Source organism: Nocardiopsis sp. B62, assembly GCF_018070675.1.
Taxonomy (GTDB): domain Bacteria; phylum Actinomycetota; class Actinomycetes; order Streptosporangiales; family Streptosporangiaceae; genus Nocardiopsis; species Nocardiopsis prasina.
The window spans coordinates 1-56769 of sequence record NZ_JAGPXK010000006.1; the positions used below are offsets into that span (position 1 = coordinate 1).

Below are 56769 nucleotides of genomic sequence, written 5' to 3' on the forward strand. Positions count from 1 at the left end.
TCCTTGCGCTGATGGTACTGCCCTGTTGTGGGGTGGGAGAGTAGGTCGCTGCCACGGTTTTTCTTGATAGGGGAGGGGAAGGGCTTGTCCTTTGGGGCGGGTTCTTTCCCTTCTTTTTTGTTGGGGTTGTTTGTGCGTTTGTGAATCGTGTTTGTGTTTTTCGGGTGTGGGGCCGGGGTTGACTGCGGGAGGTGTGAGGCTGTGGACAAGCCCACCGTCCTGTGCTGCGGCTTTGGTGATGTACGCGTACGCCATGTCGTAGGCTGGAGGATACGAGTACTACTACGCGCTGCTACTGCTCAAAGTGGCAGCGCTTTTGAGTGTTGACGGACGGGTTGGATGACTGAGGACAGCCGATCGGGAGACCGCGAGGACTCCGGAGCAAACGACCACAGCGGTAACCGCTCCGGTGAGCCTGGCGGTCGCGGGCGCGGTGACGACTCCCGTTCCCGGTCTGGCTACAGGGGCTCCCGGGACGACAGAGGCGACTCCGGTGGCGGTGGCGACCGCCGCAACTTCCGGGGTGGCGATGACCGCCGCGGTGGGTTCCGCCGCGACGACCGAGGCGGCGACCGTCGCGACGATCGCGGAGGCGACCGAGGCGCTGCTGGCGGCGAGCGTCGTGACGACCGGGGCGGGTATCGGGGCCGCGACGACCGCGGGAACGACCGTGGCGGCAGGCGCGACGATGACCGCCGTGGCGGCGGCCGTGACTTCCGTGGCGGGGACGACCGCCGCGGCGGTTACCGGGGTGGTCCGGGCGGCGAACGCCGTGACGACCGTGGTGGCAACCGGGGTGGCGACAGCCAGCGCGGCGGCTACCGCGGGGACCGCGACCGCCAGGACGGTCGGCGTGACGGCCGCGGCGGCTACCGTGGCCGGGACGACCGTCAGGGTGGTGGGCGCGACGACCGTCGTGACGACCGGGGCGGGTATCGGGGCCGGGACGACCGTCAGAGTGGTGGGCGCGACTTCCGTGGCCGCGACGGCGGCCGGGACGACCGTGGCGGGAACCGGAACGACCGGGGCCGCGACTTCCAGCGTGACGACCGTCGACCGCAGCGGGACAACCGTCGCGATGACCGTCGCGATGACCGTCGTGACGATCGCCGTGACGACCGTGACCCGGCAGACATCGCTCCGCCGCTGCCCGACGAGGCCACCTACGACCAGCTGGACAAGGACACCAAGCGCGACCTGCACTCGCTGCCCAAGTCCCTGGCCGAGCTGATCGGCAAGCACATCGTCGCGGCCGGCATCCTGGTGGACGAGGACCCCGAGCGCGCCTACAAGCACGCTGCCTACGCTCGCCGCAAGGCCTCCCGCCTGGCCACGGTCCGTGAGGCGTCCGGTATCGCGGCCTACACGGTGGGCAAGTGGCAGGAGGCCCTCTCCGACCTGCGCGCGGCTCGCCGCATGAGTGGTCGGGACACCTTCCTCGCGATCATGGCCGACTGCGAGCGCGGCCTCGGCCGTCCCGAGCGGGCCCTGGAGATCACCAACGACCCGGCCGCCAAGGACCTGGACGCCGACGAGCGCATCGAGCTGCGGATCGTCGCCGCCGGTGCCCGCCGCGACATGGGTGACGTGAAGGCGGCCCTCGCCGAGCTCCAGGTTCCTGAGCTGAAGGAGCGCCGGGCCCGTCCGTACGTGGCCCGTTTGTTCTACGCGTACGCCGACGTCCTGGAGGAGCTGGGCCGCAAGGAGGACGCCCGCGAGTACTTCGCGCGTGCCTCCTCCGTGGACCGCGAGGGTGTCACGGACGCCGACGAGCGCCTGGCCGCGATCGAGGGCGTCGAGCTGGTCGACAGCGACGTCGAGGACGGGGTCGTCTGGACCGACGTCGAGGAGGAGGCGGACGAGGCGGCGGCCGAGGCCGAGGCCACCGCTTCCCGGGAGCGTCGTGACGACAAGGGCCGGGACCACCGCCGCGACGACCGCCGCGACGACCGCCGAGGCGGCCGCGAGGACCGGGGCTGACCCCCTCGGAACTCCCTGACGGAGCGCCGTCGAGTGGCCAGGAGCCACTCGGCGGCGCCGTCGTGTACCTGGGGGCGGTTCCCCGGCGCTACGACTCGGTGGTGTGCCTGACCTACCTGGGGGAGCGCCTCCTCATGGTCCGCCACAGACGGCGGGCCTGGGAGTTTCCCGGAGGCCACCACGAGAGCGGCGAGGACCTCTACGCCACCGCCCGGCGGGAGGCGTCCGAGGAAGCTGGGGCGACCCTCGCGGACGTCCGCCCCCTCGGGTACTACGTGTTGTCCGGCGGGCACACGACAGTGGTCACGCACGCCCGGGTGAGCGCCCTGGAACCACTGAGCGGCGAGTTCGAGACCGTCGAGGTGCGCGCCTTCGATCAGCTTCCCCCGGAGCGTGAACTGTCCTGGGCGGACGGCCTGTACGCGCACCTCCTGCGGGTCCTCGCGCTGCCCGGCGCTCGCTAGAGCCGCCCTGGCGCAGCGCGCCTTCACGGCCGCCGACGGCTGCCTCGGTACGTTTGGGGCCGTCCTCAGGAACCAGGGCGCCTGACGTGGATGCTCTCGACACCGACGGGCTCGTACTCGAGCCGTTCGTTGATGGCGAGCATCGGCTGGTTGCTGACGTGGTTCTCCGTGTAAGCGTGCCTGAGCCCCTTCTCCCTGGCCATGCGCAGGGCGCAGGCCTTGGTGTGTCCGGCCAGCCCCCGGCCCTGCCCGAGGCCGACTCTCCGGCTCAGGGGTCCGACCGCAGATCCCGCCGCATCAGCACACGGGGGTGACCGGACAGGACCGAGGCCGTGTCAGCGGCGTGGACGAACCCTGCGCGCTCGAAGTTCTTCCTGAGACCGGGATAGGCCATCGTCTGATCCACTCTGGCGTCGCCGTTGTCCAAGGGGTAGGACTCGACCACAGGTGCGCCGTGGGAGCGGGCGAACTCGACGGCCCCGCTGATCAGGCTTCGCGAGATTCCCTGTTTGCGGTGGCCGGGGCGCACCCGGATGCACCACAGGGACCAGACCGGCAGGTCGTCGATGTGCGGGATCTTTCGGTTCCGGGCGAAGGAGGTCGCCGAGCGCGGTGCCACGGCGGCCCAACCGACCGGTTCACCGCCGTCGTAGGCGAGTACCCCGGGCGGGGGTTCCGCGCGACACAGTTCCGTCACGTACTCGCCGCGGGCGGGACCGCGGAGCTCCTTGTTGAGCCTGGACGGGATTCGATAGCTCAGGCACCAGCACACGTTGGCCTGGGGCGACTTGGGGCCGACCAGGGTTCGGACGTCGTCGAAGACCGTGGCCGGGCGGACATCGATGGTCATGGCGCCAGGATGACACAGGGCGGGAGGATAGCGCGGACCCGCGTGGACGCCACCCTCCCCTGGGGTTGCTCATCCGCCGCCGAGCGATCAGATCCGGGCCGCGTTGCGCATGGCGGATGGAACCGCATGCCACCCCGACCAGACGGGGAGGGCCTCAGGCCCCCTCCTCAGCGGACTTGCGCTTCGCCTCGGCCTGCTCCTGGGCGAGTCGGTCCAACCAGTGCACGATCCCGCTCACATTGGCCTCCGGGCCGCTGAGCGTGTCCAGGACGGCCTTGGTCCCGCTCGAGGCCTCCGGAGGAAGCGGCTTGTACCGACTGATGACCTTGTCGCGCACCATCGCGATGGCGTGGTCGAGGTCCCCGCCGGTGTCCCGGGAGTCCCGCACGGTCTCCACCCACAGACGCAGTTCGCTCTCGGCGCGGTCGATGGTCTCGTTGACGGCGTCGTGTGCGCCGAAGTGGGAGAACATGAGCCGCTGCGCACCGATGTCACCGAACAGGCGCAGGGTGCGCAGGCAGGCCTCCATGTCGAAGTCCGGCGGCGGGGTGGCCGGGCGCAGATCCCCGGTGAGGGGGTTGTACACACCGAGGGCGTCGCCCACGTACAGGTCGCCGGTCCCGGTGTCGACCAGCCCCATGTGGTGCTTGGCGTGGCCGGGGGCGTAGTGCGACACGAGCCTGCGGCCCGCGCCCAGGTCGACCTCTCCGGTCTGGGCCACGGACCGGATGCGGGCGGCCTCGGTGGGACGCATGTGCCCGAACAGGGACTCCAACCGGTCGCCCCACACCATCTTGGCGCTGGCCATCAAGCGGCCGGGGTCTGCCAGGTGGCGGGCGCCGCGCTCGTGCACGACGATCTCCGCGTTGGGGAACAGGGCCGCCATGTCCCCGGTGCCGCCCGCGTGGTCCAGGTGGATGTGGGTGACCACGATGGTGGCGAGGTCCTCCGGGGCCAGCCCGAGCCGGATGACGGCGTCGCGCAGGACCGGGGCCGAACCGGCGGTGCCGACCTCGATGATGCAGGGCCGCTCGGTGCGGATGAGGTAGGCGGACACGACCCCGGGATAACCCGCGAGCATCGTGTCGATCGCGTAGATCTCGTCACCGAGCGGAGTGATCCCCTCGGGCAGACCGCTGACGTCCACGTCGTCGTGCACGGCGGGCACCCCTCTTCCTCAGCGTCCTTCGGTCCGCCGCGGACCGAACCCGACTCTAGGACAAGGATGTCATGGCAGCTGACGGCGGGGTCGCACCGTTGTCCACAGCTTCCGCAAGGGCCTTTCCCTCCACCACCCACCCGGGTGATCCTGGAACCAGCGCGCGCACCAGGACACTCCAAGAAAGGCCCTCGTGCTCGAATCCACCCCCGCACCCGTGTCGTCGAAGCCCATCCACGCCCCCACGCCACCCGGCCATTCCACGAGGACTGCTCCCGGGCCGGTCATGCCCGAGCCGTCGGGAACGACCTCCGCTTCGGGGAGCCCGAACGGAACCGAACCCCCGCCCCTGTCCCCAGGCCTGGCCGTCTCCGACGTCACCGCCCCGGAACGTCCGGACCGGGCCGAAGGACACCGCAACGAGGTCCTCGTGGTCGGCCGGGTCACCGCCGCCCCCTCCGAACGCGAACTGCCCAGCGGGGACCGCCTGGTCACCTGGCGGATCTGCGTGGCACGCCCCGAAGTGCCCGGACGAAAGCGGGCTCGGGCCGACTCGATGACCCTCGTCTCCTTCGATCCGCACCTGTGCGCGAGGGTGGAGGGCTGGCGGGTCGGCGACGTGGTCCGGGTGACCGGTGAGCTGCGCCGCCGGACCTGGCGAGGTTGGAACGGGATCCACAGCATGCTGGAGGTGGAGGCGGACACCGCCTCGCGTGTGAGCGAGGCGGTTCGGTGATCCGGTCACCAGCCCAGGACGGCCAGGGCCTCGGCGGCCGAAGACCCCGAGGGGTCGACCGTCTCGTCGGCCCAGACGGCCGTGCACAGTGCGCGGAGGCCGTCCAGACGGTCACCCTCCCCTGACAGACGAACCGATCCCGCGACCGTGGTGACGGTCCAGCCCCCGCACTCGGTGCGCGCGGTGTCCCCTTCGACACGGCGCACCGGGCCCGGGTGGGGCTCGTTCATCCCGGACACGTCCCACGACAGGTAACGGGGGCGCTGGTGGGCGGGGGCGGCCAGCACGTCCCGCGGGGTGGCCACCCCGGACAGGACCAGGAGCCCGGCGGCGCCGTGCACGGTGGCTCCCTCGATGTCGGTGTCCAGCCGGTCTCCCACGATTAGGGGGTTGCTCGCGCCGGTGCGCATCATGCCCTCCTCGTGCAGGGGGCGCATCGGCTTGCCGGCGATCACCGGCTCCACCCCGGTGGCGTGCGCGATCACCCGGACGAAGGAACCGTTCGCGGGGGTGACGCCCCACTCCGTGGGAGCGGTGGCGTCGGAGTTGCTGGCCACGTAGAAGGCGCCGCGTGAGACAGCGAGCGTGCCCTGGTCGAGGAGGTCGCGAGCCATCGTCCGTGAGTAACCCTGGACCACGGCCACCACCGAGTCCGAAGAGACCGTGACGGGCCGCAGCCCCATCCTGCGGACGGCCTGGCGCAGCCCGGTGTCCCCGACCACCAGTACCTCCGATCCCTCCGGGTACCGGGCGGCGATCAGGCGCGCCGCCGCCTCCGCGGAGGTCACCACGTCCTCGGGGGCGGCGGGCACGCCCAGCTGGGTCAGGTGCTCCGCGATACGAGCGGGGGTGCGTCCGGCGTTGTTGGTCACGAAGGCGACCCGGGCCCCCGCGGCTCGGGCCTTGCCCACGGCCTCGGGCGCCGCGGGCACGGCTTCGGGACCGATGTAGACCACACCGTCCAGGTCGAGGAGCATCGCGTCGTGGAGCTCGTTGAGCGGGCGGTCAGCGGCCTGCAAGGACATGGTGTGGTCCGATTCCGTGTGGCGGGAGAGGTCACCCCCAGGCTAGGCCGCTGTGGGCTCACGGCCGCCAGCCCTCAGATGTGCGTTCCGTCGCAGCCGGTCGGTGCTCGGTGAGCCAGCCGGTGGTGAAGGTGACCGCGTCCCCCAGCGAGAACAGCCGGGCGGTCGCCGAACCCACACGTGCGACCGTCACCGCGCCGGTGGCCTCGAACTCGGCGCCGAGTTCGGGGAAGTCGCCCTCGTCTAGGACCACACCGGTGTAGGTGACCCACTTCCGTTGGTCCTCGTCGTCACGGATGGCACACGAGGAGGATTCGGTGGGCGGATCGGCCACCCGGTACTCCGCCAGGTGGAAAGCCGTGCAGGAGTCGTAGCCGGTGCCCAACAACAGGACTCGCGCCCCGACCCGCTCCATCTGACCGCCAGGGGTGACTCCTCACCGAGGGCCGATTCGAGGGGGTGGGGGTGCATGAGGTGCGCCGCTCGCGGACCCAAGGCGGCGAAGGAGGTCTGCGGGTGAGGGCTGCGTACCGCGCCCGGCCACGTGCGGACCCGTTCGGGAACGCGCCCCACACAGGTGCTGGGGGTGATCGCGGGGTCGGTGCTTCGGCGCGGATCGTCTCCCACCACGGCCGTGGCACGGGCGGGTTCACCCAACCAGAGGGGTCGGTGTTGCCCATGGTCTGGGTGGGAACCACGAGGTTCCCCGCGGGCCCAGCGCGTCCAGCAGCGCCTGGACCACGGCCTGGTCTGCCCCGCACGCCCACCCGAGGGAGCGCAGTGAGGTGTGGACCAGGAGTGTGTTACCAGGGCGCACTCCCAGGCGCGCCAGGTGCAGGGTGAGTGAGGCCGCCGTACGCGGCCCGCCCGAGAGGTAAGGGGGAGTGAACACGGGCGCTCCGGTGCTGGTGGACGCTTCGGGTCACTTTCCCAGGGCGAAGGTCCGCGAGGCCATTCAGTTTCGCTCTCGGGCCCTCTCTGCCATGATGCGACTCCCGGAACGCCTGCCGACGCGATTATCAAGCGGAGATAACGGCTCGCGTTCCCGCAGGTCGCGAAGTGTAGGCCCCGCGCACGCGGGGATGGACCGTACCCGGAGATCCCGAACGGCAGCAACCGCAAGTAGGCCCCGCGCACGCGGGGATGGACCGGGATTCCGTTCCCCCGCCGCACCCCCGAGGATGTAGGCCCCGCGCACGCGGGGATGGACCGTGTGCTGTGCATGCACCGCGCATTACCCTCGTGTAGGCCCCGCGCACGCGGGCGGGCCGGGGCAAGGGGCTTTGCCCCCATCCGCCTCGACGAACCCCGTACGCGGGAGCTGGCGGAACCTGGCTAGTCCAGGACTCGCATGACCAGGCCGGTGCGGGGCTTGGGGCCGAAGGACGTGGACTTGCGGGGAGTGAGTTCGCCCCGGTCGGCGACGGCGTAGACCTGCTCCACGTGCAGCGGGGGCACGATCACCGCCGTGCCCTTCTCGTCGCGGGCGGCGGCCTCGGCCTCGGCCGGGTCGTCATGGACCATTCGCACGTGTTCCTCGGGGAAGTGCCACAGGGGCAGGAGCACCTCGTGCAGGGCGGCTGTGGCCAGGTGGCGCCAGTCGGGGGAGCGGTCGGGCATGGCGCGTTGGAGCACGGCCTCGTCGAATCCGCTCACCAGGTGGGCGTCGCCCTCAGCTGACACCAGGAGCAGGGCCGGGGCCTGCGCGTCCTCCAGGAGCGCGGGGTCTGCTTCGGTGACCGGCTCCACCCGGGCCACGGTTCCGGCGGCGGCCAGAGCCTCGGCGGTGTCCATGCCGGGCAGCACACGGTGGATGGCGCCGAGCCGGGGCGGGTGGGTGTCGCTGTCCACGAGCAGGGCCAGGCCGTGGTTCCAGCCCGGGTCGGCGTTCTCCTCGCGCAGTTGGCGGTAGGCAGCGTAGCGGTGGTGCCCGTCGGCGATCAGCGCGGAGCGTCCGGCCAGGTCGTCCGCGATCTCCTGCTGGATCCGCGGGTCGGTGACGGCCCACAGTCGGTGCTCGGAACCGTCGCGGGTTCGCGTGGACACCAGGGGACGCTGTCGGTCTCCGGTGTTCTCCGTGACCGCTGAGGCCGCACCGTTGGCGCCCCGGTACATCAGGAAGATGGGTTCGAGGTTGGCGCGGGCCACCTCCATCAGGCGGAAGCGGTCGCGCACCGGGGGATCGGCCACGTCCTCGTGCGGCCGCACGGCGGGGTCGAAACCCTCGTCCGGCAGCCCCAGGGCCCCCACCAGCCCCCTCTGGGTCTGGCCGTCGGCGGTGACCTGCTCGTAGACGTAGAGCGCCGGTTCCCCGTCCTGGGCCAGGACTCCCTCGGCGATCCAGCTGCGCAGGAGGTCGGCGGCCACCTGGTAGCGCGCGGACGCGTCGGGTGAGTGCCGGGAGAGTTCGAAGGGCAGTGTGACCCTCGCCGCGTTGTGGGGGTCGGATCGTTGGAGCTCGCGTGCCTCGTCCGCGTCGGGGATGTCGTAGGGCGGGGCCAGCAGCCGGGCGATGTCGAAGACACCGTCGATGAAGCGTTCGACGTCGGGGGCCGCGTAGCGCAGACCGCGGAAGGGGGCCAGGACGAGTGGTTGGCGAGGCATCCCAGCAAGGTACCCGTCGACGGCCCGCTTCAGAGCACGCGTCGCAGGCGGAGCATGTCGCTGAGGCTGGCGTCCACCTTGAGGCGCCGGGTGAACAGGGCCGTCGCCGGGTCCAGGCGGTCCTCGGCGAGGGCCACGAGGTCGTCGCTGGACACGGTCACCCGTACCTGGGGAGTGCCCGCGGGATCGTCCAGGGGGCGCGGGGTGACGTCGGTGAGCCCGTTCGTGGTCAGCCGCATGTCGAAGGCCGTCCCGAGGTCGGGGACGACCACGCGCACCGTGCGTTCGCGGATGTGTGCGCGGCGGCGGTCCAGGGGCTTGGCGAGGATGCGCTCGTTCGCCCGGGCGATGCCTTCGAGGCACGCGTCGATGCTGCTCATGGGGTCATGATGCCCTACCGGCGCGAGACCTTCGGGTGGTCCCACCCTGGGAAGCTCGCTCGTTTGCGTGTCACACGCGTCCGGGTCCCGGTAGCGTTGGCGTCGAACCCCCCGGAGCACGAGGCCCCTCCCTCCCGCGCCCTCCTTCCCTTTCCTCCTGCGGTCCCTTCAAGGAGCAAGTCATCATGGTCGTCGACGCGGTACGCACCTATCTGGACGCCGCCAATGGCCTCACCGAACTCTCACGCAAGCAGGCCGTGGCCGCCGCCAAGACACTGCTGCGCGCCAACGGGTCGACCCCCGTCGCGGTACCGGACGGCGAGGCCCCGCCCAGGGTGGGGCAGAGCATCCAGACCCTGGCGGGCGAGCTGATCGAGACCAGCCAGGCCAACCGGGCGGCCGTCGCCGACCTGGTGCGGTCCGAGGTCCGCAGCGCGCTGGAGCAGATGGACATGGTGCCGCGCGGGGAGTACGAGCGGATGGTCCGCCGGGTGGCCGAGCTGGAGCGCCGGATGGCGGCCCGCCACGCGGTGGAACGGGTGCTGGAACCCCGGGGCGGTGCGTCCTCGGAGCTCCCCGCGCCTGGGGAGGGCGCGCCCGAACCCGTCCAGGAGAAGTCGGAGCCCGTCGCGATCGAGGAGCCCCACGAGGCTCAGGCGAAGGGCGAGGAGCCTGCGGCCGGTAAGGACGACGCGCCCGCGACGAGCGGGGCCGAGGCTCCGGAGACCGCGGCCGTGGAGGACGGCGACGGCTCGAAGGAGGGCGACACGGCCCAGGACGGTGCCGCCGCGAACCAGCCCCGGAGCAAGCCCAAAACGACCCGGCCGCGTTCGACCCCCAAGCGCACCACCAAGGGCAAGGGCGCCAAGAAGTAGAGTCCGTTCCGGGCGCCGGAGCACCGGCGCCCGCGTGGGTGGTCGAAGGGACGGGGAGAGATGGACTCGAGCGAGCAGGCCGAAGCGTTGGCGGAGCGGACACTCGGTGCGACCAGGGAGCGGTTGGCCGCGCTGGACACGCTGCCCACCCACGAGCACGTGGCGGTCTTCGACACGCTCCAGCAGGAGCTGTCGGGCGTACTGGGCGCGCTGGGACAGAACGCCCGGGGTCCCCGATAGTGTCCGGAACGGCCGGTACCCTAGGTGACCATGGCAAAACGTAGTCGGCTCGACGCGGAACTGGTCCGCCGAGGCCACGCACGCTCACGGGGACACGCGGCCGAGTTGATCGAGGACGGATTTGTCCTGGTCTCCGGCATGGTGGCGTCCAAGGCCGCGACCCAGATCGGCACCGACCAGCCCGTTGTGGTGCGCACACCCTCCGAGGAGCCGGCCTACGTCTCCCGTGGCGCGCACAAGCTCATCGGGGCGCTGGACGCCTTCGGGCTGGACGTGAAGGGGCGGCGGGCCCTGGACGCCGGGGCCTCCACCGGTGGATTCACCGACGTCATGCTGCGGCGCGGCGTGGCGCACGTCACGGCCGTCGACGTCGGCTACGGACAGCTGGCCTGGTCGTTGCGCAGTGACGAGCGGGTGCGGGTCATGGAGCGGGTCAACGTCCGTGAACTCACCCCCGAGATGGTCGGCGAACCCCGTCCCGACCTGGTGGTCGGCGACCTGTCGTTCATCTCCCTCAAGCTGGTCCTGGGCGCCCTGCGTGATTCCGTGGCGCCCGACGCCGACTTCTCGATGATGGTCAAGCCCCAGTTCGAGGTGGGCAGGGAGCGCGTGGGCGCGGGCGGTGTGGTCCGCGAGCCCGAGCTGCGCGCCGAGGCCGTGTCCGACGTGGCCGCGCACGCCCTCACGCTGGGTCTGGGAGTGGTCGACGTGACAGCCAGCCCCCTGCCGGGCCCCTCGGGCAACGTCGAGTACTTCCTGTGGATGCGCGCTGGTGAGCCCCCTCTGGACCCGGCCGCGTTGGAGCGCGCGATCCAGGAGGGACCGTCCTGAGGGCGTGGCCTCCTGTCACAGGAGTCCGGTAACGTGACCCGGCCGGGTGCGGTCGAGCACCCGGTCAGCACCAGACTTCCCACTGGGGAGCGAACGTAAGGGGACGGCGATGACCAGCGGACGCAGCGTTCTCCTGCTGGCCCACACCGGCCGGCCCGCGGCCGTACGCAGTGCCCAGTTGGTCCACGCGCGTCTGAGCGCGGAGGGTCTGACCGTCCGCATGCTCAAGAGCGAGGTCGAGGAACTGGCGGCCTCCGGCTGCGTCCTGTCCCCGGTCGAACCGGTCGAGGCGGCGGGTGCCGCCGAGGGCGTCGAACTGGTCATGGTGCTCGGCGGGGACGGAACCCTGTTGCGGGCCGCCGAGCTCGCCCGACCGGCGGGTGCGCCGCTGCTGGGGGTCAACCTCGGGCACGTCGGCTTCCTGGCCGAGGCCGAACGCGAGGACCTGGGCGCCACGGTGAACAGCGTCGTCAACCACGACTACGTGGTCGAGGAACGCATGACCCTCGACGTGGCCGTCTTCAACGGTGGCCGGGGCGACGGCGCTCCGCCCGTGCGTTCCTGGGCGCTCAACGAGGCGACCCTGGAGAAGGCCGACTCGCGCCGCATGCTGGAGATGGTCCTGGAGGTGGACGGGCGCCCCCTGTCCAGCTGGGGCTGCGACGGTGTGGTGTGCGCGACCCCCACCGGTTCCACCGCCCACGCCTTCTCCGCCGGAGGCCCGGTCGTGTGGCCGGACGTGGAGGCGCTGCTGGTCGTGCCGATCAGCGCGCACGCCCTGTTCGCCCGGCCCCTGGTGGTCGGGCCCGAGGCGACGGTGGCGCTGGAGGTGCTGCCGGAGACCACACCGGGCGTGCTCTGGTGCGACGGACGGCGTATGGTCGAATTGCCCGTGGGAGCACGAATCGAGATCACCCGTGCCGATACGCCGGTCCGGTTGGCCCGGCTGCACCGCGCGCCGTTCACCGACCGGTTGGTGGCCAAGTTCGGCCTCCCGGTCTCGGGATGGCGGGGACGGGCCGCACACGGACGCTGATCCAGCGCCGTCGCAAGCAAAGGGCGTCAACTATCAGGAGAGGGATCGGTGCTCGAAGAAGTCCGAATCCAAGGCCTCGGTGTCATCGACGACGCCGTGTTGGAACTGTCACCGGGTCTGACCGTCGTCACCGGTGAGACCGGCGCGGGCAAGACCATGGTCGTGACCGGGCTGGGACTGCTCTTCGGTGGACGCGCCGACCCCCAGCGGGTACGTCCGGGGGCCGACCGCGCCGTGGTCGAGGGACGGTTGACCGTTCCCCGGGGCGGCCGGGTGGCCGACCGCGTGCTGGAGGCCGGGGGCGACATCGACGACGACGTCCTGATCCTCACCCGTGCGGTGTCGGCCGAGGGACGGTCGCGGGCCACCATGGGGGGCCGTTCGGCCCCGGTCAGCCTGCTCGCCTACCTGGCCGACGACCTGGTCGCCGTGCACGGGCAGTCCGACCAGCAGCGCCTGCTGCGCTCGGACCGTCAGCGCTCGTCACTGGACCGGTTCGCCGGGGATGACCTGGCCAGGGCGATGAAGCGTTACACCGCCGCCTACCGGCGCCACCGCGAGGTCTCCGCCGAGCTGGACGAGCTGGTCGAGCGCGCCCGTGAGCGCGCACAGGAGGCCGACCTCCTCCGCTTCGGTGTGGAGGAGATCGCCGCCGCCGAGCCCCAGCCCGGTGAGGACGCCGAGCTGCTCGCGGAGGAGACCCGGCTGGCGCACGCCGACGGACTGCGGGTGGCCTCGACCACCGCGCACGAGGCGCTCACCGGTGACCCGGCCGCGGCCGAGGTCCAGGCCGATGTGGCGGGACTGCTGTCGGCCGCGCGTCAGGCTGTCGGCGCCGTGCGCGACCACGACGCGGAACTGGCCGCCATCGGCGACCGCCTGGACGAGGCCTCGTACATCCTCACCGACGCCGCCACCGAGCTGGCCTCCTACGCCGAGTCGGTGGACGCGGACCCGGCCAGGCTGGCCGTGATCCAGGAGCGCCGGTCCCTGCTGACGCAGCTCTCACGCAAGTACGGCGAGACCACGGACCAGGTGCTGGCCTGGGCGGAGACCGCAGCCAAGCGCCTCGGGGAGCTGGACGGCGACGACGAGCGGATCGACGGGCTGCGCGCGGAGGCCGAGGAGCTGTACGCGCGGCTGGACGAGGCCGCCACCGAGCTCACCGAGATCCGCTCCGGGGCCGCCGAGCGGTTCGGCGCGGCGGTCACCGAGGAGCTGACCGCGCTGGCCATGCCGCACGCGCGGGTGAGCGTGCGCATCACCACGGGTGAGGAGTTCGGGCAGCACGGGCGCGACGAGGTCGAGCTCCTGCTGGCCCCGCACCCGAGTTCGCCGCCGCTGGCCCTGCACAAGGGCGCCTCGGGCGGTGAACTGTCGCGGGTGATGCTGGCGATCGAGGTGGTCTTCGCCGGAGCGGACCCGGTCCCCACCTTCGTGTTCGACGAGGTGGACGCCGGTGTCGGCGGCAAGGCCGCGGTGGAGATCGGCCGACGTCTGGCCCGTCTGGCCCGGTTGGCGCAGGTGATCGTGGTCACTCACCTGCCGCAGGTGGCGGCCTTCGCCGACGCCCACCTGGTGGTGGAGAAGTCCACTGAGGGTCTGGTGACGGAGAGCGGCGTGGTCCGGCTGGACCGGGACGGGCGGGTGCGTGAGCTCTCGCGGATGCTCGCCGGGTTGGAGGACTCCGAGTTGGGTCGGGCCCATGCCGAAGAGCTGATGAACAACGCCGATCCGGAGCGCGCCCACCCGGCTGGCTGACCCCGGTTTCGAGGACTGGTTCGCAGCGGTGTCCGTGCCCCCTGGGCGCGGGCACCGCCGACGTCACGGCCTGGGGTGGTTTGCCCAGAAAACGCCGACCAGTCAACTGTAGTAACTTACCGTGATCGACTTCTGACAGTATGCCACCGATGAAGGTATCGGATGCGCTCAGAGCCACAATGCGATTCCGCCGTTCGCGAGCGGAAGCCCCCTTCGGGCTGGTCGCGCCCGTCCGTTCGGACCGCCGCACCAAGAACCTGACCAAGCGGCTGCGACCCGGCGACATCGCCGTGATCGACCACGTCGACCTGGACCGGGTCAGCGCCGAGGCCCTGGTGGGTTGCGGGGTCTCGGCGGTGCTCAACGTCGCCCGCAGCATCAGCGGGCGCTATCCCAACCAGGGGCCCGAGATGATCGTGGCCGCGGGAATCCCCCTGGTGGACGACGTCGACCCCGAGGTCCTGACCCGAGTCCGCGACGGGGAACGGTTGCGGTTGGAGGGCGCCACCCTCTACCGGGACGACGAGGTCGTCGCCCGGGGTGTCCGTCAGGACAAGGAGAGCGTGGCGGCCGCCATGGCCGGGGCCCGCGCCGGGCTGGCCACCCAACTGGAGGCCTTCGCGGCCAACACCATGGCCTACCTCCAACGCGAACGCGACCTCCTGCTGGACGGCATCGGTATCCCCGCGATCGGCACCTCCATGGAGGGGCGCCACGTCCTGATCGTCGTGCGGGGTTACCACTACCGCGAGGACATCGTCGCCCTGCGGCCCTACATCCGCGAGTTCCGGCCGGTGATCATCGCGGTGGACGGCGGAGCCGACGCCGTGATGGAGGCCGGATACCGGCCGGACATCATCGTCGGGGACTTCGACTCCGTCTCCGACCAGGCGCTGACCAGCGGCGCCGAACTCGTGGTGCACGCCTACCGCGACGGCCGCGCCCCCGGCCTCCAGCGGCTCACCGACCTGGGCCACGAGGCGGTGGTCTTCCCCGCGACCGGCACCAGCGAGGACGTGGCGATGATGCTCGCCGACGGCTCGGGCGCCAGCCTCATCGTCGCGGTGGGCACCCACGCCACCCTGGAGGAGTTCCTCGACAAGGGCCGGTCGGGCATGGCCAGTACCTTCCTCACCCGGCTCCGGGTCGGCGGGAAGCTGGTTGACGCCAAGGGCGTGAGCCGCCTCTACCGATCCCGCATCTCACCGTGGGCACTGCTCGGCCTGGTGGCCGCGTGCCTGCTCACCATCCTGGTCGCCGCCTACAGCTCACCGGCCGGGCAGGTCTATCTCACCTTTCTCGCGGCGCGCTGGGACGCGTTCGTCTACTGGATGACGGGGCTGTTCACGTGATCGACTTCCGCTATCACCTCGTGTCCATCATCGCGGTGTTCCTCGCGCTCACCGTCGGTCTGGTCCTGGGCACCACGATGCTCCAGGACCCGCTGCTCAACACCCTCCAGTCCGAGACGGCCGACCTGCGTGGGCAGAGCGAGGAGCTGCGCGCCGAGCGCGATGACTCCGAACTGCTCAACACCGGGGCGGACCAGTTCACCGACGCCGTCGCGGCCGACGTTCTGGAGGACCGCCTGCTCGACCGCGAGGTGGTCCTGGTCGCGGCGCCCGGCGCGGACGAGGAGGTCGTACAGGCCCTGGGCGGTCGCGTGGAGGAGGCCGGCGCCTCCGTCGCGGGCCGAGTGGTGTTCGAGGAGGCGTTCCTGGACAGCGGCAGCGCCACCTTCGTCGACGAACTCGCGCTCCAGGTCGCCGTCGATCCGGGTGACCTCTCGGGCAACCCCTACGACAAGGCCGGAACTGCGCTCGGGCACGCGCTGGCGGCCCCGGACGAGGCGGACGCCGAGGAGTCCGAAACGACCGAGGAATCCGAAGCGGTTGAGGACGCCGAGGCGACCGAGGGCCGTGGCAGGGACAACGACGACGCCGAAGCCGAGGGTGCGGCCACGGAGGACCCGGAGACGGGCCACGACGCCAGTGCCGTGCTGTCGGCCTTCTCCGAGGGCGGCCTGCTCACGGTCGAGGGTTCCCCTGCCGCGTCGGCCGACACCCTGATCGTGGTGGCCCCCGCCAGCAACGCCCCCGAAGAGGACGCCGAACGCGTCAACACCGCGCTGACCAGCCTCACCGCGGCGCTGCACCGGCAGGTCGGACCCACGGTCCTTGCCGGGGGAGCCGACTCGGGCCGCCCCGGCGGCGTGGTGGCCCTGGCGCGCGACCAGGAACCGTCCCACGCCACCGTGGACGTGGTCGGGCGTTCCACCGGCGACGTGGTCGCCGTCCTCGCCCTGGCCGACTCCCTCGACGGCTCCGGATCCGCCTACGGCATCGGTGAGGGTGTGGTCGGCTTCCTGCCCGACCCGCTGCCCGGGCCGGTCGAGTCGGCCGAGACCGAAGCCGACGCCGAGGCGGTGGCCGAGTCCGGCAACGAGGACGAGGCCCGCCGCCGGGCGCCGCGGAGCGGAGAATGAGGCCCGCGCGCACCGCCCCGGTGACCGCGCCGCGCACCTCCGTGATGTCACAGGCGACCCGAGGGCTGACCGGTGCCGTGCTCGGAGCCCTCGCCGCCCGCTCCGCCTACCGGCTGCTCGACCGTGAGGGTGACCGCTCCCCGAGATGGCGGCGCGTCAACTTCCGGGGCCGCACCGTCACCCTCCAGGAGGGCCCGGCCCTCGCCTCGGGGGTCTGCGCCGCCTGTGTGCTCGTCCCCGGACTCACCCCGCGCGTGCGCGCGGCCACCTCCCTTGCCGCAGCGGCCTCGGCGGCCTTCGGCGCCTACGACGACCTGGCCGGGAACGCCCGGGCCAAGGGGTTGCGCGGACACCTGGGCGCGCTCGCCCACGGGGAGGTCACCACCGGGACGGTCAAGATGGCGGGGATCGGCGCCACGGGGCTGGCCGCCGCCTACCTGCTGCGCCGGGGGCCGCTGGACACCCTGGTGGACGGCGCCCTGATCGCGGCCAGCGCCAACCTCGTCAACCTCCTTGATCTGCGGCCCGGCCGGGCCGTGAAGTTCGCGCTGCTGGCCTCGGCCCCCGCGCTCGCCTCACCGGCCGCGCCGCTGGTGGGTCCGGTGCTGGGCGCCTCGGCCGCCCTGCTCCCCGACGACCTGGCCGAACGCTCGATGCTCGGTGACGCCGGGGCCAACGCGCTCGGTGCCGCCCTGGGCGCGGCCGCCGCCGCCCGCGCGCCCCGACCGGTCCGCCTGGCCCTGCTCGGTGGGGTGGTCGGTCTGACCCTGGCCAGCGAGCGCGTCAGCTTCTCCCAGGTGATCGAGCGCGTGCCGCTGTTGAACAGGCTGGACCGCTGGGGGCGCGCCGACGCCGCTGAGGCCGGGCCGGATCGGCGAACCGCCGACCACAACCCGCCCGGGGCGCAGTCGCCGGGCGGAACGGGACGACTGCGGGGGACGGCCCAGGACGGGCCGGAGCGAGTGCCACGCGCACGGCGCTCCGCCGCCTCACCGGCCCCGGGGTGACGCGCGGGGTCGCCACGGCGGCGGCGCTCATCGCGGTGGTCACCGTGGGCGCCCGCCTGGCCGGGTTCGGCCGCACCGTCGTCTTCTCACAGACCGTCGGCGACACCTGCCTGGGCACCGCCTACGTCACCGCGAACCAGCTTCCGGCGGTGCTGTTCGAGATCGTCATCGGCGGAGCCCTGACCGCCATGGTCGTCCCCGTCCTGGCAGCCGCGGTCAAACGCGGCGACGACGACCAGGTCCGGCACACCGCCTCCGCGCTGGTCACCTGGGTGCTGCTGCTGTCCCTGCCGTTGGCCGCGCTGCTGGCGCTGGCCTCGGTCCCGGCGATGACCCTGCTGCTGGGCACGGGGGCCGGCTGCGACCGCGCCGCTCTGGTCGGCCTGGCCGCCCGCATGCTGGTGGTGTTCGCGCCGCAGATCGTCTTCTACGGGCTCGCGGCGGTCCTCTACGGCGTGCTCCAGTCACACCGCCGGTTCCTGGCTCCGGCCCTGGCGCCCCTGGTGTCCAGCCTGGTGGTCATCGCCGCCTACCTGGTGTTCGTGCCCCTGGGCGCGGACCACCGGCAGGACCTTGACACCCTGCCGATCCCCGCCGAACTCGTGCTCTCCCTGGGCACGACCGCCGGGGTGGTGGCGCTCTTCCTCACGGTGCTGGGCCCGGCCGGGGGGCTGCGGCTGCGGTTGCGCCCCCGCCTGACCTTCCCCCCGGGTGTGGGCGCCCGCGTGCGTTCCCTGGCCATGGCCTCGCTGCTGCCCCTGGTGGCCATGCAGGTGAGCCTGCTGCTCTCGGTCGCTCTGGCCAACTGGGGCGGGGGAGCGGGCGCCTCCGTGCTGTACAGCTACGCGTGGGCGCTGTTCACCCTGCCCTACGGGGTGATCGCCGTTCCCATCGCGACCAGCGCGTTCACCGCGCTGGCGGTGGCCCACGCGGAGGAGGACCGGGACGGCTTCGCCCGGCTGCTCTCGGGCAGCGCGCGGGCCTGCGTGGTGATCACCGCGGGGGTGGGCACGGCCCTGGCGGCGGCGGCCGCACCGCTCGCGGCGGTCTTCGCCCAGGTGGAGCCGGCACCGTTGGAACGCGCGCTGTCGACCTACGCCCCGGGGGTGGTGGGGTTCGGCCTGGTGGCGCTGCTCAGCCGGGCGCTGTACGCCTCCCACCACGGCCGCTCCGCCGCCACCGCGCAGGTCGTGGGCTGGCTCGTGGTGATGGCGTGCGCCGTGGGGCTGGTGTGGGCGCTGCCCCCGGGGTGGTCCATCGCGGGGCTGGGCGCGGCGAGCACCGCGGGGCTCAGCCTGGCCGCCGCCCTGCTGTGTGCGGGGGTGGCGCGGGTCCACGGCGCCGCGTCCCTGTCCGGCCTGGTCCGGTCGCTGTGTGCGGCGCTGGTCGCGGGCGCGGCGGGATGGCTGGCCGGGCGGTGGGTCGCCACGGCGCTGGAGGGGCCCCCGGGGGACGGAATCTGGTGGACGGCGCTCGTGGCCGTCGCCGCGGGGTCCGCGGCGATGGCGGTCTTCGGGGCGGTGGCGGTCCTGGTGGACCGCTCCGCGCTGCGCACGGTGGCGGACCGTGCTCGGAACATTCGCGAACGAGGGAGGGGAACACGGTGAACGGCAGGATCGCGTTGGTCGTGGGGACGGTCAGCGGCGGGGTGGGCCGCCACGTGCGCTCGCTGGGTGAGGGGCTGGTGAACCGGGGGTTCCGTGTGGCGGTGGTCGGACCGCCCTCGGCCGATCGGGAGTTCGGGTTCTCGTCGCTGGGCATGCGCTTCTCCCCGGTGCCGATCGGGCCCTCGCCGTCCCCGAGCGATCCCGGGGTGGTGCTGCGCCTGCACTCGTTGCTGCGCGGGGCGGACGTGGTGCACGCTCACGGACTGCGGGCCGGGGCCCTGTGCGCGCTGGCGGGGGCGCGGCCGTTGGTGGTCACCGCGCACAACGCGCCGCCCGTGGTCGGGGGAGTCCTCGGCGCGGTCTACCCCGTGCTCGAGCGGATCGTGGCCCACCGCGCCGAGGTGGTCCTGGGGGTCTCCGGGGACCTCGTGCGCAGGCTCTCGGCTGCCGGGGCGAAGGACGCCCGGATGGCCGTGGTGGCGGCCCCGGAGACGGGCACGCCGTTGAAGGGACGGGAGGAGACCCGGGCGGACCTGGCTGTGGAGCCCGGCCGTCCGCTGCTGATGACGGTGGCCAGGCTCGCTGAGCAGAAGGGGCTGGACACCCTGTTGGCGGCGACCCCGGCGATCTCGAACCGGGTCCCCGAACCCGTGGTGGCCATCGCGGGGGACGGGCCGCTGTGGGGGGAACTGCACGACTCCGCCGCGGAGATGCGGGTGGACGTGCGCATGCTCGGGCACCGGGGCGACGTGGCGGACCTGCTGGCGGCGGCGGACGTCTTCTGCCTGACGAGCCACTGGGAGGGGCCGTCGCTGGTCATCATGGAGGCCCTACGGGCCGGGCTGCCGGTGGTCTCCACCAGGGTGGGCGGCATCCCCGACCTCTACGCGGGGACGGTGCTGATGGTGCCGCCCGGCGATCCCGCGGCCTTCGCGGCGGCGGTCGGCCGGGTGCTGGACGACCCTGACCTCGCGGCCGATCTGCGTGCCCGCTCCCGGGAGGCGGCGCTGAGGCTGCCCTCGGAGGAGGACGCGGTGGAGGCGGCGTGCGCGGTGTACAAGTCGGTGGCGCCCTGGTGACCGTCCCGGTTCCGGGTCCCCGGACGCGGCAGGGGCGCCCCGTGGACGGTGCCCGCGGGACCGTGCGGTCACACGTGGAACGGGATGTCCGGCGGGTGCGGATGATGTGTCTCCGGGGAGTGGTGGGTACCGCCGCGCGGGTGACTTCCTCAGAGAGGATTCTGATGTCATGCTGAGTACTGGCTCGGATGGCGTAACCTGTTCTGGTGCGCTCTACGCGCCTGCTTCACCACGTGAGGGGAGTATCCCTGTCGCGGCGGTGCCGTCATCACGGAGTACAACGACGTTCTCCCGGTTCCGTCGGTTCACGTTCTTCGGACGTGAGCGGGAGAGACCTCCGGTTATTCGCCGTGCGTGCAAAACGCTCGCGCGCACCAACCGGAGGAGAATCCGTCCGTGAACGTTCCCTTGTGGGTGTGGGCCGCCACCATCGCGGCCATGGTGCTGATCCTCGCCCTGGATCTCGTGATCGTCGACCACCCGTGGAGCAAGACCAAGGGTCCCAAGGAGTTCGGGATCAAGCAGGCCTCCTGGTGGGCCGTCTTCTACATCGGTATCGCCATCGTGTTCGGGTTCGGGGTCATGTACTTCGGCAACCCGACGGCGGGCGCCGAGTACTTCGCCGGGTTCGTCACCGAGAAGAGCCTGAGCATCGACAACCTCTTCGTGTTCTACCTTCTGATGACCGCGTTCGCGGTCCCGAAGAAGTACCAGCACGAGGTCCTGCTCGTCGGCATCGTCATCGCGATCATCATGCGCGGCTTCTTCATCGTGCTGGGCGCGCAGGTCATCAACGCCTGGAGTGAGGTCTTCTACCTCTTCGGCGTCTTCCTCATCTACACCGGCTACAAGATCGTCCGCGACCACGTCAAGGGCGACGACGAGGAGAAGGACTTCACGCAGACGCCGGTCGTGCGCCTGGTGAAGCGCTTCTGGCCCGTGACGAAGGACTACCACGGCGCCAAGCTCACCGTGAAGCTCGACGGCCGCCGCCACGTGACCCCGATGCTGCTGGTGATCGTCGCGATCGGTGTCATCGACCTCGTCTTCGCCGTCGACTCCATCCCGGCCATCTTCGGCCTCACGCAGGACGCCTACATCGTCTTCACCGCCAACGCCTTCGCCCTGATGGGTCTGCGCCAGCTGTACTTCCTGCTGGCCGGACTGATGGACCGCCTGGCCTACATCAGCTGGGGCCTGTCCGCGATCATGGTGTTCATCGGCGTGAAGATGATCCTGCACGCCCTGCACGAGAACGGCGTGCACGTCGTCGACATCGGCATCGGCACCTCGCTCACCGTCATCCTGGGCATCATGACCGTCACCATCGTCGGCAGCCTGGTCAAGTCCGGCATCGACCAGCGCCGTCAGGCCGAGCTCGAGGGGCAGGACCGGGACAGGGCCGACCGCTCCTGACCCCGGACCACCCCGTCCGCGGACGACCCCGGGGCCCGGTCCCGGGAACTGTGGAAACCAGCATCGTTCGAACGGTTGTTCGTTTATAGTGGTGGTGTCCCGGCGCTCACGCGTCGGGGTGCCACCATTTTCGCGCGGCGGAAGAAACGGCCCCGGGTGATCGTTAGTCTTGTCGAACGGGGAGTCGTCTCACCACTCCCCGACATCTCCTGAGCGGCCCGATTCCGGAGCCGCGGCGGCCCCGAGGGGTCCGCGACCGCCTCAACGCGAAGCCATACACGGGTCCACCGACGTCACTGAGACGTGGTCCGCGTCCTGTGCGTCAGAGCCGAAGGATGTCTCACTCGATGGTCGAACAACTCGTGGTCCGTGGAGCACGGGAGCACAACCTCAAGGACGTGTCGCTGGACCTGCCCCGCGACTCCATGATCGTGTTCACCGGCCTGTCAGGTTCGGGCAAGTCCTCGCTCGCCTTCGACACCATCTTCGCCGAGGGCCAGCGCCGCTACGTCGAGTCCCTCTCGGCGTACGCCCGCCAGTTCCTGGGCCAGATGGACAAGCCCGACGTGGACTTCATCGAGGGCCTGTCCCCGGCGGTCTCCATCGACCAGAAGTCGACCAGCCGCAACCCGCGGTCCACGGTGGGCACCATCACCGAGGTCTACGACTACCTGCGCCTGCTCTGGGCCCGCGTGGGCGTTCCGCACTGTCCGGAGTGCCACCGAGAGATCGCCCGGCAGACGCCGCAGCAGATCGTCGACCGGGTCATGGAGATGACCGAGAGCACCCGTTTCCAGGTGCTCGCACCGGTCGTGCGCGGACGCAAGGGCGAGTACGTCGAGCTCTTCAAGGACCTCCAGTCCAAGGGCTACACGCGCGCCGTCGTCGACGGCCAGTCGGTCCGACTGGACGAGGCGCCCAAGCTCGGCCGCTACGACAAGCACGACATCGCCGTGGTCGTGGACCGGCTCAGCGTCAAGCCCGGCGCCAACGGGCGGCTCACCGACTCGGTGGAGACCGCGCTCAAGCTGGCCGGCGGCACCATCGTCCTGGACTTCGTGGACCTGGAGGCCGACGACCCCGAGCGGGAGAAGGTCTTCTCCGAACACCTCTACTGCCCCTACGACGACCTCTCCTTCGAGCAGCTCGAACCGCGCTCCTTCTCCTTCAACGCGCCCTACGGCGCCTGCCCCGACTGCTCCGGTCTGGGCACCCGCATGGAGGTCGACGCGGACCTGCTGGTCCCCGACCCCGAGCGGACCCTGGCCGAGGGCGCCATCGCCCCCTGGTCGGGCGGCCCCAACGGCGGTTACTGGGAGCGGATCCTCAAGGCGCTCGGCGAGGCCGTGGGGTTCGACACCGACACTTCCTGGGAGCGGCTGCCGCGCCGCGCGCGCAAGGCGATCCTGGAGGGGCACGACACCCAGGTGCACGTCAGCTACCGCAACCGGTACGGGCGCAGCCGCTCCTACTACACCGAGTTCGAGGGCGTGATCCCCTGGGTGAAGCGCCGCCACTCCGAGGTGGAGAGCGACCACACCCGTGAGCGCCTCGAGGGCTACATGCGCTCGGTGCCCTGCCCCACCTGTGACGGCACCCGGCTCAAGCCGGTCGTCCTCGCGGTGACGGTGGGCGGCAAGTCCATCGCCGAGGTGGCCTCCATGGCGCTGGGCGACAGCGCCGCCTTCCTGGCCGGGCTCCGGCTCTCCGACCGCGACATGGTCATCGCCGCCCAGGTGCTCAAGGAGATCAACGCTCGGCTCGGATTCCTGCTGGACGTGGGCCTGGACTACCTGAGCCTGGCCCGCTCCTCCGGTTCGCTCTCCGGCGGTGAGGCCCAGCGCATCCGTCTGGCCACCCAGATCGGCTCCGGCCTGGTGGGCGTGCTGTACGTCCTGGACGAGCCCTCCATCGGCCTGCACCAGCGTGACAACGCCCGGTTGCTGGAGACCCTCCAGCGCCTGCGCGACATCGGCAACATGCTCATCGTGGTCGAGCACGACGAGGACACCATCCGCGCGGCCGACTGGGTCGTGGACATCGGTCCCGGCGCCGGCGAGCACGGCGGGCACGTCGTGGTCTCGGGCATCGTGGACGAACTGCTCACCTCCGCCGACTCGCTCACCGGCGACTACCTGGCCGGGCGACGCGCCATCGAGCTGCCCGCCACGCGGCGCCCGCTGACCAAGGGGCACGAACTGGTGGTGCGGGGCGCCCGCGAGAACAACCTGCACGGCATCGACGTGTCCTTCCCGCTGGGCGTGTTCACCGCCATCACCGGCGTGTCCGGTTCGGGCAAGTCCACACTGGTCAACGAGATCCTGTACAAGGCCCTGGCCAAGGAGCTCAACGGGGCGCGCGACGTGCCCGGCCGCCACCTTCGGGTCAACGGGATGAACAAGGTCGACAAGGTGGTGCACGTCGACCAGAGTCCGATCGGCCGCACACCGCGTTCCAACCCGGCCACCTACTCCGGGGTCTTCGACCACGTGCGCAAGCTGTTCGCGCAGACCACCGACGCCAAGACGCGCGGGTACCAGCCCGGCCGGTTCTCGTTCAACGTCAAGGGCGGCCGCTGCGAGGCCTGCTCGGGTGACGGCACGCTCAGGATCGAGATGCAGTTCCTGCCGGACGTGTACGTGCCCTGCGAGGTCTGCCACGGTGCCCGGTACAACCGCGAGACCCTTCAGGTGAAGTACAAGGGCAAGAACATCGCCGAGGTTCTGGACATGCCGATCTCGGAGGCCCTGGAGTTCTTCGAGCCGGTGAACGCGATCCGCCGCCACCTTCAGACGCTGGCCGACGTCGGTCTGGGCTACGTGCGGCTGGGCCAGCCCGCCACCACGCTCTCCGGAGGTGAGGCCCAGCGTGTCAAGCTCGCCGCCGAGCTCCAGCGCCGCTCCACCGGGCGGACTGTGTACGTGCTCGACGAGCCCACCACCGGCCTGCACTTCGAGGACATCCGCAAGCTGCTGGGAGTCCTCAACCGGCTGGCCGACACGGGGAACTCGGTGATCGTCATCGAGCACAACCTCGACGTCATCAAGACGGCCGACCACGTCATCGACATGGGCCCCGAGGGCGGTTCCGGTGGTGGCACGGTCGTGGCCGAGGGCACCCCCGAGGAGGTCGCCGCGGTCGCGGAGTCCTACACCGGACGGTTCCTCGCCAAGATGCTCTGACCGGACCCGCGAGGATCCACCTCCGGCGCCCGCACGGCCACCGTGCGGGCGCCGCGTCGTGCGAGGCACCGCAGCGCCGGGCGGGCGCGCGCGGCGGTCGGTACAGTCGTGGGTGCCAGGCGCCCGCATCCCCCGTCACCCCCGGAGGTCGACCTCTCCCATGAACGCCTCACCGCACCCGAACGGACACCAGTGGGGGACGCGACCGCCGCAGGACGGCCCGCCCGCACCGGGACCGGTCGGGGCACCCGCGCCCGAGGGCGGTTCGGCGGCGGGGACCGTGCCACCGGTGGTCGGGGCCGGCTACCCGCTGGCGTCCTGGTGGGCGCGGGCGGCCGCCCGCTGCATCGACGCGGTCGTGATCGCGCTGCCGGCGCTTCTGATCAGCCTGGTCCTCGCGCTCACCTGGGCCGGTGCTCAGGTGGTCCTGGGCGGATCCACCCAGGACCTGGACCAACGCTTCTGGTTCATCCTCTGGCCGGTCATGTTCGTCCTCCACACCGCCTACGAGACCTACGCCGTCTCCCGCTGGCAGCAGACCTACGGCAAGCGGAGGATGGGGCTGAAGGTGGCCCCGCTGTCCGCCCAGGGAGGGCTCGGTCCGATCCGCCTCTCCGCCGTCACGGTCCGCGCGGCCCTGTACGGCTTCCCGATCCTGCTGTTCTTCACACGCGGGCTCTGGTTCGTGTTCATCGCCGTGATGGCGCTGCTGATCGGCGGGATGGCCGCCTGGAACCGGCCGAACCGGCAGGGTCTGCACGACAGGATCGCGGGAACCGTGGTCCTCGACGTCCGGTCGCGGTGAGGCCCGGACCCACCGCTCGTCTGGCAGGCTGTTCCCCATGCTCGGACGACTGCGCGCGGTGACCATCGACTGCCCCGACCCCGGGGCGCTGGCCGACTTCTACTCGGAGCTCCTGGGGCTGCCCGTCACCAGGCGTGACCACGACTGGGCCGGGATCGGAGACGGGACCTGGCCCGTGATCGACTTCCAGCGGGTGGACGGCCACCGGGCCCCTGCCTGGCCGGACCCCGAGCGGCCCCAGCAGATGCACTTCGAGATCGCGGTCGGGGACATCGACGCCGCCCACGAGCGGGTCCTGACCTTGGGCGCGCGTCTGCTGTCTGTTTCCGAGGAGCGGCCCGACAACATGTACCGGGTCTACGCCGACCCCGCCGGTCACCCGTTCTGCCTGGAGTTCACGGCCTGACCGCAGCTGGCCAGGGGGCGGGTGGCCCTTCCGGTGCGAGCGTCCGGACGGTTCAATGTGTCCATCCCGCCCGGAGCGGGGTTTCCCCCGAGCCGCGTGTGGCGGTCAGCTCCCTGAGCTGAGCCCGCTTCGCCGCCGCGTTCTCACGAGCATGAGAGGGCGACGTGCCTCTACACCGCACCTTCCACAAGACCGAACCGCAGAAGCTTCTCCCGGGTGACTGGCGCAGCCTGAGGTTCGACGTCGACGAGCGTGGAGAGAGGGGCCGGTTCTACTCCCTGGTCGGCCAGGGCGAACCCCGGGGCGCCCTGTACGACCTGTCCGTGGGCGTGGTCCTGGAAGGGGTCGACCCGGGGGCCGAGGTGCAGTTGCGTGCCAGCGAGTACGTCAGGACCGGGGACGAGTGGGTCGTGGCCAGGGACCGGCCGATCGACAGCCCGGCGCACGTGGGTGGCAGGGCGCACTTCACCTACTCCTGGAAGGATCTCCTGGAGCCCGGGCGGCGGGTTCGCGTTCGGGTGGCGCAGTTCGGGCGTTCCCCGGCGGTGATCGTGAGCGCCGAGGCGACCGCCCTGTTCTGGCCCGGGGACGAGTCGGACCCCGGCCACGAGCCCCTCCACCCCCACCACTCAGAGCCTCACCACCCCCAGCCCCACCACCCCCAGCCCTACTACGGCCAGCCGGGCCACCACACACCCGGGGGGTACGGGCCGCCGCCTCACGCCGCCTACCCGCCGCCGCAGGCCGCCCCCGGCGCCTACCCGCCGCCCCCGCCGGTGGCAGGTGGTCACACGCGCGCCTACCCGCCGGAGGGCCCGCCGCAGGGGCAGGACCACTGGCGTTCCGAGTAGGGGGCGGTGCACGGCACCCGACCCGACCTACTACGATTCGTAGTGGAATTCAGGCGCAGGTGAGGAGCGTTCGGTCGTGGCTGGAACGAGGACATGCGGGTGCGGGTTGAGCAGGCGTCGTCTGCTCGGAACGGCGGGGGCGGCGGCCGCCGTGACCGCCGTGAGCGCCTGCGGTGAGCCTCCCAACCCACAGGAGGTGCGCCGGGGCCACGTGGTCGGTCAGACCTCCGACGTCCCCGAGGGCGGCGGGGCGGTGTTCAGCCACAGCAAGCTGGTGGTGACCCAGCCCGAGGAGGGCCGGTACAGGGCCTTCAGCGCGGCCTGCACCCACGGCGGCTGCACGGTCCAGGAGGTGGAGGACGAGGTCATCCGCTGCCTGTGCCACGGCAGCGAGTTCGACATCGTCTCGGGTGAGGTCGTGACCGGACCGGCCCAGGAACCCCTGGAGGAGTTCACCGTCACCATCGACGGGACCGACATCATCCTCGACTGACCGGGGTCACACACGACGGAGCCCCACCGGACAGTGTTCCGGTGGGGCTCCGTCGTTGCTCGGGCGGGTCAGACCTCTTCGGGGTTGCCGGACTGCGCCGAACCGTTGCCGCTGTCGTGGACGGCGCCGGAGGCGGCGGCCGTCCGACGGAAGGCCGACGTCGGGAAGCGCGCGGCGTAGCCGGACTCGTCGTCCGCGCCGCCGACGAACTCCGTGCGCTTGCGCGGGAGGGACTCGGGGTAGTTGGTGGCCAGCCAGGTGATCAGGTGCTCACGGATCTCGCAGGCGATGTTCCACTGGTTGCCGGTGTCGGAGGCGGTGGCGACCACCCGGACCATGACCTCACCGGTTTCGGTGATGTCCACGACCTGGCAGGACCAGCTGCGCCCGTCCCAGAACCTGCTCGCGGTGATCAGGCGGCCGGTCTCCTCGCGCAGGTCGCCGATGGGCACCTCCCAGTCCAGGGGGAGCTGGACCTTGGCGGTGATGTTGGTCCCGGACTTGGTCCAGTTCTCGAAGCTGGTGGTGGTGAAGTTGGCGACGGGGACCACCAGGCGGCGCTCGTCCCAGATCTTGATGGTGACGTTGACGAGGCTGAGCTCCTCGACGCGGCCCCACTCGCCCTCGACCACCACGACGTCGCCGATACGCAGGGCGTCGCTGAAGGCCAGCTGGAGCCCGGCGAAGAGGTTGCCCAGGGTCGACTGGGCGGCGACACCGGCGACGATGCCGATCACACCGGCCGATGCCAGGAGCCCGGCTCCGAGTGCCTGGACCTCGGGGAAGGTGAACAGGATCGACGCGATGGCGAGGATCACGATGACCGAGGTGATCACCCGGCGCAGGAGGCGCACCTGGGTCTGGAGACGGCGGGCACGGCGGTCGGCGTCGCCGTTGCGCGCCGAGAGCCGCTCCAGGACCATGTCCGTGGCCGCGTAGGCCAGGCTGATACCCAGAGCGGTCAGGGTACCGATCATCAGGATCGTCATCGCGTGGTCGATGGTCTGGAACGTGCTCCAGGGCACGTCCCCCCGGCTGGGGAGCGCCAGGTTGGCACCGGCGACCGCCGCCGCGGTGTACGCGGTGACCGCCGAGCGCGAGACCACGTAGCGGGCCATCGGCCAGACCTTGCCCAACTTGTGGTTGAGCAGCCACTGGAGTACGAAGACCAGGGCCATCGAGACCGCGACGGTGACGCCGATCGCGATCCATTGGGACGGATTCACGACGAAGTGCCCCCCTGTCGTTCATGTCGGGAAGTTCGGCTGTACCCGCCCAACCTAGACCATGCAGATATCCAATCGTGACGTTTGCTTGGACTGATCCTGCTGGAGTGACCCGCTCCACGGGGGCGCTCCGCACGGACAGGTGGCCGTCTGTCCCCGGGAGCGACCAGAATGGGGGTATGGCTGCGACTCCTCACCTGCGCCCCGCCCCCGGTTCCATCCCGACCGAGCCCGGTGTCTACCGATTCCGGGACGCCTCCGGACGGGTCATCTACGTGGGCAAGGCCAAGAACCTGCGATCGCGGCTGTCCTCCTACTTCCGGGACTTCGCCGGACTGCACCCCCGTACCCAGCAGATGGTCTCCACCGCGGCCGACGTCGACTGGACGATCGTCGGCACCGAGGTCGAGGCCCTCCAGCTGGAGTACTCCTGGATCAAGCAGTACGACCCGCGATTCAACGTCAAGTACCGCGACGACAAGAGCTACCCCTACCTGGCGGTGACCCTCAACGAGGAGTTTCCGCGGGTACAGGTGATGCGGGGGGCCAAGCGCCGGGGCGTGCGCTACTTCGGCCCCTACTCGCACGCCTGGGCCATCCGCGAGACCGTCGACCTGCTGCTGCGGGTCTTCCCGGTGCGCACCTGCTCGGCCGGGGTCTTCCGAGGGGCCCGCAACAGCGGCCGCCCCTGCCTGCTCGGCTACATCGGCAAGTGCGTGGCGCCCTGCGTGGGCCGCGCCAGCCCCGAGGAGCACCGCGAGCTGGCGGAGGACTTCTGCTCGTTCCTGGCCGGGGACACGGGGCGCTTCATCCGCCAGCTGGAGGGCCGCATGACCGAGGCGGCCCAGGAGATGGAGTACGAGCGGGCCGCGCGCATCCGCGACGACATCGAGGCCCTGCGCGCCGCCCTGGAGAAGCAGGCCGTCGTGCTGCCCGACTCCACCGACTGCGACGTCATCGCCATGGCCGACGACCCCCTGGAGGCGGCGGTCCAGATCTTCCACGTCCGGGGCGGCCGGATCCGCGGCCAGCGCGGCTATGTGGTGGACAAGGTGACCGACGCCAACCCCGGGGAACTCATGCAGACCTTCCTGCGCCAGCTCTACGGCGCGCTGGACGGAGCCGAGGAGACCGAGGGCACCGGCACGTCGATCCCGCGTGAGGTCCTGGTCTCCCACGAGCCCGACGACCCCGACGCCGTGGCGAGCTGGCTGTCCGAGCACCGGGGCTCGGCGGTGGACCTGCGCGTGCCCCAGCGAGGTGACAAGAAGTCCCTCATGGAGACGGTGGACAAGAACGCCCGCGAGGCGCTGGCGCGGCACAAGACCCACCGCGCCGGGGACCTGAGCACCCGGAGCCGCGCCCTCAACGAGATCCAGGAGGCGCTGGACCTGACCGAGGCGCCGCTGCGCATCGAGTGCTTCGACATCTCCAACCTCCAGGGCGAGCACGTGGTGGCGTCGATGGTGGTCTTCGAGGACGGCCTGGCCCGCAAGTCCGAGTACCGGCGCTTCTCCGTGCGCGGCAGCGGGGTCGGGGGAGCGGAGCAGCACGACGTGGCCGCCATGTACGAGGTGGTCAAACGCCGGTTCCGCCGCTACCTGGAGGAGAGTTCACGCGCGGGTGAGGTGGCCCGCATGGGCGGCTCCGAGGACCACGCGGGCAACGGCGGCCCGGAGGCGCACGAGGTGACGGGCGGCAGCGGAGCGTCCGAGGAGCCCACGCCCGGCAAGTTCGCCTACCCGCCTAACCTGGTGGTGGTGGACGGTGCCCGGCCGCAGGCGGAGGCGGCGCGGCGCGCGCTGGACGAACTCGGGATCGAGGACGTGGCGGTCTGCGGTCTGGCCAAGCGCCTGGAAGAGGTGTGGCTGCCCGACGACGAGGATCCGGTGATCCTCCCGCGCACCGGCGAGGGCCTCTACCTCCTCCAGCGCGTCCGCGACGAGGCCCACCGCTTCGCCATCCAGTACCACCGGCAAAAACGCGCCAAGGCACTCACCGGGAGCAGTCTGGACGAACTCCCGGGGCTGGGCCCGGCGCGCAGGACAGCCCTCATCAAGGAGTTCGGTTCGGTGCGCAGACTCGCCTCGGCGAGCGTCGAGGAGATCGCGGAGGTGCCCGGGATCGGCCCCAAACTGGCCGAGTCCGTGCACGCACATCTGTCCGGTGGCCCCGGCCGGAGGGATGGGGAGGGTGACGGGGCGACGGCAAGGCAAGGCACAGACGGGGGAGGAGACACATGACGGTCGAACTGGGTGGGGAGCTTCCGCCCGAGGTGGTCATCGTCACCGGGATGTCCGGGGCGGGTCGCAGCACGGCGGCCAGGGCCCTGGAGGACCTGGACTGGTTCGTGGTGGACAACCTGCCACCGGGCCTTCTGCCGACGATGATCGAGCTCGCCGGCCGCACCCACGGGGCGGTCCCCCGGGTCGCGGTGGTGGTGGACGTGCGTTCACTCGCTTTCACAGAGGACCTGCTGTCCACGGTGGAGGAGCTGCGCAAGCGCGACATCACCGCGCGGGTGCTGTACCTGGAGGCCGGGGACGACGCCCTGGTGCGCCGCTTCGAGGGGGTCCGCCGACCCCACCCCCTCCAGGGTGACGGCCGCCTGACCGACGGCATCGCCCGTGAGCGCGAGACCCTGCGCGCCATCCGGGGCGAGGCCGACCTGGTCATCGACACCTCGCAGCTCAACGTGCACCAGCTCAAGGCGCGGGTGATCGGGTTCTTCGGAGAGAGCGACGAGGTGCGCCCGCGCGCCAACGTGGTCTCCTTCGGCTTCAAGCACGGCCTTCCGGTCGACGCCGACCTCGTCCTGGACTGCCGGTTCCTGCCCAACCCCCACTGGGTGCCCGAGCTCAGGCCGATGAACGGCCGCGACGAGCCGGTCCGGGACTACGTCCTCTCGCAGGACGGCGCCCAGGAGATGCTGGAGGCGTACTCGGAGGTCCTGAAGCTGACCATCGCCGGTTACCAGCGCGAGGGCAAGCACTACATGACCCTCGCGGTGGGCTGTACCGGCGGCAAGCACCGCAGCGTGGCCATGGCGGAGCAGTTCGGCGACCGGCTGCGCGCGCAGGGCGTGGACGTGCACGTGGTCCACCGGGACGTGGGCCGGGAGTGACACGCGTTCGAGGCGTGACCCGGGGGCTCGCGCCCCCGGGCCCCCGAGCCGTCCCGGTCACCGATCCGGTGTGACCACGGCACCGACACGCTCGTGCTCCGGCCGCTCACAGGTGGACGCGCGTCCCACTGACATCCTGGTCCCCACCGACACGCGCCCGGCCCTCGGGTGAACCGAATCGCCAATAATGGCGTCTTCCCTTACATTGGCCCGGTCATTGTTGGTGCCGGTCCGCGAAGGGGCCGGGACACGGCGGGCCGGGGGCGTGGGCCGGCCGTTCGCACGCCCCCACTCCGGGGCGGGCCGACGCGTCCGCCGGACACGGGACGAGGGGGCAGGCCAAAGGCATGTCGAACAGCACCGCTCCGGACGGGGACGACGCCTCACGGCCACCCCGGGTGGTCGCGCTGGGGGGCGGGCACGGCCTGTACGCCTCCCTGTCGGCGCTGCGCAGGGTGACCACGGACGTCACCGCCATCGTGACGGTCGCCGACGACGGCGGCTCCAGCGGCCGTCTGCGCGAGGAACTGGGCGTGTTGCCGCCCGGGGACCTGAGAATGGCCCTGGCCGCGCTGTGCGGGGACGACGAGTGGGGGCACACCTGGAGCCAGGTGCTCCAGCACCGCTTCCGCTCGGAGGGGGACCTGCACGGCCACGCGGTCGGCAACCTGCTGATCGTCGCTCTCTGGGAACTGCTCGGTGACTCGGTGGCGGGTCTGGACTGGGTGGGGCAGCTGCTGGGCGCCCACGGCCGGGTCCTGCCGATGTCGTCGGTCCCGCTGGAGATCTCCGCGGAGGTGTCCGGGATCGACCCCGACAAACCCGACGCGCTCACCACGGTGCGCGGGCAGGTGGCGTGCGCCAGCACCAGCGGCCGGGTGCGCTCCATCTCGTTGATCCCCGAGGACCCCCCGGCCAGCCCGCAGGCGGTCAAGGCCGTACGGGAGGCCGACTGGGTGGTCTTCGGTCCCGGTTCCTGGTTCACCAGCGTGCTGCCGCACCTGCTGGTCCCGGAGCTGGCCCACGCCCTGGTCACCACTCGGGCCAAGCGGCTGGTGGTGCTCAACCTGTTGCCGCAGCAGGGGGAGACCGACGACTTCCGTCCCGAGACCTACCTCGAGGTGCTGCACGAGCACGCGCCCAAGCTGGGCGTGGACGTGGTGCTCGCCGACACCGGAACGGTGGAGGAGGTCGGCCCGCTCCTGTCCGCCGCCCACCAGCTCGGCGGGCGGCTCGAACTGGCCGACCTGAGCCGGGGGGACGGCTCTCCGCGCCACGACGCCGACAAGCTGGCCGCCGCCCTGGAGCACGTCCTGGAGGTCTGACCCGCACGCGCGAGTACGGCCGCCCGTGTTGTTGGTGCCGTGCTGGGGTCCCCGTGACCGGGGACGGGGAAGGGTGGTCGCATGGCTGATCACCGCATTCACCTGGAACGCGTCTATGACGAGGTCCGCGCCGAGGAGCACCCCGGGCAGGGGGAGGAACCCCCGCCCGGGCCCAGGTTCCTCGTGGACCGCCTCTGGCCCCGAGGGGTGAGCAAGAGCGCGGTCGCCGGGGACGAGTGGGTCAAGGACGCCGCGCCCAGCCCCCACCTGCGCACCTGGTTCGGGCACGACCCGGGCCGCTTCGACGAGTTCGCCCGCCGCTACCGGGCCGAACTCAAGGCCCACCCGGAGGTCCTGGAACCCCTCCTCGACGCGGCCCGGAAGGGGCCCGTCACACTCCTGTACGCGGCCAAGGACACCGAGCACAACCACGCCGTCGTGTTGAGGGACCACCTGGAGTCGCTCCTGGACCCCTCCACGGGGGCGGGGAGCAATTGACCGCACACCGTCACGAAGGGCGACACGCCGCCTGTGAGCTGGGGTTGAGGAAGTGCGACACGCCGTGCGGGGGTCGGCGTAAAGGCGCGCGTCACGTAGTCTGCACCGAGAAAGCCGCCCAGGGGTGACCCCTTGGCGGCACCCCGGCGCCCGGGTGTGCGGCGCCGGTGTTCTGCCAGTTCAAGGGGAGGATCGCAGCGATGGCGATGACCGGCGTGGTGAAGGATGAGCTGAGCCGACTGGCGATCCTCAAGCCATGCTGCCGCAAGGCGGAGGTGTCCACCATCCTGCGGTTCACCGGTGGCCTGCACCTCGTGGGCGGCCGGATCGTGATCGAGGCCGAACTCGACACGGGCGCGGCCGCACGGCGGCTGCGCAAGGACATCTCGGAGGTCTTCGGGCACGAGTCCGAGGTGGTCGTGCTGTCCCCGAGCGGGCTGCGCAAGGGCAACCGGTACGTGGTGCGGGTGATCAAGGACGGCGAGTCCCTGGCCCGCCAGACCGGTCTGGTCGACAACAACGGCCGCCCGGTGCGCGGCCTGCCCCGTCACGTGGTGGCGGGCGGGGCCTGCGACTCCGAGTCCGCCTGGCGTGGCGCCTTCATCGCACACGGCTCCCTGACCGAGCCGGGCCGGTCCATGTCGCTGGAGGTCACCTGCCCCGGTCCGGAGGCGGCGCTGGCGCTGGTCGGCGCGGCCCGTCGGCTCAAGGTGCACGCCAAGGCCCGCGAGGTGCGCGGTGTGGACCGGGTGGTGGTGCGCGACGGTGACTCCATCGGCGCGCTGCTGACCCTGTTGGGCGCCCACCAGAGCGTCCTGGCCTGGGAGGAGCGCCGGATGCGCCGGGAGGTGCGTGCCACCGCGAACCGGCTCGCCAACTTCGACGACGCCAACCTGCGGCGCAGCGCCCGGGCCGCGGTCGCGGCGGGTGCGCGGGTGGAGCGGGCCCTGGAGATCCTGGGGGAGGAAGCCCCCAAGCACCTGGTTGCAGCCGGTCAGCTGCGGCTGGCCCACAAGCAGGCCTCCCTGGAGGAGCTGGGACAGCTCTCGGTCCCACCCCTGACCAAGGACGCCATCGCCGGGCGCATACGGAGGCTGCTCGCGATGGCCGACAAGCGGGCCAGTGACCTGGGCATCGAGGGCACAGAGGCGAACCTCACTCCCGACATGATGGTTCCCTGACCGGTCGAGGGGCACGATCACGCCGGAACACGACCGTCACACCGATGTTCGGCTTTGTTAACTGGGAAAACTCCCGGATAACTTCCGAAAATGGTATAGACCTCTCAGCTTTGCGGTGCCAGGATGGTCGCGAATCCGCGAGGGGACGACGGGTCGCCGGTCGGGGGTGAGAACGGCCCCCGCCGACACTCCGATAGGCTCTTTGTGAACACCTGTTACGCGTTCACGCTGTTCAACACGGTCGCGCCGACCCCATGGGTCCGGTGCCCCGGAACAGCCACACGCTCGGGTGAAACTGCTGTGCGACATATGAGGAGATTGGTTCCGTGACCATCCGTGTAGGCGTCAACGGCTTCGGTCGGATCGGCCGCAACTTCTGGCGCGCGGTCGCCGCTGGCGGCAGCGACATCGAAATCGTCGCGGTCAACGACCTCACCGACACCAAGACGCTCGCGCACCTGCTCAAGTACGACACCGTGCTTGGCACCCTCGAGGGCGACGTCGAGGCCGGTGACGACTTCATCCGCGTCGGCGACAAGAACATCAAGGTTCTGGCCCAGCGCGACCCGGCCCAGCTGCCCTGGGGCGAGCTGAACGTCGACGTCGTCGTCGAGTCCACCGGTATCTTCACCAAGGCCGAGGACGCCCGCAAGCACATCAGTGCCGGCGCCAAGAAGGTCATCATCTCCGCCCCGGCCAAGGGCGAGGACATCACCATCGTGATGGGCGTCAACGACGACAAGTACGACGCCGCCAACCACGACATCATCTCCAACGCCTCCTGCACCACCAACTGCGTGGCGCCCATGGCGAAGGTGCTCAAGGACAACTTCGGTGTCCAGCAGGGCTTCATGACCACGGTCCACGCGTACACGAACGACCAGGTCATCCTGGACTTCCCGCACAAGGACCTGCGTCGGGCCCGCGCCGCCGCGCAGAACATCATCCCGACCAGCACGGGTGCCGCCAAGGCCACCGCCCTGGTCATCCCCGAGCTCGCGGGCAAGCTGGACGGCATGGCCATGCGCGTCCCCGTGCCGGACGGCTCCGCCACCGACCTGGTCGTCACCGTGGACCGTGAGGTCACCAAGGACGAGGTCAACGCCGCGTTCAAGGCCGCGGCCGAGGGCCCGCTCAAGGACGTCCTGGTCTACACCGAGGACGAGATCGTCTCCTCCGACATCGTCGGCACCTCGCCCTCCTGCACCCTGGACGCCGGGATGACCATGGTCGCCGGCAACCAGGTCAAGATCCTGGGCTGGTACGACAACGAGTGGGGCTACTCCAACCGCCTGGCCGACCTGGCCAAGCTGGTCGGCTCCAACCTGTGACCAACGGGTCCTGACCCGTGGCCGCGCACGTGTGACCCGGCACCCCTTCCGCCCCGGCGCGGTGGGGGTGCCGTCGCGTGCGCACCCCTCCAGCCCCAGACTTCGACACCCCAACGAGGAGACCAGCATGCGGACGATCGACGAACTCGACGTCTCCGGCAAGCGCGTGTTCGTCCGGGCCGACCTGAACGTGCCCCTGGACGGTGACCGCATCACCGACGACGGGCGCATCCGCGCGGCCCTGCCGACCATCGAGAAGCTTCGTGAGCGCGGCGCCCGCGTCATCGTCGCCGCCCACCTGGGCCGCCCCAAGGGCGCCCCGGACCCCCAGTACTCCCTGCGCCCCGTCGCCGCCCGGCTCGGCGAGCTGCTCGGCACCGAGGTGGCCTTCGCCGCCGACACCGCCGGTGAGTCCGCCCGCGCCACCTCCGCCGCCCTCGGGGACGGAGAGGTCGCGCTTCTGGAGAACGTGCGCTTCGAGCCCGGCGAGACCAGCAAGGACGACGCCGAGCGCGGCGAGCTCGCCGACCGCTTCGCCCAGCTCGCCGACCTGTACGTGGGGGACGCCTTCGGCGCCGTGCACCGCAGGCACGCCAGCGTCTACGACCTGCCCGGCAAGCTCCCGCACGCCGTCGGCGGCCTCGTGCTGACCGAGGTCGAGGTGCTCAAGCGGCTCACCGAGAACCCCGAGCGCCCCTACGTGGTGGCGCTGGGCGGCTCCAAGGTCTCCGACAAGCTCGCCGTGATCGACAACCTCCTGGGCACCGCCGACCGCCTGCTCATCGGTGGCGGAATGGTGTTCACCTTCCTCAAGGCCAAGGGCTACGAGGTCGGCTCCAGCCTGCTGGAGGCCGACCAGCTCGACACCGTGCGCGGCTACCTGGAGCGAGCCGAGCGCGAGGGCGTGGAGATCGTCCTGCCCGTGGACGTCGTCGCCGCCGAGAAGTTCGCCGCCGACGCCCCGCACGCCGACGTGGACGTCGACGCCATCCCGGCCGACAGGATGGGTCTGGACATCGGCCCGAAGAGCCAGGAACTGTTCGCCGCGAAGCTGGCCGACGCCAGGACCGTGTTCTGGAACGGTCCGATGGGCGTCTTCGAGATGGCCCCCTACGCGGGCGGAACGCGGGCCCTGGCCCAGGCCCTCGTCGACTCCGACGCCCTCACCGTCGTCGGTGGCGGCGACTCCGCCGCCGCAGTGCGCTCCCTGGGCTTCGACGAGGCGGCCTTCGGTCACATCTCCACCGGCGGCGGCGCCAGCCTGGAGTACCTGGAGGGCAAGGACCTCCCCGGCATCGACGCCCTCGCCTGAGGTCCCTCCGCTCCGCGCCTTCGCTCCGCTGTGGCGCGTGACCCGGGCAGCACACGTAAGCCCTCTCCGACGATTGTGAAGTGAGTCAAGGATGACCAAGCGCCAGCCGCTCATCGCGGGCAACTGGAAGATGAACAACAACCACTTCGAGGCGATCGCGCTCGTCCAGAAGCTGGCCTTCGCCCTGAACGACAAGGACTACGACAACGCCGAGGTCGTCGTCCTGCCGCCGTTCACCGACATCCGCAGCGTGCAGACGCTGGTGGACGGGGACAAGCTGCGCATCCGGTTCGGCGCGCAGGACATCTCCGCCCACGACAAGGGCGCCTACACCGGTGAGGTCTCCGGTTCGATGCTCGCCAAGCTGGAGTGCTCCTACGTCCTGGTGGGCCACTCCGAGCGCCGCGAGTACCACAACGAGGACGACGCCCTGGTGAACGCCAAGGTCAAGGCCGCCTACAAGAACGACATCGTCCCGCTCCTGTGCGTGGGCGAGGGCCTCGAGGTGCGCAAGGCGGGCCAGCAGGTCGAGCACGTCCTCGCCCAGCTGGACGGCGCCCTCAAGGAGATCCCGGCCGAGCAGGCCGAGCGGATCGTCATCGCCTACGAGCCCGTCTGGGCCATCGGCACCGGCGAGGTCGCCACCCCCGAGGACGCCCAGGAGGTGTGCGCCGCGATCCGCGTCCGCCTGGCCGAGCTGTACTCCGCCGAGCTGGCCGACGCGGTCCGCGTGCTCTACGGCGGTTCGGTCAAGGGCGACAACGCCCCCGGCATCATGGCCAAGGCCGACGTCGACGGCGCCCTGGTCGGCGGTGCCTGCCTGAAGGCCGACGAATTCGCCAAGGTGATCCGTTTCGGCGAGAACGGCTGACCAAACGTCTCGTGGACCCGGCCCGTCACTCTCCGACGTCCAGGGGTGACGGGCCGGGTGCCCGACGGGTGCCCTGTTCGGGCTAGACTTCGCTGTGGGGATCCCCCTGTCCTGAGGTTTCCCCGCCCGTGCCGACACCGGCACGGTAAAATCCGAAAACGTCCCCGGTCTCCTCCTTCCGTGACCCGCTCCGGACCGACGCCTCCCGTCGGTCCTGGTCCGGGCGGGAAAAGGGGGATCGAGGTGTCCATTCCCCCCTGCTGCGGGGTCGAGCTACGGGTGAGCGTGTGATCCTCGGTCTGTCCATCTTCGTGATGCTTCTCAGTGTGCTGCTGGTCCTCCTCGTGCTGATGCACAAGGGGAAGGGCGGTGGCCTGTCCGACATGTTCGGTGGCGGTGTCACGTCCTCGCTCGGCGGTTCGTCCGTGGTCGAGCGCAACCTCGACCGGATGACCATCGGGATCGGGATCACGTGGATCGTGACGATCGTCATCCTCGGTCTGCTGATCAACCGGGGAATGTAGCGCGCCGACCGGCCGCAGACCCCTCGTCCAAGACAATCTCGCCCAAGTCAGGCAGCGAGTTCGCTGAAGGAGTTTTTCGTGGGTAGTGGCAGCGCCATCCGTGGCAGCCGAGTCGGAGCTGGCCCTATGGGCGAGGCGGAGCGGGGCGAGGCCGCTCCCCGCGTCCGGGTCCCGTTCTACTGTGCGAACCTGCACGAGGTCATTCCCAGCTTCGCCAGCGAGGCCGCCGTTCCCGACGAGTGGGACTGCCCGCGCTGCGGCTTCCCCTCGGGCAAGGACAAGGCCAACCCGCCGTCGCCGCCGCGCACCGAGCCGTACAAGACCCACCTGGCGTACGTGAAGGAGCGGCGCAGCGAGGAGGAGGGCAAGCTCATCCTCGACGAGGCGCTTGCCAAACTCCGCGCCGACCGCGCCGCGGTCGAGGCCCACATGAAGGCCTCCCAGAACTAGAGTCCCTCGGCTGGCCGTTGTCCCAGCCGCACAGGTTCCGTCGGGGCCCGCCACCGGTCACAGGACCGCTGACGGGCCCCGACGTATGTCTGGGAGTCACACTTCAGACATGAGGGAATGACATATCTTCTCATTCCGGAGACTGATGTGGCTGGTGGGAATTACGATGACCGACACACACCCCCGAAGCCCCCTTCCTGAGGAGTTGGTGTCGATGTCAGCGTGCCCCACCGGCGGAGACCACGACTGGATTCTCGGCGACGACCGCAAGTTCCAGTGCGCCAAGTGCGGAGCTCAGAGCGCCAGGCGGTTCTGAAGCGCCTCCCCGGGCCACACGGTGCCACGGGACTCGGGCTCGTTCTTGGCCTCGGCCCTCCAGGTCACCGGCCCGCCAAGGCTCTCGGCCACGGTCGTGGCCCAGCGCTCCAACGGCGCGAAGCGCTCCGTCCCCTCCTCGTCGAGCATGGTCCGCCCCCGGTAGAGGATCCCCTCGATGACCAGGACCTCCCCGTCCACCAGGAGCGCGGTCTCGTACTCTCGTGTGCTCCGCCTCATGGGACAGGACTGTAGCGCCGGGGAGGGGCGGAGATCAGGCGTTCGCCGGGATTGGCCGCACATGGACGGGAAAGTGGGGTGAGGCGCCGCACCAAGCACCTTGGAAGCTTGGAAGAATGGGGGGTATGGCCTCCCCCGAACCACCGGACGTCCCCCCTGAGACACGGGGTGTCCCCTCGGACCTGACCCAGTCGCCCGCGAGCGTGTCCCACCTGCGCCGCTACGTCAGTCTGCGCGGCCCCAACACGCGCATGTGGATGACTGCGGCCTACTTCTCCGGCGGACTCACCCTGGGGTTCGTGGTGGTGGTGGGCTCCATGCTCTGGCACGTCATGCGCGAGGAGACCACGGTCAGCTCCGTCTCGCTGTGGGCGTTCGCGGCGCTGGTCATGTTCTTCATCGGCCCCGGCAGCAACGTCTTCCTCGTGCGCGGGCTGCCCCAGCGCATCACCCGCCAGGGCATCAGCGCCGACAGTGACGGCGTCACCGTGCTCCAGGAACGCAAGTGGTGGTTCCCCGGCGAGGGCACCTTCATCGCCTGGTCGGAGATCCGCCGCATCCGCGAGGTACACACCGGCGGGCGCAGGGTCACCTACTTCATCGAGTTCGCGCTGGACACCCACCGCACCGACCCCGAACTGCCCAGCTGGGCCGAGACCCCCGAGAGCCTGGACCTGGAGGTCGACGCCGAGGCCGCCACGCAGTTCTACGTGCAGGTGCCGCGCGACCGCAAGGAGCACATCCTGAAGATGGTGGAGCGCACCGCGCCCCTGCCCTCGATCGTGGAGCGAACGCCCCCGCTGCGCGAGCGCCGCGCTAGCCGGAGCGCCCGCTGAGCCTGCGGGTGAGTTCACCGGCCGCGTCCCGTACGCGCCCGGCCAGGGCCCGGGGAGTGACCGGCCGTGCCACCGGAACGGTCAGGCTGATCGCCGCCGCCGGGCGACCGTTGTGGTCCGAGGCGGCCGCCGCCACCGAGAGGAACCCCTCGGTGACCTGACCGCTCTCGATCGACCACCCCTGCTGGCGCTCCTCGGTCAGGAGGTCCCGCAGTTCCCCCGGGGTGGTGGGCCCGCGTCCGGTGCGGTCGGTGAAGGCCGCCGTGTCCGGGTACAGCGCCCGAACCTGGGCGCGGGGGAGACGGGCCAGCATCGCCCGCCCCGACGCCGTCAGGTGTGCGGGCAGGCGCACCCCGACTCCGGTGATCAGCGTGGGGGCGTGCGGCGGCTGTTCCTTGAGCAGGTACAGAGTGTCCGCGCCGTGCAGCACACCCAGGTGCGCGGTCGCCCCGGTGGTCTCGGTGAGCTGGTGCAACAGGGGCCGGGCCAGCCGCTCGACGCCGTCGTGGCGGAGGTAGGCGGAGCCGATCTCGAAGGCCGCGACCCCCAGACCCCACCGCCGCTCCTCGGGCAGGTGGGTCACGAACCCCTCCTCGGCCATCGCCTCCAACAGCTGGTAGACGCTCGAGCGGGGCAGGCCGAGCCCGGTGGCGATCGCCGTGGCCGACACCGGCCCCGGCCGCGAGGCCAGGAAGCGCAGCAGCCGCAGCGCGCGCGTGGCAGCCGGAACAACACTCATGCCCCGATGGTCCCACGGCGTGAAGTGCTGCCCTTAACGGCTGGCGGGACGGGTGTCTGGGATCTCGGACGGTTCCGTCGTGTTGGCGCTTTCGGCGGGCCTCCGGACACGGTCGAATGGGGGCATGTCCACAGCCGTTCCTTCCGTTCCCGTCGGCGGTGCACCGCTCACCCCGGCCCAGGTCCTCTCCGTCGCCCGTGAGGGCGCCCACGTCGTTCTCACCGAGGAGACCCGCAAGGCCGTCAGCCACGGCCGCGAGCGGGTCGAGGCGCTCGCCCGGGGCGAGGTCCCCGCCTACGGTGTCAGCACCGGGTTCGGTGCGCTGGCCACCCGGCACATCGCCCCCGACCTGCGCGCCCGCCTCCAGCGCTCCCTCATCCGATCGCACGCCGCCGGGGCCGGACCCGAGGTGGAGCGCGAGGTCGTGCGCTCGCTGATGCTGCTGCGCCTGCGCACGCTCGCCTCGGGCAACACCGGGGTCGAGGTCGTCACCGTCGAGACCCTCGCCGCGCTGCTCAACGCCGGGATCACCCCCGTGGTCCACGAGTACGGCAGCCTGGGCTGTTCCGGTGACCTGGCGCCGCTGTCCCACGTCGCCCTGGCCCTGATGGGTGAGGGCCGGGTCCGTGACGCCGACGGTGAGCTCCGGGAGGCCGCGGACGCCCTGGCCGCGGCGGGCATCGCGCCCGTGGAACTCGGCGCCAAGGAGGGCCTGGCCCTCATCAACGGCACGGACGGCATGCTCGGCATGCTGGCCATCGCCTGCATGGACCTGGAGCGCCTGCTCAAGGTCGCCGACGTCACCGCCGCCATGAGCGTCGAGGCCCTGCTCGGCACCGACCGGGTCTTCTCCGAGGAGCTCCAGAGACTGCGTCCGCACCCGGGTCAGGCCGCCTCGGCCTCGAACCTGCGCGCGATGCTCGCGGACTCGCCGATCGTCGCCTCCCACCGCGGTCCGGACTGCAACCGGGTCCAGGACGCCTACTCGCTGCGCTGCGCCCCGCAGGTGGCCGGAGCCGCCCGCGACACCCTCGCCCACGCCCTGCTCGTGGCCGGACGCGAGCTGGACAGCGTCATCGACAACCCCGTCGTGCTCGACGACGGCCGGGTGGAGTCCAACGGCAACTTCCATGGGGCGCCGGTCGCCTACGTGCTGGACTTCCTGGCCGTGGCCGTGGCCGACACGGCCTCGATCGCCGAACGCCGCACGGACCGTATGCTCGACGTCTCCCGCTCACACGGCCTTCCGGCCTTCCTCGCCGACGACCCCGGAGTGGACTCGGGCCACATGATCGCCCAGTACACCCAGGCCGCCATCGTCTCCGAACTCAAGCGCCTGGCCGTGCCCGCCAGCGTCGACTCCATCCCCAGCTCGGCCATGCAGGAGGACCACGTGTCCATGGGCTGGGCCGCCGCCCGCAAGCTGCGCCGCGCAGTGGACGGACTCACCAACGTGCTGGCCGTGGAGCTGCTCACCGCCGCACGCGCCCTCGACCTGCGCTCCCCGCTGGAGCCCGGTCCCGCCACCGGCGCGGTCCTGCGCGCCGTGCGCGAAAGGGTCGCCGGTCCCGGCCCCGACCGCTACCTGGCCCCCGAGATCGCCGCCGTGGCCGCCCTGGTCGCCGACGGCTCGATCGTCGAGGCCGCTGAGACCGTCACCCCGCTCGCCTAGCCCCCTGAGGAGACCACGATGAGCAACCCACGCACCGTCCGCGCGGCCCGAGGCCTCACCCTGTCGGCCAAGGGCTGGCAGCAGGAGGCGGCCCTGCGCATGTTCCACAACAACCTCGACCCCGAGGTGGCCGAGCACCCCGAGGACCTCGTGGTCTACGGCGGCACCGGAAAGGCCGCCCGGGACTGGCGCAGCTTCGACCGCATCACCGCGTCCCTGCGCGACCTGGAGGGCGACGAGACGCTGCTCGTGCAGTCCGGCCGCCCCGTGGGGATCATGCGCACCCACGAGTGGGCGCCGCGCGTGCTGCTGGCCAACAGCAACCTGGTGGGGGACTGGGCGAACTGGCCCGAGTTCCGCCGCCTCGAGGCCGAGGGCCTCACCATGTACGGGCAGATGACCGCCGGTTCGTGGATCTACATCGGTACGCAGGGCATCCTCCAGGGCACCTACGAGACCTTCGCCGCGGTGGCCGCGAAGTTGGGTTCGAAGGGGCACAGCGGCGGCACCCTCGCCGGGACCATCACCCTGACCGCCGGGCTCGGCGGCATGGGCGGCGCCCAGCCCCTGGCCGTCACCATGAACGACGGCGTGGCGATCGTGGTCGAGTGCGACGGCAGCCGGATCGACCGGCGCATCGAGCACCGCTACCTGGACGTGCGCGCCCAGAGCCTGGACGAGGCCCTGGACCTGGCCGTGCGCGCCCGTGACGAGCGCCGCCCGCTCTCCATCGGCGTTCTTGGCAACGCGGCGGAGGTCTTCCCCGAACTCCTGTCCCGCGGCGCTCCGATCGACATCGTCACCGACCAGACCTCGGCCCACGACCCGCTGGCCTACCTGCCGCTGGGCGTGTCCTTCGAGGACTGGAAGGCTCTGGCGGCGGCCAAGCCCGAGGAGTTCACCGTCCGGGCCCGCGAGTCCATGGCCGCGCACGTGGAGGCCATGGTCGGCTTCCTCGACGCGGGCGCGGAGGTCTTCGACTACGGCAACTCGATCCGCGACGAGGCGCGCGAGGGCGGCTTCACCCGCGCCTTCGACTTCCCCGGGTTCGTGCCCGCCTACATCCGGCCCCTGTTCTGCGAGGGAAAGGGTCCGTTCCGCTGGGCCGCGCTGTCCGGCGACCCCGCCGACATCGCCCGCACCGACGACGCCATCCTCGACCTGTTCCCCGACAACGACCACCTCGCCCGGTGGATCCGCATGGCCAGGGAGCGGGTCGCGTTCCAGGGCCTGCCCGCCCGCATCTGCTGGCTGGGCCAGGGCGAGCGGGCCGCCGCCGGTCAGCGCTTCAACGAGCTGGTGGCCTCCGGCGAGATCACCGCTCCGCTGGCGATCGGCCGCGACCACCTGGACACCGGTTCGGTGGCCTCGCCCTACCGCGAGACCGAGGCCATGAAGGACGGATCGGACGCCATCGCGGACTGGCCGCTGCTCAACGCCCTGGTCAACACCTCCTCCGGCGCCTCCTGGGTGTCCATCCACCACGGTGGCGGGGTCGGCATGGGCCGCTCCATCCACGCCGGCCAGGTGAGTGTCGCGGACGGCACCGAGCTGGCCGCCACCAAACTCCAGCGGGTGCTCACCAACGACCCCGCCATGGGCGTCATCCGCCACGTGGACGCGGGCTACGAGGAGGCCGAGCGGGTCGCCCAGACGCACGGTATCCGCGTGCCCATGAAGGAGGGCGAGTGAGTTTCGACCGGCTCTGGGCCGACCTCGACCCCGTCGGGCGCTCGGCCGACAGCGGTGGCTACCACCGTCACTCCTGGGCGGGCGCCGACACCGACGCCCGCGCCTGGTTCACCGAGGCGGCCGCCGCCCGCGGCCTGGACGTGCGCACCGACCGCAACGGCAACCTGTGGGCCTGGTGGGGCACGCCCGGACCGGGCGCCGTGGCCACCGGCTCCCACCTGGACTCGGTGCCCGACGGCGGGGCCTTCGACGGCCCCCTCGGAGTGGCCAGCGCCCTGGCCGCCGTGGACGAGCTGCGCGCCCGGGGGTTCACCCCCGCGCGACCGCTGGTCCTGGGGGTGTTCGTCGAGGAGGAGGGCGGCCGGTTCGGGGTGCCCTGCCTGGGCAGCCGCCTGAGCACCGGGGAGATCGACCCCGCCCGCGCCAGGTCCCTCACCGACGCCTCCGGCGTCACCTGGGAGCGCGCCATGGCGGGGGCGGGACTGGATCCCGCAGCGATCGGACCAGACCCCGAACTCCTCTCCTGGCTGGACGTGTTCGTCGAGCTGCACGTGGAGCAGGGGCGGGCTCTGGAGGACACCGACCACGCCGTGGGCGTGGCCAGCGCCATCTGGCCGCACGGCCGGTGGCGGATGGACTTCCGGGGCCGGGCCGACCACGCGGGCACCACTCGCCTGGAGGACCGGGAGGACCCCATGCTCCCGTTCGCCCACACGATCCTGGCCGCCCGTGCGCTGGCCGAGCGGCACGACGCCCGCGCCACGGTCGCCAAGGGCCTGATCACCCCCAACGGCACCAACGCCATCCCCTCGCTGGTCAGCGCCTGGCTGGACGCCCGAGCCGCGGACCAGGACACCCTGGCCTCGGTGGTCGGGGGCGTGCGTGAGGCCGCCGAACGGGCGGCCCGCGACCACGGGGTCGCCCTCGAGGTGTCGGCCGAGTCCACCACGCCGCTGGTGGAGTTCGCCCACGACCTCAGGGACCGGCTCGCCGGGATCGTGGGGACCCGTGCCGCCGAGTCCGCCGGACCGGTCCCGGTCCTGCCCACCGGCGCCGGGCATGACGCCGGGGTGCTCTCCGCGCACGTGCCCACGGCGATGCTGTACGTGCGCAACCCGACCGGGATCTCCCACTCACCCCAGGAGTGGGCCCGTCCCGAGGACTGTCACGCCGGGGTCGTCGCCCTGGCCGACGTCCTGGCCGACCTGCTCGCGGTCCCCGGGGGGACACCGTGACGGGGGAACGCCGGTACTGGTGTGAGTGGGCGTGGCTCGGCGGCGCGGCCCCCGAACCCGGGGTGCTCCTGACCGTCGACGCCGCCGGACGCCTGACCTCGGTGGTCTCGGGCTCCGCTCCGGACGGCGCCGAGCGTCTGCCCGGACTCACCCTGCCCGGCCTGGCCAACGCCCACTCGCACGCCTTCCACCGGGCGCTGCGCGGCCGCACCCACGCCGGGGGCGGGTCCTTCTGGACCTGGCGCGAGGTGATGTACCGGGCGGCCGAACGCCTCGACCCGGACTCCTACCACCGCCTGGCCAGGGCCGCCTACGCCGAGATGGCCCTGGCCGGAGTGACCTGTGTGGGAGAGTTCCACTACCTGCACCACGGCCCGGAGGGTCAGCGCTACGCCGACCCCAACACCATGGGGCAGGCCCTGGTCGCGGCCGCCGCCGACGCCGGGGTCCGGATCACCCTGCTGGACGTGTGCTACCTCTCCGGTGGTCTCGGCGAGGACGGGTCCCAGTTGCCCCTGACCGGACCGCAGCTGCGCTTCGGCGACGGCACGGCCGACGCCTGGGCCGCCAGGGTGAGTGATTTCGCCCCTGCGGGGAGGCACGCCCGGGTGGGCGCCGCCGCGCACTCGGTGCGCGCCGTGCCCGTCGCGGACCTGCCCTCCGTCGCCCGGTTCGCCGACGCGGGCGAGCTGCCGCTGCACGTCCACGTCTCCGAGCAGCCCGCCGAGAACGCCGCCTGCCTGGCCGCGCACGGGATCACCCCCGTGCGGGTGCTGGCCGAGGCGGGTGCGCTCACCGAACGCACCACCCTGGTGCACGCCACCCACCTCACCGACGCCGACGTGGACACGGTCCGAGCCCACCGGTCCGCCGTGTGCCTGTGCCCGACCACCGAGCGCGACCTCGCGGACGGCCTGCCCCGCACCGGCGACCTCGTGGCCGCCCCGCGCCGGGTCCCGATCAGCCTGGGCACCGACCAGCACGCCCAGCTGGACCTGTTCGAGGAGGCCCGCGCCGTGGAGCTGCACGAACGCCTGCGCACCCACCGCCGGGGCACCCTGGGCAGCGGCGAACTACTGCGCGCCGCCACCGCGGACGGCCACGCCGGACTCGGCTGGCACGACGCCGGGAACCTCGCGCCCGGAGCCCGCGCTGACCTGGTCAACGTGTCCCTGGACGGGGTGCGCCTGGCCGGTGCCGATCCCGCACGGGCCACCGACGCCGTGGTCTTCGCCGCCACCGCCGCCGACGTGCGGCACGTGATGGTGGACGGGCAGTGGACCGTCCGCGACGGAGTCCACGTCCGCCTGCCCGACACCGCAAGAGAACTCGACGCCGCGATCAAGGAGCTGCTGTGACCACGACCGGCCCTGGAACCGAGACCGAGACCGGCCCCGCGACGCCCGGCACGATCCTCGTCGACGCCATCGGCACCCTGGTCACCAACGACCCCGAACTGGGGGAGGGGCGACTGGGCGAGATCAGTGACGCCGCCCTGGTGATCGAGGACGGGCGGGTGGCCTGGGCGGGACCGCGCGCGCAGGCGCCCGCAGCCGACGCCCGGGTGGACGCGGCCGGACGCTGTGTGATCCCGGGGTTCGTGGACAGCCACTCCCACATCGTCTTCGCCGGTGACCGCAGCCGCGAGTTCGCCGCCCGGATGAGCGGTACCCCGTACTCGGCGGGCGGCATCCGCACCACGGTGGCGGCCACCCGCGCCGCCACCGACGCCGAACTCCTGGCGGGGGCACGGAGGTTCGTCCGCGAGGCGCACGCGCAGGGCACCACCACCCTGGAGGTCAAGTCCGGGTACGGGCTCACCGTGGAGGACGAGCGCCGTTCCCTGGAGGTCGCCGGCCGGGTCACCGACGAGGTCACCTTCCTCGGCGCGCACGTGGTGGCCCCCGAGTACGCCGACGACCCGGCCGCCTACGTGGACCTGGTCACCGGGCCGATGCTGGACGCCTGCGCCCCGCACGCCCGCTGGGTGGACGTGTTCTGTGAGCGCGGGGCCTTCGACGAGGAGGCCTCCCGCCGGGTGCTCACCGCCGGGACGGAACGGGGTCTGCTGCCCCGGGTGCACGGGAACCAGCTGGGCGAGGGGCCCGGGGTCCGGTTGGCCGTGGAGCTGGGCGCCGCCTCGGTCGACCACTGCACCTACCTGTCCGGCGAGGACGTGGACGCCCTCGCCCAGGCCGCGAAGCGCCCCGAACCCACGGTGGCGACGCTGCTGCCCGGTGTGGACTTCTCCACCCGCCAGCCCTACCCCGACGCCCGTTCCCTCATCGACGCGGGCGCGGTCGTGGCCCTGGCCAGTGACTGCAACCCGGGTTCGTGCTTCACGTCCAGCCTGGCCTTCTGCATCGCCGTGGCGGTGCGGGACATGGGGATGACCCCGGACGAGGCGGTCTGGGCGGCGACCAGGGGCGGCGCTGTGGCGCTGCGCCGCGACGACGTGGGCCGTCTCTCCCCGGGAGCCCGGGCCGACCTGACCCTGCTCGACGGCCCCAACCACCTCTACCTGGCCTACCGCCCCGGTGTCCCCCAGGTGGCGGCGGTGTGGAAGGACGGCGCACTGGTCTCCGGCCAGCCCTGATCCTCCTGAACCCGCCGCGGGTGGCGCCACTCCCGCGGCGCCCGGGCTTCTGGGAAACAAACCGAACCCGGAACTCAACGGGGACCTCACCTTGGTGAAACCCGCCGCCCCCACAGTGGAGTCGTGTCGGTGCGCGTCCCTCCGTCGCGGCACAGCGTCGTGACGCGGTGGAGGGAGCACCCACGCCACTGAGGGAGCGCCTTCCCCCTGAGAGCGCGAACGGGCCCCGAGGGCCCACCACTCGTCAGGGGCCCTCGACACATCGGGGCCGGAACAGGACCAGGACCAGGGCCTGCGCGGCCTCGCGGGAACGGTCGGGTCCGGCCCGGTCGCCTCACGGAAGCCGTGGAGGCAGTGGGGCCGCCCCCGTGTTCCGGCGGCAGCGGAGCGACGCCGTCCCCTCCTTGACCGGCCGTGGCCGGGTGGTGGCACAGCGCCTCCCGGAGCCGCGCCGGCCTCCCGGTCCGGTTCGCCGGTCGGGAGTAGTGTGCCGCAACCGCGGTAACACGGCCTGTTCCCCCGCGAAGACCACCTGTACACCGCCCATCTGGCGCCGCGCGATCGTGGCTCCCGCGCCTGACCCAGGGCGCCCGTGGCCCGGACCACCGTCCGGGGCGGGCGGTCCGCGGTGCGCGGGGGGGTGGACACGCGAACGGGGGCCGGCGGACACCGTGGTGTCCACCGGCCCCCGACTCGCGGTTGACGCGATGAGGCCGATCCGGGCGTTCCCGTGGGACCGCCCGGGTGAACCTAGGGAGTGGTCCGGGGGATGGCCCCCCGGTGCGCTCGGACGACCTAGTTGTCGTCGTCGTCGCCGTCCGCGTCGCTGTCGGAGCCCTCGGGCTTCTCGGCGGTGGAAGAAGCGGCCTTCTTGGTGACGCGGCGCTTCTTCACCGAACGCGAGTAGTCGACGAGGGGCTCGTAGCGGGTCTCGTGCTCCTTGAAGCACTCGTCGCAGGCGTCGACCTCACGGACGGCGCCCTCCCAGGCGAACTGGATGACCTCAGTCGCCTCGACCTTCTCCTCGCGGACGGCGTGGGGATCGCAGTACTTGCGCGTGAAGACCTCGGTGACCACGGCGGGGATTTCCCTTCGGTATCGCGTGAACTGTGCGGACCCTGTAATCATACACGTGTACGAACACGGAAACGGGTGATGAGACCGGTTTCCGTGATGGGTCGGGGTCGCCCCGAAGCCTAGCGAAGTCGGAGGGGTCATCGCGCCGTCCGGCGGCGTGTGGGGACCGGATGACCAGGCGGTCCATTCGGGGTGACGGTCCGTGATCCCGGTCTCCGTCACGGGGGTGTCGCGTTCCCGCGCGCCGTTCCACAATGTGCCTCCATCCTTTCCCGTTCCGGCGGTCGGCATATGTTCCAGCCGATTTGTGTATTTGGTGAACACGGCACGAGGGCCCTGGTTAGTGTGAGTTCCACTCGGGGGAGAGGGGTCGTCCCAGGACGAGGACGGATCACCCCGGGAAACCGGCCGACGCGCCCAGGGCGGCGCGCGCCGAGGGAAAGGCCGAGCCCGTGGGGGAGCGGATTCGGCGCCACACACAAGGGCCCCGCGTGCGCGGGGAGGAATTTTCCGTGTTCGGGGGGATGGCCGTGGTCGAGTACATGGAAGGCACGTCAAGAAGGCTGGGCGGGGGCTCGGGGGAGTCGCCGCGCGCCAACGGGACCGGATCGGCGCGCGGCCGGACCGAGGCGGATATGGCGCACGCATGTGAACGCATGTCCGTCGATCCGCGATTCGTGAAACTCCGAAGGAGATTCGCACTTCAGGTCGGGTTCCTGGTGGGGGCCTTCCTGTTGAGTTACCTTTCCCATCTTCTCCTTTCCGTCTACGCGCGCGATTTCATGAGCGTGCGGATCATCGATCCCGTCAACGTCGCCCTGGCGACGGGGATCGGCCAGTTCCTGCTCACCTTCGTGCTCGCCTGGGCCTTCGGCCGTTTCTCCGCCCGTTCCATCGACCCCCTCGCCGAGGAGATCCTCGAGCGGGCGCGGGCCGAGGACACGCTCGACGGGCGGGTGGCAGGCTGATGGACACCACGGTCCCGCCCCCGTTCACCAGCGCCCTCGACGGTCCGATCAAGGAGGCGCACGCCTGGACCATCGGCCTGTGCGCCGTGTTCGTCCTGGTCACCCTGGCTATCACCATTCGGTCCCGGCGCACGACCAAGGGCGCCGTCGACTTCTACGCCGGTGGGCGCGGCTTCTCCGGTACCCAGAACGGCCTCGCGCTGACCGGCGACTACCTCTCCGCCGCCTCCTTCCTCGGCATCGCCGGGATGATCGCCCTCCAGGGCTATGACGGCTTCCTCTACTCCATCGGCTTCCTGGTGGCCTGGTTGCTGGTCCTGCCCATGGCCCAGCTCACACGCAACACCGGCCGCTTCACCATGGCCGACCTGCCTGCCTTCCGGATGCGCCGGATGCGGGTGCGCCTGGCCTGCACGGTGTCCACGGTCACCGTCTGCGTGTTCTACCTGGTCGCGCAGATGGTGGGGGCGGGCGCCCTCGTGTCGGTCCTGCTCGGCCTGCACGACGGCGGCACCTTCCTCGGTCTGGATGCTGGCCAGGCCCGTACCGGCGCGATCGTGGTCGCGGGCGTGCTGATGATCGCCTACGTCGTGTTCGGCGGTATGAAGGCGGCCACCTGGCTCCAGATCATCAAGGCCGTGGTGTTGCTCACCGCCACCGGGCTCCTCACCGTCCTGGTGCTGGCCCTGTTCTCCTTCGACCCGCGCGCCCTGCTCAGCGCGGCGGCCGAGACCAGCGGCCACGGACAGGCCTTCCTCGAGCCCGGCCTGCGGTTCGGCGCCGAGGTCCCCGGGGACCCGGCACGGACGCTCTTCAACAAGATGGACCTGGTCAGCCTGGGACTGGCGCTGGTCCTGGGCACCGTCGCCCTGCCGCACATCCTCATCCGCTTCTACACGGTGACCGACGGCCGGGCCGCGCGCTCCTCGGTCAACCGCACCATCGCCATGGTGGGCGCCTTCTACCTGATGACCCTCGCCCTGGGATTCGGTGCCGCGGCTCTGGTGGGGTCCGAGCGCATCCTGGCCCTGGACCCCTCGGGCAACTCCGCCGTCCCACTGCTCGCCGAGGAGGTGGGCCGCCAGACCGCCGGGCCGACGGGCGCCGCCGTTCTGCTCGCCCTGATCTCGGCGGTGGCGCTGGCCACCATCCTCGCGGTGATCGCCAGCCTCACCTTGGCCTCGTCCTCCTCGATCGCGCACGACCTGTTCGGCCACATCCTCATGTGGGGGCGCCCGCGCGAGTCCCAGGAGGTGGGGGTGGCCCGATTCTCCGCGTGCGTGATCGGCGCGGTCTCCATCGCGCTGGCGGTGCAGGCGCAGGCCCAGAACGTGGCCTTCCTGGTGGGGTTGGCCTTCGCCATCGCGGCTGCCGCCAACCTGCCCGTCATCCTCCTGACCATGTTCTGGCGCCGCTTCAACACCCGGGGCGTGGAGTGGGGGATCTACGGCGGGCTGTCCACGACCCTGCTGCTCATGCTGTTCTCACCGGTGATGTCCGGCAAGACCGACCCCGTCACCGGTGAGAACCTGTCCGTGCTGCCAGCGTGGATCGACATCCAGGTCTTCCCCATGGAGAACCCGGCGCTGGTCGCCGTACCGGTCGGCTTCGCGTGCGCGATCGTCGGCAGTCTGCTGTCGCGGGAGCGCAACAGCGCGCGCTTCACCGAGCTGCGCGTCCGGTCGCTCACCGGTTGGGGCGCCGACCGCGGCTGACCCGCCAGGAGGCGCAGAGGGCGGTCCGGTCCGCAGCGGGGCGGCAGGGTCCAGGGGCACGGGGTTCGGGGCCGCAGGGACAGGAGCCCTGCGGCCGGGTCGGCAGGGATCAGAGTTCCGGGGTTCGGGGGCGATCGTCCCCACGGGCGCCGGCGAAGGTCCCGGCCACGTCGTCGAGGAACTCCGGCAATGAGGGGAGCGCGTGGGCGACGTCGTCCCAGCCCTCCTGGAACCGCGCGGCGCCCGACTCCACGGACCACTGCTCGGAGCGGCGCAGGGAACGGCCCATCGCCCACGCGGCCACCGCCACGATCGGGCGCGACAACCCGACCCCGCGCACGTCCAGCTGGCCCGAGACCGACCAGGTTCCGTCCGGTCCCGGGGCGGGGACGGCCTCCCCGCGCGCCCGGACCAGCCGGTGGTCCACCTCCAGGGTCACCGGAGGAGAGGTCACGGCGCCCCCGGCCGCCGCGAACCAGCCCGGCAGGTCCACGCGGACGCGCACGTGGGCGCGCAACAGGCGCGAACCCCAGCGCGCCATGGCGCTTTCCACGGGGAAGCGCAGGTCCGCTTCCAAGGTCAGCGTCTCCTCCGCGTGCTCGTGGACGACCGTGCCCGTGGTGGACGGGGCTGCCTCACCGCCCTCCTCGCCGTTGTCCGTGGAGCCCCCGCCGGTCCCGGCGTCCTCGCGCATGGCGAAGTCGACCGCGCACACCCCGGACTCGTCCCAGGACGCCACGGTCAGGTCGGTGCCCACCCAGCCCTCACCGTCCGGCGCGAAGAGCGGCCTCCCCTGAGGATCGACCTCGGTGGCCAGGTAGGTGCTGCCCGGGGCCAGGTGTTCGCCGGACAGCAGCCGCAGGGAGAGCTCGGACTCGCTCACGGCGACCTCGTCCGCGAGGTCCTGGGCGGTCACCTCCCGTTCGGTGGAGCCCGCCGGGTCCCCGGTGCCCCCAACCCCGTCCAACGGGTCCCCCACCCGACGGCCGTGCGCGGCCCTCTCCTCCTCCGTGAGCACGAGGCCCAGTTCCCGAGCCCGGTGCTCCAGGCGCCGCGACTCCTCCTCGGAGGGAAGGACCAGCAGGCCGCCCTCGCCGAAGCGCGCGCCGCGCAGGACTCCGTACGCGGAGGACACCGTCCGTGCGAGGTCCTCCCGACTCAGGGCCGTGAGGGCGAGGGTGTGGCTCAGACGGGGCATGGGCCCTCCGCTTCGACGTGGGTCAACACTGGCCAGGCCATTGTGGTGCCCGCGAGCCGGACGGACAACCGGCGAACCGTCGTCAGCCTGGGGCACCATGGCCGGTATGACCAGACACATCGTGCTGCTGCGCGGTATCAACGTCGGCGGACACCGCAAGGTGGCCATGGCGGACCTGCGCGCGCTGCTCACCGGGCTCGGGTACGCGGACGTGGCCACCTACATCCAGAGCGGCAACGCCGTCCTGACCTCGGCGGAGCCCGACCCGGAGGTGGTGGGCGCCACCGTGCGCGCCGCGTTGCTCGAGCGGTTCGGTCTCGACGTCGCGGTCGTGACGCGCACGCTGGACCAGCTCCGCGCGGCGGTGGCGGCCAACCCCCTGACCGTGGAGAACCCGTCCGCCTTCATGGTGCTGTTCTGCTCGGAACCGGTGGACACCGCCGCCCTGAGGGCGATCGACCCCGCCACTCACCCGCGTGAGCGCATCGCCGTCACCCCCACCGAGGTCTTCACCCACCACGAACTCGGCGTGCGCGAGGCGCGGCTGCCCGCGGTGGTCGCCCGGAACTGCCCGGGGGAGGTCACCGCCCGCAACTGGTGTACCGTGCTGCGCCTGGTGGAGATGGCGGAGGGCGGCTGAGATCCCCGGACTCCCGGGGGCTCGCGGGAACTGTCCGAGAGTAGTCGTGGGAGGAACGAGGACGGCGGGGAGTGCGCCGTCCCGAACAGGTGAGGGGTGGTGTGCGGTGCCCAGACGGTGGACCGTGATCCTGAGGGAACGGGCCGACGCCGCGCGGCCGATCCGGCCCGAGGACTGCCACGGACTGCTCAACCGCTGGTGGCCGCAACCGGAGTCCGAGCACACGGCGCCCAAGCGCTGGGCGATGAACGGGTGGCCGACCCCCCTGGGCAACCGGCTGCACCACTGGACGCTCACCTGGCTGGACGACGAGCACCCGCCGCCCGTGGACCCGGGGGAGCTGCTCGGCCGGGTCCAGAGAGTGGGCGACCACCTGCTCGAACCGCTCTCCGTCACGCGCACCTTCGACACCCCCTACGCCGCGATGCTCACCGCGTCGCACCGGCCCGCCGCCGTGCGCGCGGCCGAGGTGCGCACCCGGACACCCGTCGTGACCACCACACGTGACTCCGCGGGCGAACGCGTCCCGCACGTGTGGCCCAACCCCCGGCGGCTCTTCGGAGCCGTGCACCGCTCCGGCGGGGGGATCGTCGGGGGCAGCGGCGCCGTGGGAGCCGTGGCCCGCTTCGCGCCGACCGAACTCGCCACACCCTGGTTGGAGGAGGCCCTGGCCGGTCTGGCCCGGGTCCGCCGCTCGAACCTGCCCGGCGAGGAGGTGGGGCTGTCCGAGCACCAGCACGCGGAGAACCGCTCCGTGCTGGGCTGGCGGGGCGGCCTTCGCCTGGACGTGGTCGACGGCGACCCCCGGGACGTCGCGACCTTCGCTGTCCTGCTGGAGCTCCTGGAACTGGCCGGGATCGGCAAGTACACCGCGCAGGGCTTCGGTTCGGTGCGGGTGGACACGGTCACCCGGAACGTGCTCGCCTCGCGGGTTCCCGCCCCGCGTTCGGGCCGCCGGGTCGCACACCGCATCCGGCACAGCCGCCCCAGGTCGATCGACACGCGTGCGCGCGCGGTGGCCGAGGCGGAGGAGTTCGGGGGCACGCTGTTCGACTGACCCACCAGACCGCCGGTTCCCGCCCGAGGACGGCGGGCGGGGGCCGGTGCCCCACCCCGGTGGCCGCCATGGCCGCCCTTCGCGGCTCCCACCCGGTGGACGGGGTGGGAGCCCCTTCTCGTCCCCGCCCGTGCCTCGCCCCGGATGGTCACCCGGGTCGGAGGTCAGGCCGTGCGTTGGTGGGGTATCGGCTCCGGTGGGGTGTGCCCGTCGCCCTCGCGCAGCGTCCGGGCCAGCCCGAGCAGGTGCGGCACGAGGTCCTCCGGGGTCAGGGCGGGGCCGGTCCGCTTGCCACCTGAGGGGCGGTCGCGTTCGGATCGGGTGAGCCGGTCGTGTCTGCTCGGCGTCGCCATGGAAGGGCCTTTCTGCTGTCGGGCGGGGGACGGTCCATGCACTGTGCTCTCTCGGACAGGGCGCGGGGTCCTCCTGCAACGGGGTGCGTGCGGGGGGAAGGAGTGACCGGATGGGGCCAACGGGGTGACGTGGGGTGGCGACTCCTGGTATCGGTGGTGATGACGGCGTCACCGTCCGAGAGATGTCTGAAGGACACCCGTTCCCGTACGGCGCGTCGCGCCGTTCCCGCCGTCCCCCGGCCACGAGGAGTCCGTCGCGGTGACCCAGGCCTCCGAGCACCGATCGACCGAGCCCCACCCGCCCAGCCACGACCCCCGCACCCCGGCCGCCGGGGTGCTGGTCGGCGTCGACCTGCGTGGGATCCAGGCCTTCGTCTACAGCGGCAGACGGATCCTGGACGCCGTGGGCCGCGCGGCGCTGGTCGCCGAACTCACCGACACCTCCGATCCCGTCCACGGAGTGGCCGACCTCGTCCCCGAGGACTGCCTCGTCCTGCGGGACGCGGGCGGAGCCCTGACCCTGGTCCTGGCCGACCTCGCTGCGGCCCGGCGGTTCACCGGTCGGTACACGCGCAGGCTGCGGGACCGGGCCGGGGGACTGACCCCGGTGGTCGCGTTCGTCCCCTACGGGCCCGGGGCCGTGCCCGTTCCCGGAGGACCGGTCGCGGCGGGCCTGGACGCGGCGCTGGCCGAGCTGCCCGTCCGGCTGCGCCGTGCCCGGCGCCACATGTCCGCTCTGCACACTCCCGCGCCGGGGTACGGGATCACGGCCGTGTGCTCGGTCAGCGGGGCCCCGGCCGAGGCAGTGGACGGCAGCAGGCCCCTGGAGGACCCCACAGGCACGGGCCGACGCGTGCACGAACGGGTGGCGGCCGACGTCGCCCGAGCGCGGGGGATCGGCCGACGCTGGCACCGCGCCCACAGCGACTCCTGGCTCTCGGGGCCGGAGGCGGGCCTGGCCCTGCCCATGGAGGTCGACCGGCTCGGTCGCGACCACGGGGACGTGAGCAGGGTCGCGGTGCTGCACGTCGACGTCAACGGCCTGGGGGAGCTCCTCGGTGAGTACCGCGAGCGGGCGGGAATCCCCGGGGTGCCCGGATCCGGGGCGCTGGCCCAGCGGGAGCTGTCCACGCACATCGCCGGGCTCACCGAGGGGCTGGCTCGCGCCCTGGTGCACGCGGTGGCCGCCAGGGTCCGAACCGAACCGGGGCGGCCCCCGTTCATCCCGGGGGCCGGTGCGGGCGGGGAACTCACTCTCGACCACGAACCCTCCGGCCCGATCCGGCTGCCGCTGCGGCCGATCGTGGTCGCCGGGGACGACC

The 56769-nt window shown here is 71.7% G+C and carries 53 protein-coding genes, 1 pseudogene and 1 CRISPR repeat array (1 of these 55 only partly in view); of the genes and pseudogenes, 40 read left to right on the forward strand and 14 right to left on the reverse strand.

Annotation, left to right across the window (positions count from 1 at the left end):
• Nucleotides 1–282: 282 nt before the first annotated feature.
• Complete coding sequence (locus KBX21_RS26580; RefSeq protein ID WP_247665521.1) at nucleotides 283–1296, reverse strand: hypothetical protein; 1014 nt, start codon at nucleotides 1294–1296, stop codon at nucleotides 283–285.
• Here KBX21_RS26580 and KBX21_RS08740 point away from each other — a divergent pair.
• Entirely contained in the window at nucleotides 1264–1980 is a 717-nt protein-coding gene (locus tag KBX21_RS08740) for a hypothetical protein (RefSeq protein ID WP_307869181.1), read from the forward strand. The genes KBX21_RS26580 and KBX21_RS08740 overlap by 33 nt on opposite strands.
• 62 nt (nucleotides 1981–2042) lie before the next feature.
• Nucleotides 2043–2444, forward strand: coding sequence for an NUDIX domain-containing protein (locus KBX21_RS08745; RefSeq protein ID WP_049579809.1), 402 nt, complete (start codon nucleotides 2043–2045; stop codon nucleotides 2442–2444).
• A gap of 65 nt (nucleotides 2445–2509) precedes the next feature.
• Here KBX21_RS08745 and KBX21_RS08750 read toward each other — a convergent pair whose 3' ends face one another.
• From KBX21_RS08750 to KBX21_RS08760, 3 genes are all read right to left on the reverse strand, one after another.
• Nucleotides 2510–2647: a hypothetical protein gene (locus tag KBX21_RS08750; protein WP_210841600.1), complete on the reverse strand. Its 138-nt coding sequence runs from the start codon at nucleotides 2645–2647 to the stop codon at nucleotides 2510–2512.
• Between the two features lie 65 nt (nucleotides 2648–2712).
• Nucleotides 2713–3294, reverse strand: a complete 582-nt coding sequence (locus tag KBX21_RS08755; protein ID WP_049579807.1) for a GNAT family N-acetyltransferase — start codon at nucleotides 3292–3294, stop codon at nucleotides 2713–2715.
• Between the two features lie 154 nt (nucleotides 3295–3448).
• The gene (locus KBX21_RS08760; RefSeq protein WP_210841706.1) at nucleotides 3449–4453 is read right to left on the reverse strand and encodes an MBL fold metallo-hydrolase; all 1005 of its coding nucleotides are present in this window, start codon (nucleotides 4451–4453) and stop codon (nucleotides 3449–3451) included.
• 286 nt (nucleotides 4454–4739) lie between these two features.
• Here KBX21_RS08760 and KBX21_RS08765 point away from each other — a divergent pair, with 286 nt between their 5' ends.
• On the forward strand, nucleotides 4740–5189 hold the full coding sequence (locus KBX21_RS08765) for a single-stranded DNA-binding protein (protein WP_210841601.1): 450 nt from the start codon (nucleotides 4740–4742) through the stop codon (nucleotides 5187–5189).
• Nucleotides 5190–5194: 5 nt separating this feature from the next.
• Here KBX21_RS08765 and KBX21_RS08770 read toward each other — a convergent pair whose 3' ends face one another.
• From KBX21_RS08770 to KBX21_RS08785, 4 genes and pseudogenes are all read right to left on the reverse strand, one after another.
• Nucleotides 5195–6214, reverse strand: a complete 1020-nt coding sequence (locus KBX21_RS08770) for an HAD-IIA family hydrolase (RefSeq protein ID WP_210841602.1) — start codon at nucleotides 6212–6214, stop codon at nucleotides 5195–5197.
• 58 nt (nucleotides 6215–6272) lie between these two features.
• Nucleotides 6273–7106 (reverse strand): annotated as a pseudogene (locus KBX21_RS08775) (aminoglycoside N(3)-acetyltransferase).
• A 168-nt stretch (nucleotides 7107–7274) separates the two neighbouring features.
• Nucleotides 7275–7487: a CRISPR direct-repeat array (repeat unit 30 nt; unit sequence TGTAGGCCCCGCGCACGCGGGGATGGACCG).
• A gap of 62 nt (nucleotides 7488–7549) precedes the next feature.
• The gene (locus KBX21_RS08780) at nucleotides 7550–8818 is read right to left on the reverse strand and encodes a DUF1015 family protein (protein ID WP_210841603.1); all 1269 of its coding nucleotides are present in this window, start codon (nucleotides 8816–8818) and stop codon (nucleotides 7550–7552) included.
• Between the two features lie 29 nt (nucleotides 8819–8847).
• Nucleotides 8848–9198, reverse strand: coding sequence for an SCP2 sterol-binding domain-containing protein (locus KBX21_RS08785; RefSeq protein ID WP_049578559.1), 351 nt, complete (start codon nucleotides 9196–9198; stop codon nucleotides 8848–8850).
• A 185-nt stretch (nucleotides 9199–9383) separates the two neighbouring features.
• On the opposite strand from KBX21_RS08785, the gene KBX21_RS08790 reads away from it, so the two are divergent.
• The 16 genes from KBX21_RS08790 (at nucleotide 9384) to KBX21_RS08865 (ending at nucleotide 27272) form a co-directional block, all read left to right on the forward strand.
• The gene (locus KBX21_RS08790) at nucleotides 9384–10073 is read left to right on the forward strand and encodes a membrane fusogenic activity family protein (protein ID WP_049578562.1); all 690 of its coding nucleotides are present in this window, start codon (nucleotides 9384–9386) and stop codon (nucleotides 10071–10073) included.
• Nucleotides 10074–10133: 60 nt separating this feature from the next.
• The gene (locus KBX21_RS08795; RefSeq protein ID WP_210841604.1) at nucleotides 10134–10313 is read left to right on the forward strand and encodes a hypothetical protein; all 180 of its coding nucleotides are present in this window, start codon (nucleotides 10134–10136) and stop codon (nucleotides 10311–10313) included.
• Nucleotides 10314–10343: 30 nt separating this feature from the next.
• The gene (locus KBX21_RS08800) at nucleotides 10344–11144 is read left to right on the forward strand and encodes a TlyA family RNA methyltransferase (protein ID WP_210841605.1); all 801 of its coding nucleotides are present in this window, start codon (nucleotides 10344–10346) and stop codon (nucleotides 11142–11144) included.
• Nucleotides 11145–11253: 109 nt separating this feature from the next.
• Nucleotides 11254–12180, forward strand: a complete 927-nt coding sequence (locus KBX21_RS08805; protein ID WP_017546473.1) for an NAD kinase — start codon at nucleotides 11254–11256, stop codon at nucleotides 12178–12180.
• 48 nt (nucleotides 12181–12228) lie between these two features.
• Nucleotides 12229–13941 carry a DNA repair protein RecN gene (gene recN, locus KBX21_RS08810; protein WP_049578568.1) on the forward strand — a complete coding sequence of 571 codons (1713 nt, stop codon included), beginning with the start codon at nucleotides 12229–12231 and terminating at the stop codon, nucleotides 13939–13941.
• A 179-nt stretch (nucleotides 13942–14120) separates the two neighbouring features.
• On the forward strand, nucleotides 14121–15293 hold the full coding sequence (steA, locus tag KBX21_RS08815) for a putative cytokinetic ring protein SteA (protein WP_049578571.1): 1173 nt from the start codon (nucleotides 14121–14123) through the stop codon (nucleotides 15291–15293).
• Nucleotides 15290–16426, forward strand: coding sequence for a copper transporter (locus KBX21_RS08820; RefSeq protein WP_210841606.1), 1137 nt, complete (start codon nucleotides 15290–15292; stop codon nucleotides 16424–16426). Before steA ends, KBX21_RS08820 begins: the two co-directional genes overlap by 4 nt.
• Nucleotides 16423–17433, forward strand: coding sequence for a hypothetical protein (locus tag KBX21_RS08825; protein WP_210841607.1), 1011 nt, complete (start codon nucleotides 16423–16425; stop codon nucleotides 17431–17433). Before KBX21_RS08820 ends, KBX21_RS08825 begins: the two co-directional genes overlap by 4 nt.
• The gene (murJ, locus tag KBX21_RS08830) at nucleotides 17430–19040 is read left to right on the forward strand and encodes a murein biosynthesis integral membrane protein MurJ (RefSeq protein ID WP_210841608.1); all 1611 of its coding nucleotides are present in this window, start codon (nucleotides 17430–17432) and stop codon (nucleotides 19038–19040) included. The genes KBX21_RS08825 and murJ overlap by 4 nt, the downstream gene beginning before the upstream one ends.
• Nucleotides 19037–20119 carry a glycosyltransferase family 4 protein gene (locus tag KBX21_RS08835; protein WP_049578579.1) on the forward strand — a complete coding sequence of 361 codons (1083 nt, stop codon included), beginning with the start codon at nucleotides 19037–19039 and terminating at the stop codon, nucleotides 20117–20119. The genes murJ and KBX21_RS08835 overlap by 4 nt, the downstream gene beginning before the upstream one ends.
• 396 nt (nucleotides 20120–20515) lie before the next feature.
• Nucleotides 20516–21535 (forward strand): TerC family protein, encoded by a 1020-nt coding sequence (locus KBX21_RS08840; protein ID WP_049578581.1) that lies wholly within the window; start codon nucleotides 20516–20518, stop codon nucleotides 21533–21535.
• 347 nt (nucleotides 21536–21882) lie between these two features.
• Entirely contained in the window at nucleotides 21883–24717 is a 2835-nt protein-coding gene (uvrA, locus tag KBX21_RS08845) for an excinuclease ABC subunit UvrA (protein ID WP_210841609.1), read from the forward strand.
• Nucleotides 24718–24877: 160 nt separating this feature from the next.
• Nucleotides 24878–25522, forward strand: a complete 645-nt coding sequence (locus KBX21_RS08850; RefSeq protein ID WP_049578585.1) for an RDD family protein — start codon at nucleotides 24878–24880, stop codon at nucleotides 25520–25522.
• Between the two features lie 37 nt (nucleotides 25523–25559).
• Entirely contained in the window at nucleotides 25560–25928 is a 369-nt protein-coding gene (locus KBX21_RS08855; protein ID WP_049578587.1) for a VOC family protein, read from the forward strand.
• A 164-nt stretch (nucleotides 25929–26092) separates the two neighbouring features.
• The gene (locus KBX21_RS08860) at nucleotides 26093–26779 is read left to right on the forward strand and encodes a hypothetical protein (protein ID WP_210841610.1); all 687 of its coding nucleotides are present in this window, start codon (nucleotides 26093–26095) and stop codon (nucleotides 26777–26779) included.
• 106 nt (nucleotides 26780–26885) lie between these two features.
• Complete coding sequence (locus KBX21_RS08865) at nucleotides 26886–27272, forward strand: Rieske (2Fe-2S) protein (protein WP_049577012.1); 387 nt, start codon at nucleotides 26886–26888, stop codon at nucleotides 27270–27272.
• 68 nt (nucleotides 27273–27340) lie between these two features.
• Here the strand turns inward: KBX21_RS08865 and KBX21_RS08870 are convergent, their stop codons facing one another.
• Nucleotides 27341–28450: a mechanosensitive ion channel domain-containing protein gene (locus tag KBX21_RS08870; RefSeq protein ID WP_082206623.1), complete on the reverse strand. Its 1110-nt coding sequence runs from the start codon at nucleotides 28448–28450 to the stop codon at nucleotides 27341–27343.
• A gap of 227 nt (nucleotides 28451–28677) precedes the next feature.
• Here KBX21_RS08870 and uvrC point away from each other — a divergent pair, with 227 nt between their 5' ends.
• The 10 genes from uvrC (at nucleotide 28678) to KBX21_RS08920 (ending at nucleotide 39114) form a co-directional block, all read left to right on the forward strand.
• Nucleotides 28678–30741: an excinuclease ABC subunit UvrC gene (uvrC, locus tag KBX21_RS08875; protein ID WP_049577020.1), complete on the forward strand. Its 2064-nt coding sequence runs from the start codon at nucleotides 28678–28680 to the stop codon at nucleotides 30739–30741.
• Nucleotides 30738–31622 (forward strand): RNase adapter RapZ, encoded by an 885-nt coding sequence (rapZ, locus tag KBX21_RS08880; protein ID WP_017546458.1) that lies wholly within the window; start codon nucleotides 30738–30740, stop codon nucleotides 31620–31622. Before uvrC ends, rapZ begins: the two co-directional genes overlap by 4 nt.
• A 347-nt stretch (nucleotides 31623–31969) precedes the next feature.
• Nucleotides 31970–32947, forward strand: a complete 978-nt coding sequence (gene yvcK, locus KBX21_RS08885; protein ID WP_199776642.1) for a uridine diphosphate-N-acetylglucosamine-binding protein YvcK — start codon at nucleotides 31970–31972, stop codon at nucleotides 32945–32947.
• Nucleotides 32948–33028: 81 nt separating this feature from the next.
• Complete coding sequence (locus KBX21_RS08890) at nucleotides 33029–33445, forward strand: DUF488 domain-containing protein (RefSeq protein WP_049577025.1); 417 nt, start codon at nucleotides 33029–33031, stop codon at nucleotides 33443–33445.
• Between the two features lie 200 nt (nucleotides 33446–33645).
• Nucleotides 33646–34626 (forward strand): DNA-binding protein WhiA, encoded by a 981-nt coding sequence (gene whiA, locus KBX21_RS08895; RefSeq protein WP_049577030.1) that lies wholly within the window; start codon nucleotides 33646–33648, stop codon nucleotides 34624–34626.
• Between the two features lie 326 nt (nucleotides 34627–34952).
• Nucleotides 34953–35957 (forward strand): type I glyceraldehyde-3-phosphate dehydrogenase, encoded by a 1005-nt coding sequence (gene gap, locus KBX21_RS08900; protein WP_049577035.1) that lies wholly within the window; start codon nucleotides 34953–34955, stop codon nucleotides 35955–35957.
• Between the two features lie 127 nt (nucleotides 35958–36084).
• Nucleotides 36085–37269, forward strand: coding sequence for a phosphoglycerate kinase (pgk, locus tag KBX21_RS08905; protein ID WP_210841611.1), 1185 nt, complete (start codon nucleotides 36085–36087; stop codon nucleotides 37267–37269).
• A 91-nt stretch (nucleotides 37270–37360) separates the two neighbouring features.
• Nucleotides 37361–38140 (forward strand): triose-phosphate isomerase, encoded by a 780-nt coding sequence (tpiA, locus tag KBX21_RS08910; protein ID WP_049577044.1) that lies wholly within the window; start codon nucleotides 37361–37363, stop codon nucleotides 38138–38140.
• A gap of 287 nt (nucleotides 38141–38427) precedes the next feature.
• Nucleotides 38428–38664 (forward strand): preprotein translocase subunit SecG, encoded by a 237-nt coding sequence (secG, locus tag KBX21_RS08915; protein WP_017546450.1) that lies wholly within the window; start codon nucleotides 38428–38430, stop codon nucleotides 38662–38664.
• 78 nt (nucleotides 38665–38742) lie between these two features.
• On the forward strand, nucleotides 38743–39114 hold the full coding sequence (locus KBX21_RS08920; protein ID WP_082206621.1) for an RNA polymerase-binding protein RbpA: 372 nt from the start codon (nucleotides 38743–38745) through the stop codon (nucleotides 39112–39114).
• 294 nt (nucleotides 39115–39408) lie between these two features.
• Here the strand turns inward: KBX21_RS08920 and KBX21_RS08925 are convergent, their stop codons facing one another.
• Nucleotides 39409–39669 carry a hypothetical protein gene (locus KBX21_RS08925; RefSeq protein ID WP_049577052.1) on the reverse strand — a complete coding sequence of 87 codons (261 nt, stop codon included), beginning with the start codon at nucleotides 39667–39669 and terminating at the stop codon, nucleotides 39409–39411.
• Nucleotides 39670–39794: 125 nt separating this feature from the next.
• On the opposite strand from KBX21_RS08925, the gene KBX21_RS08930 reads away from it, so the two are divergent.
• Entirely contained in the window at nucleotides 39795–40505 is a 711-nt protein-coding gene (locus KBX21_RS08930) for a hypothetical protein (protein ID WP_049577056.1), read from the forward strand.
• On the opposite strand, the gene KBX21_RS08935 is transcribed toward KBX21_RS08930, so the two are convergent.
• Nucleotides 40486–41244 carry an IclR family transcriptional regulator gene (locus KBX21_RS08935; RefSeq protein WP_049577059.1) on the reverse strand — a complete coding sequence of 253 codons (759 nt, stop codon included), beginning with the start codon at nucleotides 41242–41244 and terminating at the stop codon, nucleotides 40486–40488. The genes KBX21_RS08930 and KBX21_RS08935 overlap by 20 nt on opposite strands.
• 124 nt (nucleotides 41245–41368) lie before the next feature.
• On the opposite strand from KBX21_RS08935, the gene hutH reads away from it, so the two are divergent.
• The 5 genes from hutH to hutI are packed head-to-tail and all read left to right on the forward strand — an operon-like array spanning nucleotide 41369 to nucleotide 48439.
• Nucleotides 41369–42916 (forward strand): histidine ammonia-lyase, encoded by a 1548-nt coding sequence (gene hutH, locus KBX21_RS08940; protein WP_049577062.1) that lies wholly within the window; start codon nucleotides 41369–41371, stop codon nucleotides 42914–42916.
• A gap of 18 nt (nucleotides 42917–42934) precedes the next feature.
• A complete protein-coding gene (hutU, locus tag KBX21_RS08945) occupies nucleotides 42935–44608 on the forward strand; it encodes a urocanate hydratase (protein WP_210841612.1) in 1674 nt (557 codons plus the stop codon).
• Nucleotides 44605–45843: an allantoate amidohydrolase gene (locus KBX21_RS08950; protein WP_210841613.1), complete on the forward strand. Its 1239-nt coding sequence runs from the start codon at nucleotides 44605–44607 to the stop codon at nucleotides 45841–45843. Before hutU ends, KBX21_RS08950 begins: the two co-directional genes overlap by 4 nt.
• Nucleotides 45840–47201, forward strand: a complete 1362-nt coding sequence (locus KBX21_RS08955) for a formimidoylglutamate deiminase (RefSeq protein ID WP_210841614.1) — start codon at nucleotides 45840–45842, stop codon at nucleotides 47199–47201. The genes KBX21_RS08950 and KBX21_RS08955 overlap by 4 nt, the downstream gene beginning before the upstream one ends.
• Nucleotides 47202–47254: 53 nt before the next feature.
• Nucleotides 47255–48439 (forward strand): imidazolonepropionase, encoded by a 1185-nt coding sequence (gene hutI, locus KBX21_RS08960; RefSeq protein WP_374225713.1) that lies wholly within the window; start codon nucleotides 47255–47257, stop codon nucleotides 48437–48439.
• 795 nt (nucleotides 48440–49234) lie between these two features.
• Here hutI and KBX21_RS08965 read toward each other — a convergent pair.
• On the reverse strand, nucleotides 49235–49516 hold the full coding sequence (locus KBX21_RS08965) for a hypothetical protein (protein ID WP_049577075.1): 282 nt from the start codon (nucleotides 49514–49516) through the stop codon (nucleotides 49235–49237).
• Nucleotides 49517–50046: 530 nt separating this feature from the next.
• Between KBX21_RS08965 and KBX21_RS08970 the strand changes: the two genes are divergently transcribed.
• On the forward strand, nucleotides 50047–50484 hold the full coding sequence (locus KBX21_RS08970; RefSeq protein ID WP_049577113.1) for a DUF485 domain-containing protein: 438 nt from the start codon (nucleotides 50047–50049) through the stop codon (nucleotides 50482–50484).
• The gene (locus KBX21_RS08975; protein WP_049577078.1) at nucleotides 50484–52199 is read left to right on the forward strand and encodes a cation acetate symporter; all 1716 of its coding nucleotides are present in this window, start codon (nucleotides 50484–50486) and stop codon (nucleotides 52197–52199) included. Before KBX21_RS08970 ends, KBX21_RS08975 begins: the two co-directional genes overlap by 1 nt.
• A gap of 109 nt (nucleotides 52200–52308) precedes the next feature.
• Here the strand turns inward: KBX21_RS08975 and KBX21_RS08980 are convergent, their stop codons facing one another.
• On the reverse strand, nucleotides 52309–53397 hold the full coding sequence (locus tag KBX21_RS08980) for a hypothetical protein (protein ID WP_210841616.1): 1089 nt from the start codon (nucleotides 53395–53397) through the stop codon (nucleotides 52309–52311).
• A gap of 106 nt (nucleotides 53398–53503) precedes the next feature.
• Between KBX21_RS08980 and KBX21_RS08985 the strand changes: the two genes are divergently transcribed.
• Together KBX21_RS08985 and KBX21_RS08990 are read left to right on the forward strand one after the other, a co-directional pair.
• Nucleotides 53504–54037, forward strand: coding sequence for a DUF1697 domain-containing protein (locus KBX21_RS08985; protein WP_374225707.1), 534 nt, complete (start codon nucleotides 53504–53506; stop codon nucleotides 54035–54037).
• A gap of 106 nt (nucleotides 54038–54143) precedes the next feature.
• Complete coding sequence (locus tag KBX21_RS08990; RefSeq protein ID WP_049577091.1) at nucleotides 54144–55094, forward strand: CRISPR system precrRNA processing endoribonuclease RAMP protein Cas6; 951 nt, start codon at nucleotides 54144–54146, stop codon at nucleotides 55092–55094.
• 164 nt (nucleotides 55095–55258) lie between these two features.
• Here the strand turns inward: KBX21_RS08990 and KBX21_RS08995 are convergent, their stop codons facing one another.
• Entirely contained in the window at nucleotides 55259–55447 is a 189-nt protein-coding gene (locus tag KBX21_RS08995) for a hypothetical protein (RefSeq protein WP_049577095.1), read from the reverse strand.
• 259 nt (nucleotides 55448–55706) lie between these two features.
• Here KBX21_RS08995 and KBX21_RS09000 point away from each other — a divergent pair, with 259 nt between their 5' ends.
• Nucleotides 55707–56769: the 5' portion of a hypothetical protein gene (locus tag KBX21_RS09000; RefSeq protein WP_374225708.1), read on the forward strand. Its footprint extends 716 nt past the window's final position; the window shows 1063 of its 1779 coding nt (coding positions 1–1063); the start codon lies at nucleotides 55707–55709; the stop codon falls past the right edge of the window.

What these genes read in the sequence shown, in the direction of transcription:
- KBX21_RS08985 (WP_374225707.1), top strand. Translation starts at nt 53,504, where the DNA reads ATGACCAGACACATCGTGCTGCTGCGCGGTATCAACGTCGGCGGACAC.
- KBX21_RS08790 (WP_049578562.1), top strand. Translation starts at nt 9,384, where the DNA reads ATGGTCGTCGACGCGGTACGCACCTATCTGGACGCCGCCAATGGCCTC.
- uvrC (WP_049577020.1), top strand. Translation starts at nt 28,678, where the DNA reads ATGGCTGCGACTCCTCACCTGCGCCCCGCCCCCGGTTCCATCCCGACC.
- KBX21_RS08925 (WP_049577052.1), bottom strand. Translation starts at nt 39,669, where the DNA reads ATGAGGCGGAGCACACGAGAGTACGAGACCGCGCTCCTGGTGGACGGG.
- KBX21_RS08770 (WP_210841602.1), bottom strand. Translation starts at nt 6,214, where the DNA reads ATGTCCTTGCAGGCCGCTGACCGCCCGCTCAACGAGCTCCACGACGCG.
- whiA (WP_049577030.1), top strand. Translation starts at nt 33,646, where the DNA reads ATGGCGATGACCGGCGTGGTGAAGGATGAGCTGAGCCGACTGGCGATC.
- KBX21_RS08975 (WP_049577078.1), top strand. Translation starts at nt 50,484, where the DNA reads ATGGACACCACGGTCCCGCCCCCGTTCACCAGCGCCCTCGACGGTCCG.
- KBX21_RS08890 (WP_049577025.1), top strand. Translation starts at nt 33,029, where the DNA reads ATGGCTGATCACCGCATTCACCTGGAACGCGTCTATGACGAGGTCCGC.
- KBX21_RS08855 (WP_049578587.1), top strand. Translation starts at nt 25,560, where the DNA reads ATGCTCGGACGACTGCGCGCGGTGACCATCGACTGCCCCGACCCCGGG.
- tpiA (WP_049577044.1), top strand. Translation starts at nt 37,361, where the DNA reads ATGACCAAGCGCCAGCCGCTCATCGCGGGCAACTGGAAGATGAACAAC.
- KBX21_RS08995 (WP_049577095.1), bottom strand. Translation starts at nt 55,447, where the DNA reads ATGGCGACGCCGAGCAGACACGACCGGCTCACCCGATCCGAACGCGAC.
- KBX21_RS08800 (WP_210841605.1), top strand. Translation starts at nt 10,344, where the DNA reads ATGGCAAAACGTAGTCGGCTCGACGCGGAACTGGTCCGCCGAGGCCAC.
- KBX21_RS08935 (WP_049577059.1), bottom strand. Translation starts at nt 41,244, where the DNA reads ATGAGTGTTGTTCCGGCTGCCACGCGCGCGCTGCGGCTGCTGCGCTTC.
- KBX21_RS08825 (WP_210841607.1), top strand. Translation starts at nt 16,423, where the DNA reads ATGAGGCCCGCGCGCACCGCCCCGGTGACCGCGCCGCGCACCTCCGTG.
- yvcK (WP_199776642.1), top strand. Translation starts at nt 31,970, where the DNA reads ATGTCGAACAGCACCGCTCCGGACGGGGACGACGCCTCACGGCCACCC.
- hutU (WP_210841612.1), top strand. Translation starts at nt 42,935, where the DNA reads ATGAGCAACCCACGCACCGTCCGCGCGGCCCGAGGCCTCACCCTGTCG.
- steA (WP_049578571.1), top strand. Translation starts at nt 14,121, where the DNA reads ATGCGATTCCGCCGTTCGCGAGCGGAAGCCCCCTTCGGGCTGGTCGCG.
- hutH (WP_049577062.1), top strand. Translation starts at nt 41,369, where the DNA reads ATGTCCACAGCCGTTCCTTCCGTTCCCGTCGGCGGTGCACCGCTCACC.
- KBX21_RS08755 (WP_049579807.1), bottom strand. Translation starts at nt 3,294, where the DNA reads ATGACCATCGATGTCCGCCCGGCCACGGTCTTCGACGACGTCCGAACC.
- KBX21_RS08795 (WP_210841604.1), top strand. Translation starts at nt 10,134, where the DNA reads ATGGACTCGAGCGAGCAGGCCGAAGCGTTGGCGGAGCGGACACTCGGT.
- KBX21_RS08850 (WP_049578585.1), top strand. Translation starts at nt 24,878, where the DNA reads ATGAACGCCTCACCGCACCCGAACGGACACCAGTGGGGGACGCGACCG.
- KBX21_RS08750 (WP_210841600.1), bottom strand. Translation starts at nt 2,647, where the DNA reads ATGGCCAGGGAGAAGGGGCTCAGGCACGCTTACACGGAGAACCACGTC.
- uvrA (WP_210841609.1), top strand. Translation starts at nt 21,883, where the DNA reads ATGGTCGAACAACTCGTGGTCCGTGGAGCACGGGAGCACAACCTCAAG.
- pgk (WP_210841611.1), top strand. Translation starts at nt 36,085, where the DNA reads ATGCGGACGATCGACGAACTCGACGTCTCCGGCAAGCGCGTGTTCGTC.
- KBX21_RS08930 (WP_049577056.1), top strand. Translation starts at nt 39,795, where the DNA reads ATGGCCTCCCCCGAACCACCGGACGTCCCCCCTGAGACACGGGGTGTC.
- KBX21_RS08980 (WP_210841616.1), bottom strand. Translation starts at nt 53,397, where the DNA reads ATGCCCCGTCTGAGCCACACCCTCGCCCTCACGGCCCTGAGTCGGGAG.
- rapZ (WP_017546458.1), top strand. Translation starts at nt 30,738, where the DNA reads ATGACGGTCGAACTGGGTGGGGAGCTTCCGCCCGAGGTGGTCATCGTC.
- KBX21_RS08780 (WP_210841603.1), bottom strand. Translation starts at nt 8,818, where the DNA reads ATGCCTCGCCAACCACTCGTCCTGGCCCCCTTCCGCGGTCTGCGCTAC.
- KBX21_RS08870 (WP_082206623.1), bottom strand. Translation starts at nt 28,450, where the DNA reads ATGGCCCTGGTCTTCGTACTCCAGTGGCTGCTCAACCACAAGTTGGGC.
- KBX21_RS08765 (WP_210841601.1), top strand. Translation starts at nt 4,740, where the DNA reads ATGCCCGAGCCGTCGGGAACGACCTCCGCTTCGGGGAGCCCGAACGGA.
- KBX21_RS08805 (WP_017546473.1), top strand. Translation starts at nt 11,254, where the DNA reads ATGACCAGCGGACGCAGCGTTCTCCTGCTGGCCCACACCGGCCGGCCC.
- KBX21_RS08785 (WP_049578559.1), bottom strand. Translation starts at nt 9,198, where the DNA reads ATGAGCAGCATCGACGCGTGCCTCGAAGGCATCGCCCGGGCGAACGAG.